Source organism: Danxiaibacter flavus, assembly GCF_041060425.1.
Lineage (GTDB): Bacteria > Bacteroidota > Bacteroidia > Chitinophagales > Chitinophagaceae > Danxiaibacter > Danxiaibacter flavus.
The window spans coordinates 335,746-393,416 of the sequence record NZ_JAULBC010000004.1; the positions used below are offsets into that span (position 1 = coordinate 335,746).

General features: G+C 41.5%; 48 protein-coding genes (1 of these 48 running past the window's edge). 27 read left to right on the plus strand and 21 right to left on the minus strand.

Annotated features, from left to right (window positions below; all coding sequences use genetic code 11):
- Nucleotides 1-96: 96 nt before the first annotated feature.
- From ctlX to QTN47_RS14080, 4 genes are all read left to right on the plus strand, one after another.
- Nucleotides 97-1,017 carry a citrulline utilization hydrolase CtlX gene (gene ctlX / locus QTN47_RS14065; protein ID WP_369330028.1) on the plus strand — a complete coding sequence of 307 codons (921 nt, stop codon included), beginning with the start codon at nucleotides 97-99 and terminating at the stop codon, nucleotides 1,015-1,017.
- Between the two features lie 143 nt (nucleotides 1,018-1,160).
- Entirely contained in the window at nucleotides 1,161-1,805 is a 645-nt protein-coding gene (locus tag QTN47_RS14070) for a hypothetical protein (protein WP_369330029.1), read from the plus strand.
- Nucleotides 1,806-1,857: 52 nt separating this feature from the next.
- On the plus strand, nucleotides 1,858-2,886 hold the full coding sequence (gene pheS, locus QTN47_RS14075) for a phenylalanine--tRNA ligase subunit alpha (protein ID WP_369330030.1): 1,029 nt from the start codon (nucleotides 1,858-1,860) through the stop codon (nucleotides 2,884-2,886).
- A gap of 489 nt (nucleotides 2,887-3,375) precedes the next feature.
- Entirely contained in the window at nucleotides 3,376-4,563 is a 1,188-nt protein-coding gene (locus tag QTN47_RS14080) for a C1 family peptidase (RefSeq protein ID WP_369330031.1), read from the plus strand.
- A gap of 380 nt (nucleotides 4,564-4,943) precedes the next feature.
- Here QTN47_RS14080 and QTN47_RS14085 read toward each other — a convergent pair whose 3' ends face one another.
- Together QTN47_RS14085 and QTN47_RS14090 are read right to left on the minus strand one after the other, a co-directional pair.
- On the minus strand, nucleotides 4,944-5,399 hold the full coding sequence (locus QTN47_RS14085; RefSeq protein ID WP_369330032.1) for a GNAT family N-acetyltransferase: 456 nt from the start codon (nucleotides 5,397-5,399) through the stop codon (nucleotides 4,944-4,946).
- A gap of 16 nt (nucleotides 5,400-5,415) precedes the next feature.
- Nucleotides 5,416-6,003: a pseudouridine synthase gene (locus tag QTN47_RS14090; RefSeq protein WP_369330033.1), complete on the minus strand. Its 588-nt coding sequence runs from the start codon at nucleotides 6,001-6,003 to the stop codon at nucleotides 5,416-5,418.
- A 423-nt stretch (nucleotides 6,004-6,426) separates the two neighbouring features.
- On the opposite strand from QTN47_RS14090, the gene QTN47_RS14095 reads away from it, so the two are divergent.
- The gene (locus tag QTN47_RS14095) at nucleotides 6,427-7,383 is read left to right on the plus strand and encodes a UDP-3-O-(3-hydroxymyristoyl)glucosamine N-acyltransferase (protein ID WP_369330034.1); all 957 of its coding nucleotides are present in this window, start codon (nucleotides 6,427-6,429) and stop codon (nucleotides 7,381-7,383) included.
- A 134-nt stretch (nucleotides 7,384-7,517) separates the two neighbouring features.
- On the opposite strand, the gene QTN47_RS14100 is transcribed toward QTN47_RS14095, so the two are convergent.
- Nucleotides 7,518-8,543, minus strand: coding sequence for an NAD-dependent epimerase/dehydratase family protein (locus tag QTN47_RS14100; RefSeq protein ID WP_369330035.1), 1,026 nt, complete (start codon nucleotides 8,541-8,543; stop codon nucleotides 7,518-7,520).
- 231 nt (nucleotides 8,544-8,774) lie between these two features.
- Between QTN47_RS14100 and QTN47_RS14105 the strand changes: the two genes are divergently transcribed.
- Nucleotides 8,775-9,833: a MerR family transcriptional regulator gene (locus tag QTN47_RS14105; RefSeq protein WP_369330036.1), complete on the plus strand. Its 1,059-nt coding sequence runs from the start codon at nucleotides 8,775-8,777 to the stop codon at nucleotides 9,831-9,833.
- Nucleotides 9,833-10,378, plus strand: a complete 546-nt coding sequence (locus tag QTN47_RS14110) for a thioredoxin family protein (RefSeq protein WP_369330037.1) — start codon at nucleotides 9,833-9,835, stop codon at nucleotides 10,376-10,378. The genes QTN47_RS14105 and QTN47_RS14110 overlap by 1 nt, the downstream gene beginning before the upstream one ends.
- Nucleotides 10,379-10,627: 249 nt before the next feature.
- On the opposite strand, the gene QTN47_RS14115 is transcribed toward QTN47_RS14110, so the two are convergent.
- From QTN47_RS14115 to rsfS, 5 genes are all read right to left on the minus strand, one after another.
- Nucleotides 10,628-11,737: a mechanosensitive ion channel family protein gene (locus tag QTN47_RS14115; protein WP_369330038.1), complete on the minus strand. Its 1,110-nt coding sequence runs from the start codon at nucleotides 11,735-11,737 to the stop codon at nucleotides 10,628-10,630.
- Between the two features lie 118 nt (nucleotides 11,738-11,855).
- Complete coding sequence (locus QTN47_RS14120) at nucleotides 11,856-12,665, minus strand: UDP-2,3-diacylglucosamine diphosphatase (protein ID WP_369330039.1); 810 nt, start codon at nucleotides 12,663-12,665, stop codon at nucleotides 11,856-11,858.
- A gap of 222 nt (nucleotides 12,666-12,887) precedes the next feature.
- Nucleotides 12,888-13,520 (minus strand): LutC/YkgG family protein, encoded by a 633-nt coding sequence (locus tag QTN47_RS14125; RefSeq protein WP_369330040.1) that lies wholly within the window; start codon nucleotides 13,518-13,520, stop codon nucleotides 12,888-12,890.
- 9 nt (nucleotides 13,521-13,529) lie between these two features.
- Complete coding sequence (gene ftsH, locus QTN47_RS14130; protein WP_369330041.1) at nucleotides 13,530-15,596, minus strand: ATP-dependent zinc metalloprotease FtsH; 2,067 nt, start codon at nucleotides 15,594-15,596, stop codon at nucleotides 13,530-13,532.
- A gap of 108 nt (nucleotides 15,597-15,704) precedes the next feature.
- Nucleotides 15,705-16,067 (minus strand): ribosome silencing factor, encoded by a 363-nt coding sequence (gene rsfS / locus QTN47_RS14135; RefSeq protein WP_369330042.1) that lies wholly within the window; start codon nucleotides 16,065-16,067, stop codon nucleotides 15,705-15,707.
- 240 nt (nucleotides 16,068-16,307) lie between these two features.
- Between rsfS and QTN47_RS14140 the strand changes: the two genes are divergently transcribed.
- Nucleotides 16,308-17,072: a biotin--[acetyl-CoA-carboxylase] ligase gene (locus tag QTN47_RS14140; protein ID WP_369330043.1), complete on the plus strand. Its 765-nt coding sequence runs from the start codon at nucleotides 16,308-16,310 to the stop codon at nucleotides 17,070-17,072.
- 200 nt (nucleotides 17,073-17,272) lie between these two features.
- Here the strand turns inward: QTN47_RS14140 and QTN47_RS14145 are convergent, their stop codons facing one another.
- The 3 genes from QTN47_RS14145 to QTN47_RS14155 all read right to left on the minus strand — a co-directional run bounded on the left by QTN47_RS14145 (nucleotide 17,273) and on the right by QTN47_RS14155 (nucleotide 20,108).
- Nucleotides 17,273-17,596, minus strand: a complete 324-nt coding sequence (locus QTN47_RS14145) for a DUF4157 domain-containing protein (RefSeq protein ID WP_369330044.1) — start codon at nucleotides 17,594-17,596, stop codon at nucleotides 17,273-17,275.
- 206 nt (nucleotides 17,597-17,802) lie between these two features.
- Nucleotides 17,803-18,276: a thioredoxin-dependent thiol peroxidase gene (gene bcp, locus QTN47_RS14150; protein WP_369330045.1), complete on the minus strand. Its 474-nt coding sequence runs from the start codon at nucleotides 18,274-18,276 to the stop codon at nucleotides 17,803-17,805.
- Between the two features lie 113 nt (nucleotides 18,277-18,389).
- Nucleotides 18,390-20,108 carry a peptidoglycan DD-metalloendopeptidase family protein gene (locus QTN47_RS14155; RefSeq protein ID WP_369330046.1) on the minus strand — a complete coding sequence of 573 codons (1,719 nt, stop codon included), beginning with the start codon at nucleotides 20,106-20,108 and terminating at the stop codon, nucleotides 18,390-18,392.
- Between the two features lie 274 nt (nucleotides 20,109-20,382).
- On the opposite strand from QTN47_RS14155, the gene carB reads away from it, so the two are divergent.
- A complete protein-coding gene (gene carB / locus QTN47_RS14160; RefSeq protein WP_369330047.1) occupies nucleotides 20,383-22,029 on the plus strand; it encodes a carbamoyl-phosphate synthase large subunit in 1,647 nt (548 codons plus the stop codon).
- Between the two features lie 78 nt (nucleotides 22,030-22,107).
- Here the strand turns inward: carB and QTN47_RS14165 are convergent, their stop codons facing one another.
- Both QTN47_RS14165 and QTN47_RS14170 read right to left on the minus strand, forming a co-directional pair.
- Entirely contained in the window at nucleotides 22,108-22,653 is a 546-nt protein-coding gene (locus QTN47_RS14165) for a YbhB/YbcL family Raf kinase inhibitor-like protein (RefSeq protein ID WP_369330048.1), read from the minus strand.
- An 81-nt stretch (nucleotides 22,654-22,734) separates the two neighbouring features.
- A complete protein-coding gene (locus QTN47_RS14170) occupies nucleotides 22,735-23,586 on the minus strand; it encodes a helix-turn-helix domain-containing protein (RefSeq protein ID WP_369330049.1) in 852 nt (283 codons plus the stop codon).
- A gap of 227 nt (nucleotides 23,587-23,813) precedes the next feature.
- Between QTN47_RS14170 and QTN47_RS14175 the strand changes: the two genes are divergently transcribed.
- Nucleotides 23,814-25,178 carry a histidine kinase gene (locus QTN47_RS14175; RefSeq protein ID WP_369330050.1) on the plus strand — a complete coding sequence of 455 codons (1,365 nt, stop codon included), beginning with the start codon at nucleotides 23,814-23,816 and terminating at the stop codon, nucleotides 25,176-25,178.
- Between the two features lie 78 nt (nucleotides 25,179-25,256).
- Nucleotides 25,257-26,000 (plus strand): LytR/AlgR family response regulator transcription factor, encoded by a 744-nt coding sequence (locus QTN47_RS14180; RefSeq protein WP_369330051.1) that lies wholly within the window; start codon nucleotides 25,257-25,259, stop codon nucleotides 25,998-26,000.
- A gap of 192 nt (nucleotides 26,001-26,192) precedes the next feature.
- Here QTN47_RS14180 and QTN47_RS14185 read toward each other — a convergent pair whose 3' ends face one another.
- Nucleotides 26,193-26,897 carry an SDR family oxidoreductase gene (locus QTN47_RS14185; RefSeq protein WP_369330052.1) on the minus strand — a complete coding sequence of 235 codons (705 nt, stop codon included), beginning with the start codon at nucleotides 26,895-26,897 and terminating at the stop codon, nucleotides 26,193-26,195.
- A 101-nt stretch (nucleotides 26,898-26,998) separates the two neighbouring features.
- Between QTN47_RS14185 and QTN47_RS14190 the strand changes: the two genes are divergently transcribed.
- Entirely contained in the window at nucleotides 26,999-27,724 is a 726-nt protein-coding gene (locus tag QTN47_RS14190) for a YjjG family noncanonical pyrimidine nucleotidase (RefSeq protein ID WP_369330053.1), read from the plus strand.
- A gap of 77 nt (nucleotides 27,725-27,801) precedes the next feature.
- Here the strand turns inward: QTN47_RS14190 and namA are convergent, their stop codons facing one another.
- Entirely contained in the window at nucleotides 27,802-28,869 is a 1,068-nt protein-coding gene (namA, locus tag QTN47_RS14195; RefSeq protein WP_369330054.1) for an NADPH dehydrogenase NamA, read from the minus strand.
- Nucleotides 28,870-28,904: 35 nt separating this feature from the next.
- On the opposite strand from namA, the gene QTN47_RS14200 reads away from it, so the two are divergent.
- From QTN47_RS14200 to ruvC, 3 genes are all read left to right on the plus strand, one after another.
- Nucleotides 28,905-29,378, plus strand: coding sequence for a free L-methionine (R)-S-oxide reductase MsrC (locus tag QTN47_RS14200; protein ID WP_369330055.1), 474 nt, complete (start codon nucleotides 28,905-28,907; stop codon nucleotides 29,376-29,378).
- Between the two features lie 504 nt (nucleotides 29,379-29,882).
- Nucleotides 29,883-31,295 (plus strand): MATE family efflux transporter, encoded by a 1,413-nt coding sequence (locus QTN47_RS14205; protein WP_369330056.1) that lies wholly within the window; start codon nucleotides 29,883-29,885, stop codon nucleotides 31,293-31,295.
- 238 nt (nucleotides 31,296-31,533) lie between these two features.
- Nucleotides 31,534-32,097 carry a crossover junction endodeoxyribonuclease RuvC gene (ruvC, locus tag QTN47_RS14210; protein WP_369330057.1) on the plus strand — a complete coding sequence of 188 codons (564 nt, stop codon included), beginning with the start codon at nucleotides 31,534-31,536 and terminating at the stop codon, nucleotides 32,095-32,097.
- Between the two features lie 262 nt (nucleotides 32,098-32,359).
- Here the strand turns inward: ruvC and QTN47_RS14215 are convergent, their stop codons facing one another.
- Together QTN47_RS14215 and QTN47_RS14220 are read right to left on the minus strand one after the other, a co-directional pair.
- Nucleotides 32,360-33,019: a LysE family translocator gene (locus QTN47_RS14215; protein ID WP_369330058.1), complete on the minus strand. Its 660-nt coding sequence runs from the start codon at nucleotides 33,017-33,019 to the stop codon at nucleotides 32,360-32,362.
- 289 nt (nucleotides 33,020-33,308) lie between these two features.
- Complete coding sequence (locus QTN47_RS14220) at nucleotides 33,309-34,844, minus strand: GH3 family acyl-acid amido synthetase (protein ID WP_369330059.1); 1,536 nt, start codon at nucleotides 34,842-34,844, stop codon at nucleotides 33,309-33,311.
- Between the two features lie 410 nt (nucleotides 34,845-35,254).
- Here QTN47_RS14220 and QTN47_RS14225 point away from each other — a divergent pair, with 410 nt between their 5' ends.
- From QTN47_RS14225 to QTN47_RS14255, 7 genes are all read left to right on the plus strand, one after another.
- A complete protein-coding gene (locus tag QTN47_RS14225; RefSeq protein ID WP_369330060.1) occupies nucleotides 35,255-36,244 on the plus strand; it encodes an aldo/keto reductase in 990 nt (329 codons plus the stop codon).
- 192 nt (nucleotides 36,245-36,436) lie between these two features.
- Nucleotides 36,437-37,024, plus strand: a complete 588-nt coding sequence (locus QTN47_RS14230) for an RNA polymerase sigma factor (RefSeq protein WP_369330061.1) — start codon at nucleotides 36,437-36,439, stop codon at nucleotides 37,022-37,024.
- Entirely contained in the window at nucleotides 37,008-38,420 is a 1,413-nt protein-coding gene (locus QTN47_RS14235) for an outer membrane beta-barrel protein (protein ID WP_369330062.1), read from the plus strand. The genes QTN47_RS14230 and QTN47_RS14235 overlap by 17 nt, the downstream gene beginning before the upstream one ends.
- A gap of 26 nt (nucleotides 38,421-38,446) precedes the next feature.
- Nucleotides 38,447-38,860, plus strand: coding sequence for an OB-fold protein (locus tag QTN47_RS14240; RefSeq protein ID WP_369330063.1), 414 nt, complete (start codon nucleotides 38,447-38,449; stop codon nucleotides 38,858-38,860).
- 160 nt (nucleotides 38,861-39,020) lie between these two features.
- Nucleotides 39,021-39,389 (plus strand): hypothetical protein, encoded by a 369-nt coding sequence (locus QTN47_RS14245; RefSeq protein WP_369330064.1) that lies wholly within the window; start codon nucleotides 39,021-39,023, stop codon nucleotides 39,387-39,389.
- Nucleotides 39,390-39,446: 57 nt separating this feature from the next.
- Entirely contained in the window at nucleotides 39,447-39,992 is a 546-nt protein-coding gene (locus QTN47_RS14250) for a YceI family protein (protein ID WP_369330065.1), read from the plus strand.
- Nucleotides 39,993-40,191: 199 nt separating this feature from the next.
- Entirely contained in the window at nucleotides 40,192-41,094 is a 903-nt protein-coding gene (locus QTN47_RS14255) for a DUF5777 family beta-barrel protein (protein WP_369330066.1), read from the plus strand.
- 351 nt (nucleotides 41,095-41,445) lie between these two features.
- On the opposite strand, the gene QTN47_RS14260 is transcribed toward QTN47_RS14255, so the two are convergent.
- Together QTN47_RS14260 and QTN47_RS14265 are read right to left on the minus strand one after the other, a co-directional pair.
- A complete protein-coding gene (locus QTN47_RS14260; RefSeq protein WP_369330067.1) occupies nucleotides 41,446-42,960 on the minus strand; it encodes a gluconokinase in 1,515 nt (504 codons plus the stop codon).
- A gap of 17 nt (nucleotides 42,961-42,977) precedes the next feature.
- Nucleotides 42,978-43,841 (minus strand): AraC family transcriptional regulator, encoded by an 864-nt coding sequence (locus tag QTN47_RS14265; RefSeq protein WP_369330068.1) that lies wholly within the window; start codon nucleotides 43,839-43,841, stop codon nucleotides 42,978-42,980.
- Between the two features lie 354 nt (nucleotides 43,842-44,195).
- On the opposite strand from QTN47_RS14265, the gene QTN47_RS14270 reads away from it, so the two are divergent.
- The 5 genes from QTN47_RS14270 (at nucleotide 44,196) to QTN47_RS14290 (ending at nucleotide 53,343) form a co-directional block, all read left to right on the plus strand.
- Entirely contained in the window at nucleotides 44,196-47,321 is a 3,126-nt protein-coding gene (locus QTN47_RS14270) for a SusC/RagA family TonB-linked outer membrane protein (protein ID WP_369330069.1), read from the plus strand.
- 39 nt (nucleotides 47,322-47,360) lie between these two features.
- Nucleotides 47,361-48,902, plus strand: a complete 1,542-nt coding sequence (locus QTN47_RS14275; RefSeq protein WP_369330070.1) for a SusD/RagB family nutrient-binding outer membrane lipoprotein — start codon at nucleotides 47,361-47,363, stop codon at nucleotides 48,900-48,902.
- A 46-nt stretch (nucleotides 48,903-48,948) separates the two neighbouring features.
- Nucleotides 48,949-49,875 carry an RraA family protein gene (locus QTN47_RS14280; RefSeq protein ID WP_369330071.1) on the plus strand — a complete coding sequence of 309 codons (927 nt, stop codon included), beginning with the start codon at nucleotides 48,949-48,951 and terminating at the stop codon, nucleotides 49,873-49,875.
- A 219-nt stretch (nucleotides 49,876-50,094) separates the two neighbouring features.
- Nucleotides 50,095-51,573, plus strand: coding sequence for a mandelate racemase/muconate lactonizing enzyme family protein (locus QTN47_RS14285; protein ID WP_369330072.1), 1,479 nt, complete (start codon nucleotides 50,095-50,097; stop codon nucleotides 51,571-51,573).
- A gap of 633 nt (nucleotides 51,574-52,206) precedes the next feature.
- Entirely contained in the window at nucleotides 52,207-53,343 is a 1,137-nt protein-coding gene (locus QTN47_RS14290; protein ID WP_369330073.1) for a bile acid:sodium symporter family protein, read from the plus strand.
- A gap of 320 nt (nucleotides 53,344-53,663) precedes the next feature.
- Here QTN47_RS14290 and QTN47_RS14295 read toward each other — a convergent pair whose 3' ends face one another.
- Nucleotides 53,664-56,795 carry an AsmA family protein gene (locus QTN47_RS14295; protein WP_369330074.1) on the minus strand — a complete coding sequence of 1,044 codons (3,132 nt, stop codon included), beginning with the start codon at nucleotides 56,793-56,795 and terminating at the stop codon, nucleotides 53,664-53,666.
- Nucleotides 56,796-56,949: 154 nt separating this feature from the next.
- On the minus strand, nucleotides 56,950-57,671 hold the 3' portion of the coding sequence (locus QTN47_RS14300; protein WP_369330075.1) for an LOG family protein. 22 nt of this gene lie beyond the right edge of the window; 722 of the gene's 744 nt are visible here — the last part of the coding sequence; its start codon lies off the right edge, out of view; it ends in the stop codon at nucleotides 56,950-56,952.

A 57,671-nucleotide genomic window follows, 5' to 3' on the forward strand; every position in this document is an offset into this window, starting at 1 on the left:
GGAAATTAGTCAGGCTGATCGAATTGACGAAATCAGACATCATCAAATCAGCGATCAGCGATCATACATCAGGCATTAAATCTAAATCATATCAGCATGTCAACAATTGCATCAACAATACTAATGGTCAGACCGGCAAGTTTTGGTTTTAATAGTGAAACGTCAGCCAATAATGTATTTCAGTCAAAGATATCGACTCCGGCTACAGAGATTCAGCAAAAAGCTGTAGCTGAATTTGATGCTTTTGTAAAGCAACTTCGTAAAAACAAGATCACAGTGATTGTTGTTGAAGACACAACGGAACCGGTAAAACCTGATGCGGTATTCCCCAATAACTGGTTCAGCACCATGCCTGATGGTAAAGTGATTGTCTATCCTATGTTCGCATCAAACAGGCGCATTGAAAAACGCGACGACATGCTTCAGGATCTAACGCACCAATATAAGGTACTGGATGTGGAAGACTGGAGCGAATTTGAAGCTGATCATATGTTTCTGGAAGGCACAGGAAGCATGATAATGGATCACGACAACAAACTGATCTACGCCTGCCTCTCTGATCGTACCAACAAATCACTGCTTCAAAAATTTGCATTTGCTCATGGTTATAAGGCCATTACGTTTAACGCCACAGATGAAAACAAATTCCCCGTTTATCATACCAATGTGATTATGCACCTGGGTGATGGTTATGCCGTAGTATGTATGGACAGTATAAGGGAGGAGACAGAACGCATTGCAGTTCAGCAACTGTTAATCGCTTCCGGCCACGAGATCATCCCGATCACTTTTGAACAGGTGAGAGCTTACGCTGGCAACATGCTCCAGGTACAAAGCGATGAAGGAAAGAAATTTACCATCCTCAGCAAATCAGCTTTTGACAGCCTGACGCAGGAACAAAAAAGAATACTGAGCATTCATACAAACCTTCTGCCGATGAATATAGAAACCATCGAAACAGTTGGCGGAGGAAGCGTAAGGTGTATGATGGCGGAGATATTTTTGGAAGGAAAGTAAGAAGACGCGTAAGACATGTAAGACCGTAAGACATGTAAGACCGTAAGACAGTAAGATCGTAAGAGAGTAAGAGGGTGTAAAAAAGATTGTTGTATCTTCAGAGATTGATAATTCAAGATGCCCAGAGCTCTAAAACAGTCGACATGATGATACATTTCTTTAAGAAGAATTTTATTCAATGGGTTGCGATTGCAGCATTATTTACCGCTGGCTCATGCAATAATTCCGGTGAAGAAAAAAAAGAGAAAGATCACATTGAAGATTCGGTTGAAACGGCCGCGGGAATAGCAAAAGATGACAGCCTTCTCATTCATGAGCAGCCTACTTCTGAATGGATTATCAATTCCCTGCAAAAAAATAAGATTGCGCCCGACAATTTGCAGCTAAAAGAATTCTGGGCAGTAGACAGCTTCAGCAAAAAACAATTCACGCCGGAAAAAGATTTCTACAATAAATACGCGCCCTTGTTGAAATGGTCCGCCGACAGCAGCTATGTTTTGGACGAAGGAACTTACGGCGCCATTGTAACGCGCGATAAAAATGGCAATACAAAAGTGGAAGGGGGCGACGCTGATACTGAGATCAGTTTGCTCTTCCCCAAAGAAAACAGCAAAACACAATTGATCTATTCAGGTCCTTCCTTTCACTTTATTGATGGCAAATGGTTGGACAGCACTCAGTTAGCTATGCTAACTTCTTTTGATGAAAAAGGTGGCGGTCAAAGTGACACAACACTCTGGATAATAGATGTAAAAAGTAAATTCTTTAGAAAATACCTGTGGAGATAAGCCCTTAAAACCGCACCATACACGTTACTTCAACTTTACTTATCTTCGCCGCATGGAAGAATTGGTTCAACAAATAGAACAACTAAAACAGGAAATTAACGAATACCAATCTGTTTCAGCCGAATTAACAGAGGCATTCCGTATTAAATATCTTGGCACCAAGGGCATTGTGAAAAACATAATGGGAGAAATGAAAAATGTGCCCAATGACCGCAAAAAAGAATTCGGCCAGATACTGAATGAGTTTAAAGTTTTTGCCGAAAGTAAATATGAGTTTCTGAAAGAGAGTACGAATGGCTCAACCAAGGCAAGTGCAACAATAGACTGGAGCCTCCCCGGCGACCCGGTTGGCGTAGGCTCGCGTCACCCCTTAAGCCTTGTTCGTAACCAGATCGTTTCAATATTTAAGCGTCTTGGTTTCGCTGTTGCTGAGGGACCGGAGATTGAAGATGACTGGCACAACTTCGGAGCAATGAACCTTCCGGAAGATCATCCGGCTAGAGACATGCAGGACACTTTTTATATTCATAAAGATCCTTCCTGGTTGTTACGTACACACACCAGCAGCGTTCAGGCACGCGTAATGGAAAAACAAAAGCCACCGATCAGGGTTATTTGCCCGGGTCGTGTTTACCGCAACGAAACGGTGAGCGCAAGAGCCCATTGTTTCTTCCACCAGGTTGAAGGATTATATATTGATGAGCATGTAAGCTTTGCTGATCTTAAACAGACACTTTACTTCTTTGTACAGGAAATGTTCGGCAAAGATGTAAAAGTTCGCTTCAGGCCTTCTTATTTCCCTTTTACTGAGCCAAGCGCAGAAATGGATATCAGTTGCCTTATCTGCGGAGGTGAAGGTTGTAATGTTTGCAAGCACACCGGCTGGGTAGAGATCCTGGGAAGCGGCATGGTGCATCCGAAAGTGTTGGAAAACTTTGGAATCGACCCCAATAAATATACCGGCTTCGCGTTTGGTATGGGCGTTGAACGTATTGCGCAATTGAAATACCAGGTGAATGATCTTCGCCTGTATTCTCAGAACGACATTCGCTTTTTGAAACAATTCACCGGAGCGGTGTAGGGAAAGCTGAAAGCACAAAGCCTAAAGCTTAAAACTTTACATGATATAATTAAAGAGCCTGAACATAGCGATGTGTTCGGGCTTTTTTGTGTTTCATATTAACTCATTGAAAACCGCTCTTTTGCAAAGTCGTGAGGTTAATGTCCTGCGGACAACAATAACCGCTCGATGATTATCCTCTATTGAGATTAATTCCCGACGGGAAAGCATACACTACCCGACACACATATTGCCCGTAGGGGCATAAAGCGCAATAGAATAGACGAAAAAATAATTCTTTTTTGTCCGTAGAACATCAAACAAACATCAATCAATCTCCGCTCAATTATCGATATATAATTAATTGATCAAGACCAACCGAATGGCGCAATTTCTCGATGTCATCGCCAGGCCTGGCGCTTTAGGTTTTGAGCTTTAAGCACTTTACTTTAAGCTTTTTCCAACACTTTCGCCGTTACCTTCGTGCCTTAATTTCCAAATGAATTTAATATGTTAGAGAAAAAACTATTGCTTGTAGCTGCGTTTATGTCAGCCGGAGCATTTGCAATGGCACAGGACAACCTGGTCAACTCTCTGAGTAGCAATACGAGCGTGGATGCAAAGGCGAAATTCACATTCACCCCAATTATTAATGTTGAAAGAACTTCCATTAAAAACCAGGGAAGCAGTGGCACCTGCTGGAGTTATTCAGGTAATTCATTTCTTGAATCAGAAATGATCCGCACAGGTAAACAAACGGTTGACCTGAGTGAGATCTACACGGCACGTTGCGTATATATCGAAAAAGCCAAGAATTACGTCCGCATGCATGGAGCGGTTAGCTGGGGTGATGGCGGAGAACTGCACGATGTTATCAATATGTATGAGCGCTATGGTGCGTTACCTCAATCTGTTTATACAGGCTTGAACTATGGCACCTCCATCAACAAGTTTGGAGAAATGCAGGATGCACTGAAAGGAATGCTGGATGGCATTATTAAAAATGCAAACGGTAAACTTACGCCTAACTGGCTTCCGGCTTTTACCGCTGCATTGGATGCATACCTGGGTAAAGTGCCGGAACAATTTGAATACAAAGGAAAGACTTACACTCCACAAACATTCGCCAAAGAGGTGGTAGGATTACAACCGGCAGATTACATCGAAATGACCTCCTTGGAAGATCAACCATTCTATAAAAAAGTATTTCTTCCTATTCCGGATAACTGGGCGTTTGAATATGCCTACAACATTCAAATGAATGATATTACCGGCGTTATAGACAATGCATTAAAAAATGGTTATTCAGTTGGATGGGCATCCGATGTCAGTGAGAAATACTTCAGCTGGAAAAATGGTGTTGCTTACGTACCAGAGAAAGATTTTGAAGCGATGACCGAGCAGGAAAAGAAAGATATGTTCGACGGCCCTAAACCGGAAAGAGTAATCACACCGGAGTTGCGCCAAACTGCTTTCGACAATTACACTACAACGGATGATCATGGTATGCAGATTGTCGGCACTGCAAAAGATCAGAACGGAAAGGAATATTATATCGTGAAAAATTCCTGGGGCGAGACAAACGATTACAAAGGCTACCTGTATGTAAGTAAGAATTTTGTGCTGTATAAAACAACCGGCATTATGGTTCACAAAAATGCCATTCCGAAGGAGTTGAAGGGGAAGATGGGAGTTTAGTTTAGTTGACAGTAGATAATTGACAACTGAAATGAAGGATGAGTAAATCGGCAGATGCGCGAATGGGAAAATATGTAAATGTGCGAATCTGCAAATGTCAGGGCTGATGAAGGAATTGGAAGACAGCAATATTCAATAAAAATGGAATGACAGATAGGAAATGATTATCTCAGCCAGTGGAATTAACCGATAGAAGAAAGAAAAAGGTTTACGTTATCATGCGTAAACCTTTTTTATTTAAAAGCTCTTTGCCACATGAATAAAAAGGAAATTAACCGGCACGTCGTTCGCACATACGCACATTTTCCCATTCGCCCATTTACATATTCGCACATACGCACATTCACACGCACACATTGTCAATTGTTAACTTTCAATTTTCAATTATTATAAGCGTTCGGATTGTGCAATTGCATAAACCGTTGCGTTTGTGCATCAGTAAATCTGGTCCAGCCGAACTGTTCATACAAACCGTGGGCATCAAGTGTACCCAGAAGCCAACGTCGCAGTCCCTGCATATCGGGATGGTTCATCATTGTAGTCATCAGCCATTTTGATAACCCAGCTCCGCGGTGTTCAGGCAAAATAAATACATCTGCCAGGTAAGCAAAGGTTGCTTTATCTGTAACCAGCCGGGCAAAGCCAACCTGTGCATCATTATAATACAGACCAAAGCAAAATGAGTTATCAATAGATCGCCTTACAACGTCAAGTGGGATGTTTTTAGCCCAATAAGACTTAACGGAAAGGTATTGATGAATCACCTCAATCTGCAGCTTCTGCTTATCCGTACTTATCGTATAAGCAGGATTGTTCTGGTTTACAAAAGTCTCCATGTTTATATTACGTTGTTTATTCTCCGAATAGTTTTTTGTACATCGTCTTTTTGGAAAGCATCACCATCTCCCCCGGCTTTAATTTGCCAAGCTCAACTTGCTCGATCCTGTAACGGATAAGTCTTAAAGTAGGAAAGCCAACTTTCGCTGTCATTTTTCGTACCTGCCTGTTCTTTCCTTCTGTAAGAATCAGGTTGATCCAGGGTGCCGGTATATGAGCCCGGAAACGTATTGGCGGATCTCTTTCCTCTACCTCAGGAGCTTCACCAAACAACTTTGCCTGGCAAGGTTTGGTGGTATATATTTTTCCTTCTACATTAATCTCCACTCCGTTAGAAAGTTGCGTCAATGCATCCTCCGTAATAGCTCCGTCAACCTGTGCCCAGTATTCTCTTTCGTGCTCAAATTGAGGTTGCAAAAGACGATGATTCAACTGCCTGTCATTAGTAAGAATCAATAATCCTTCACTATCATAATCCAATCTCCCAACAGGATAAACGTCTGTGGGCACATCAAAGAAATCCTTCAGTGTTTGCTTGTCTTCTTTTGTTGAAAACTGTGATAGTACCTGGTAAGGTTTGTGGATAATAAAGTAGTGATTCATAGCAAAAAAAAATCCCGCTGAAGCGGGACTTTGTTATATGGATGGGTTAGTAAGTACCGGGAACTTAAATTCCCATCACAATATTAAAAAGAGTTTTTACCAATACAAAAAAAAATAGCAACTATTTTATTCACATTTTTTTTTACTGATGTGAATTGTAGTATACTCCACGCGTGCAAAACAGGTGATTAGCAACATGCGTTATTGCACACCATCATCTATGTTCAAAATGTACATCTTCTGAAACATTGATGAATAAAGGGTTTCAGAAGATTGATTGTATGAGTATATGACGTTGATCTGCTACACAACAACAACCTTAAATGGTTTTAAGGTTGTTTGTTTTTAAGCTTCATGTCCAATATTAAATTTTACAAATCAGCCTTTCCAAATGCTACCTTTGAGGCCGAAAAATTAAATTTTATGCTTTTTCCATCACCGGTAAGTTTAGAAGAGATCGCTTCATTGATCAAAGCAGAAGTTATAGGAGACACCACGGCACTTGCAAAAGGCATCAACGAAATTCACAAGGTTGAAGCTGGTGATCTTTGTTTTGTAGATCATCCAAAATATTACGATATCTGTCTTAACAGCAACGCCACACACATCATCATCAATACCAAAGATGTAAACGTTCCTGAAGGAAAAAATTTGCTGTTCACAGCCGATCCTTTTGAAGCATACCTGGCCATTGTTAACCACTTCCGTCCTTTTACAAAAGCGACCTCTGCTGTTAACGAAAAAGCAGCAATCGGAGAGAACACGATTATTATGCCGAATGTATTCGTTGGCAAAGAGGTTACTATCGGAGATAACTGCGTGATCCATCCTAACGTAAGCATAATGGACTACACTGTTATCGGCAATAACGTAGTTATCCAGGCAGGTTCTGTAATTGGCAGCGACGCGTTTTACTACAATACAAAGAAAAACAGGGACGTCTGGTACAAGCGGATGCAGAGCTGCGGTAATGTAATAATTGAAGACGATGTGGAGATTGGAGCAGGTTGTACAATTGACCGTGGAGTTACCGCTTCAACATTTATAGGCCAGGGAACCAAGATGGATAACATGGTACATATCGGACACGATACTTATGTAGGCAAAAATTGTCTTTTTGCAGCACAGGTTGGTATAGCCGGTGCTACGGTTATCGAAGATGGCGTGACCTTGTGGGGACAAGTTGGCGTTAGCAAGACGCTTACCATCGGAACCAATGCAGTAGTGTTGGCGCAGAGTGGAGTACCCTCATCATTAGCCGGTAATAAAACTTACTTTGGATATCCCGCGGAAGACGCATCTCAAAAAAGAAGGGAACTCGTTTGGATTAAACGCATTCCTGAAATGTGGGAGAAGCTGAAGAAAATAAAAGTAGATTAAAACAGCGCCGCAGCTGTTGGGTGAAATTTGAATACCATTATGGTCACACTTTATAGAAAGATCACCAGCTTAGCTAGTTGGTGATCTTTTATTTAACGGTGAAATTATTTGTGAAGCCAATACGCAATCATCCCTTATGCGCTCTTTTCAAGTTGCTTGCAGATTCTTTGAATTGACTGAGTTAATGGTGTGTAATAAAACCCCGGGAGGAACTTCAACAATTTGGTGTTGTCGTAATACACTTTCGATTGGGCTGTGTTTGCTGTTTCTTTCGTGATCATCGGATCCTTGCCGGAAAAAAAGCTCTTTATAGCTTCCAGCCGCCATACAACGGCTGCAATAAACGGTGTCACTCTTTTGTGAGGCACTTTCTTTCCGAAGCCATTGGCTATAGAAGTAAACAATTCCTTATAGGAGATATTTTCAGCACTTACAATAAACCGCTGTGCGGAAATATTGCTTTCCATCAATTGGATCATTACGCTTGCTACATCCTGCACATCAACAAAACCATTTACACCTTCTGAATACCAGGGAAACTCTTTGTAGATACTTTTGAACAACTCAGAAGAGCCTTTATTCCAATCACCAGCTCCCAGGATAACTGTCGGATTTACAATCACAGCATCAAGCCCCTCGCCTATTCCTCTCCATACACTCATTTCAGCCAGAAATTTACTCTTGGCATATGCTGAATTGTGCATATGATCATCCCATTTCAGCTCTTCATCTACATGCTCCTGATCTTTCTTCCTTCCAATAGCGGCAACTGAGCTTACATAAACAAGTTTGCGGATATTATTGTCAATGCACGCGTTCACCACGTTTTCAGTTCCGTCGATATTTGTTTGATGGATGAGTTTCCTCCGTTTGGGGCTAAAAGATACTATAGCCGCGCAGTGATATACTTCGGATACGCCTTTCATGGCGTCCTCTAATTCTATCACATCGAGAATATCAGCCTGCACCCACTCTACTCCGGTTAGCTGTATCTGCGGCTTTGAGCGATGGTACAACGCCCTTACGCGTTTTCCCGTTCCGGCAAGCTGTTGAACAAGCTCTGAACCAACAAGGCCATTCGCTCCTGTTACCAGGACTAAATCCATATTTTGAAGACTAGCCGATGCTGGTTGTTTATCGTTCTGATTTACAGCTTCCATTGAGCGTATCTGTTATCTTTTCCTTAGTGCGTGACAAATATTTGGCAAACATACGTTTTATCTTTTGCTGCATTTCCTTTAAGGCTTGATTTTTGTCAGCAAATGAGGAATGTTTTACAAACGTTGAACAGGCAATTGCAGGAAGTCTTTAAAAGCAATGTTTACTTACATCTTTTCCACCAATTGCACTAAAAGATGTGTTTGCAAAGCAATGAATCCTAATTTTACAGTATGGCAACGCAACTGGATCTATTCGGCATGTTTGATGCACCTGTACAGGAGGAAAAAAAGAACACTGAGCAGGTAATTGCCCCGGCAACAACAGTACCGGAAGAAATTCTCGTTGAAGAAACCGCAGCAGAAGAACCGGTATTGCCGTTGGAGGAAATATTGCCATTGGAGAAAGCCATTCTTGAAGCTTCTGCTCCTGTTCCTGAAAAAAAGGAAGAACCAGTAATTGCCACTGAAAATACATCCGCTGTCGTTTTCGCCGATCATAAGATCGCAGTTAAAATCAAACTAAAACCCAGGCCTGTAGAAGCAGTTGTAGAAACAGTCGTAGCTCAGGAAAACGATACGAAAGTTGTACCGGAAACAAACACTACTGCAATTCCACCAGCCGAAATTGCGCCGATCGATGCAGAAATGGTTTCCGATAAAATCATAAACGAGGCTATTTTAGTTGAACAGGAGACTACCGCAAACCTTGAAGTGCAAACGGATGAGATTCTGGGTGCAAACAACACAAAAGAAGAAAAAGAACCGGATGCGTTATTAGAGAAAGAGATTGTTGTAATTGATGATTTATTTTCTGCGCATCCCGCAGCATTAAAAAAGGATGAGCCAAAGGCAGATACAAAAAAATATGTTCAGACGGAATTGCCGGTTGTTAAAAAGAGAGGTAGAAAATCTTTTAAAGAGATTGATGCAGAAGTAAGCCTGGTAAGTGTTCCGGACGATGAAGAACTTTTTCAAAAACAATATTATGCCATCAGCCAGGTGGCAAAATGGTTTAATGTAAATACATCTCTCCTGCGATATTGGGAAAATGAATTTGACGTATTGAAGCCGCGCAAAAATCGCAAAGGTGACCGTCTTTTCAGACCAGAAGACATCAAAAATTTACAGGTGATCTATTACCTTTTGAGGCAAAGAAAATTTTCAATAGAAGGCGCAAAAAAATATCTGAAAGAGAACAAAAAAAGCGCCGACACAAATATTCAGTTAATACAATCACTCACTAAACTTAAGGGCTTTTTGCTTGAGCTTAAAGCCAATCTCGGTTCATAATGAAAATATATATCGCTCCTTTGCTGATGTTATCAGCACTGTTGTTTTTCTCCTGCAAAACATCTCAGCATTCACTAGCCGCTGCAGCAGCTAACAATACCTATGAAATTGTAAAAGACAGCGAGACAAAAGTATTGCGTGGCATCATTCACCGCAGTGATTTGGAAAATGATACAGCCTTCGCCTGGTTTAAACGAAATATGCAATACGGTACAGCAGATGGGAAAGCCATCGAAGCGTTAAAACAAAACGGAAAGTCTGTTCGTATGGTGGTTTTCTGCGGAACCTGGTGCCATGACTCACAAAACCTGTTGCCCGTTTTTTACAGAATGGTTGACAAGTCTGGCTTTCCGGATTCATCCATACTACTTGTTGCTGTTGACCGGAATAAAACAACATCAAACCATCTTGAAAAAACCTATAACGTTACCAACGTGCCTACGTTTATCGTGATGAAAAACGGCAAAGAAGCTGGTCGCGTTGTAGAGTATGGAAAAGAGGAGCAGATTGATAAGGAGATTGGGGAGATTGTCCGTGTTGAATAGTGAATTGCTGCTGGTCAATAGTGAATAGTCAATAGTGAAAGGTGGATCACGATTCTGCTGATCTTGGACGTTCATTATTCAGCGTCTGTGAAACCTTCTGTCTTTGCTCTCTGAGATAAAAAATACAATTAAACAGTGCTTACTCTCTGTGGACCACTGTGGATTCTCTGTTCAACTCCTATGTAACCGTATTTTTTTATTTCACACAGGTATAAATGATCATACGCCTCCCCCATCTTTCACCATTCACTATTGACCATTGACTACCTCGCTCCCTCCTTCAATACTTATCCTCGTATTGGCCGCAGCAAGTTCTATTTTGCTTTGTTTAAGCAGATTGATTATTTGCATATTGATTTCTTCGCGAAGGGTATTAAATTCAGCAATTGTTTGATGCATTGAAGTATAGTACTCAATAGTAATGATATGTGCATTTTTACCGGTATCACTCAGGAAGACGGTACTGGCTTCAATAACATCCTTTTTAAGCAATGCTTTTATAGCATTGATCAGGGTGTTTAGCTGCTCAGGAGATGCTGCGAGATCTACCTCCAGTCTCACGTCCACACGACGTTGACGTCTTAATGTAATATTATCCAGGATGGTATCAACCATCTGTTTGTTCGGAACAGTAATGAATGTTTTTTGTTCGGTCCTTATTCGTGTGCTTCTTAACCCTATTTTTTCGACGGTTCCGGTAAAATTTTGAACCTTTACCGTATCTCCAACCATAAACGGTTTGTCAAAAAAAATAACGAAAGATGCAATGAGGTTTTCCAGGCTTTCCCTTAATGACAGAGCGATTGCCGCTCCGACGATACTTAAGCCCGTGAGCAGGTTGTTGATGTCATAATGGAAAGAAAATTTCAGGATCAGCAGTATGCCCAGTATTATGAGTATTACACGGAAAAAATCCTTAAAGAAGATCACCAGTTGGTTGTCTGCCTGATCCGAAGTTTGATTTGCCCTTTGTTCCAGGATGAGCGCAATAAACTGCATGACTTTTATACAAAGTCTGATGAATACAATGGTAAGTGCAGCTTTACTGATCGAATCAAGAATATCTTTTGTGCTTACCCTGTAAATTGTAAAATCCAGTATTCGGGGAAAGGTTAATTTATCAAGCGCAATGAAAATAATGTTCAGCATAAAGAACCACTCCAGCGGTTTGATCACAAGGTCCAGGAATGGTTGCCGGTAAAAAGAAGTGTCAATCTTTGAAAAAACACGAAGAATCAATCTTGCAAAATATTTGGAGATGACTCTTTTTACAAAAAAAGCAAATAGTATAACGCCAAAAACATACAGGTAAAGCTGTATGCTGTTATTTAGAATTTCCTGTTGTAATAAGTTCTTCATTCTCTTTGCTAATTGATAATTGACAATTGGAAATTGACAATTAAAGATGCCCCATTCTTTAATTAACTACTCCTGTTTTTGAAAGGCTAAAAACAGACAAACGAAGCTGCACCTTTCACTATTCACCATTCACAATTGACCATTCACCATCCACTATTTCCTCTTTCCATTCCTTCAACTTAACATCATTTCCATCAAACTCCGCATATGTAAAATAATTAATCCAGTCACCAAGATTTATGTACTTACTATGATGGCTCAAATTGATATCAAGCGGAAGATGCCGGTGGCCAAAAATAAAATAATCGTAGTGTTCTTTCGCCAAAACTTCCCGGCTGTAGATGACAAGCCATTCATTCTCTTCACCAAGAAAAACCGCATCAGCATTGCCTGTTTTTGCCCTACTCTTCCTGCTGAAATAGTTGGCCAGACCAATTCCCCAGGTCGGATGCAATTGGCCGAATAGCCACTGGCAAAACCTGTTGCGGAAGATCTTTTTAATGAATTTATACCCATGATCACCAGGACCTAAACCATCCCCATGACCGATATAAAATTTCTTTCCGTTCCATTCAAATGTCTTTGGTTCAGTATAAACCGGAATATGTAATTCTCTCTCAAAATATCCACTCATCCACATGTCGTGGTTGCCTAAAAAAAAATGAACAGCAATACCGTTGTCCGTTAATTCGGCAAGCTTGCCCAGTAACCGTACGTAACCCTTCGGCACAACTTCTTTATACTCATACCAGAAATCAAAAATATCACCTACAATAAAGATCTCTGCTGCATCATGTTTAATTGAATCGAGAAACTTAACCACTTTTTTCTCCCTGATCAGACTGCTATCATAATCAGGAGCGCCAAGATGAAAATCCGAAAGAAAATAGATCTTTTTTCCAGGGCTGATATGTTGACTTTGTGCCATTAGAAGTTGTAAGTTATAAGTTTTACGTTATAAGTTTTACGTTGTACGTTTTAAGTTATACGTTTAGCCCAGGAGTAAGCTGAAAGTTATAAGTTTTTCATTGCACGTTTAAGCCCGGGTATTTACCGGTGCGAAGTTATAAGTGATATGCTCGGTAATGTGGAACAACTTACATAAAGACGTTCTTCTAACGTATAACGTAAAACGTATAACTTACAGCGTTCACCCTTCTATCATCAGGCAAAAAACTTCCTTGGGACCATGTACCCCCACCACCAATGTTTTTTCAATATCGGCGGTCCTGCTCGGGCCCGTAGCCAACGTAATAAGAGAGGGCAATTTAGCGTACTTTTCTTTTACACCGCTTAGTGCATCTTTAATATCATATACCAGCTGGCTGGTGTAGGCTATGCAAATGTGTACAGGCGCATAAACGCTAACGGTTCTGCCGCTTTGCTGTGCGCTGCTCAATACTATGCTGCCGGTACGTGCAATTAATTTTTCGCAGGTGGTGATGGATGCATCGCAGCCATATAAATCCGTGGTGTATTGAATACCGAGACCTGCCTGTTGCAGGTCATTCTTTAGCTGCTCTTCCCTGCAATAGATCTTGGTCCAGTTGCGCGTTGTGATCAACGCCTTGAGTTGTTCAACAGCTTCCGCCCTATCCAGGCAAAATGAAAACCGTCCCTGCAGCTTTGAGAAATTTTCCGCAAACTCTACCTCGGACTCTTGCTGACGCGGTTGAAAAACGCTGTCATTTCCCTCGCTTTGCGGAAACGGAACAGGCACTGGATTGCTCAGTGCCTGCCGTATTTTTTTCAGTATATTTTCTTTTGCTTTTGAAATCTGCATGTCACAAAATTAGTGAGGAGCTTTAATACCGCTGTCGTAAGGAGGAACACCTTCGCTTACGGACCCATCAGGATGTTTTTGAGCCTCTTCAGGATCAACATCCAACAGTTTCTTCTCTTCGTAAGGACGTTTACCTATCAGGTTTTCTACATCACTCTGGAACAGCACTTCCTTCGTAAGCAACTCTTTAGCCAGTTTTTCCACTTCTACTCTTTTCTCCAGCAACAATGATTTTGTTCTTTCGTAAGCTGCGTCAATAATCTTTCTTACTTCATCATCAATCAACTTACCTGTTTCCTCGCTGTAAGGCTTGGTGAACATGTTTTCCTGAGAAGGATCGTAGAAGCTGATGTTACCAACTTTATCGTTCATACCGTACACGGTAACCATGGCGTAAGCCATACGTGTGATCTGCTGAAGGTCGTTAGAAGCACCTGTTGATATTTTTCCGAAGAAAATATCTTCACTTGCCCTACCGCCCAATGTCATACAGATCTGATCCATCAGTTGATCCGTATTATACAGGTATTGTTCTTTAGGAGTATACTGTGCATATCCTAATGCCGCAGTACCACGGGGAACGATCGTTACTTTCAACAAAGGATAAGCATGCTCCAGGAACCATCCGCAAATTGCGTGACCTGCTTCGTGGTAAGCGATGATCTCTTTTTCTTCAGGAGAAATGATCTTGTTCTTTTTCTCAAGACCACCAATTACCCTGTCGATAGCATCCTGGAAGTCACCCATATCAACGGCTTCCTTGTTCTTACGGGCTGCAATAAGTGCCGCTTCATTACAAACGTTAGCGATATCGGCACCCGCAAAACCAGGTGTTTGTTCAGCCAGTTTGTGAATGTCCAGTTTCTCTGAAGTCTTAATTGGCTTCAAGTGTACTTTGAAGATGGCTTCACGCCCTTTTACATCTGGTTTGTCGATACCGATCTGGCGATCGAAACGTCCCGGACGTAACAGCGCACTATCCAATACATCAGGTCTGTTTGTAGCAGCAAGAATGATGATCCCTGCATCGCCGGCAAAACCATCCATTTCAACCAGCAACTGGTTAAGGGTGTTTTCCCTTTCATCGTTGCTCATGATAGCATTGCGTCCGCGTGCACGGCCAATCGCATCAATCTCATCGATGAAAATGATACAAGGTGCTTTTTCTCTTGCCTGTTTAAACAGGTCTCTAACCCTGCTGGCACCAACACCCACAAACATCTCCACAAATTCACTACCGCTCATGGTGAAGAATGGAACCTGGGCTTCTCCGGCCATCGCTTTTGCAAGCAATGTCTTACCAGTACCCGGCGGACCAACAAGCAATGCGCCTTTTGGAATTTTACCGCCGAGCGCCGTATACTTTTTGGGATTCTTCAGAAAGTCAACAATTTCCATCACTTCAACCTTTGCTTCGTCAAGCCCGGCTACGTCAGCGAAAGTGATGCTTACTTTGGTTCCTTTATCAAACAGCTGTGCTCTTGATTTGCCGATGTTGAAGATACCACCCGGACCGCTGCCACCAGGGCCGCCGCCAACTTTACGCATCAATAACACCCAAAGACCAACAAATAATAAGATTGTAACGAGGGTATTCGCAATTGGTCCGAACCATTCACCTTCATTGGTTGGTTTAACGGGGACCTCTTGTATATTGTTGTCTTTATATAATTGAGCCAGTCGTTCTTCAAAGCTCTTTATATCTGCAACGGGGAATTCAAAAACAGGTTTTCCATTAACATTGTTGGGAACGTTGTTCTTAAATTTTTCCTTATAAAAAGGCTTGGTAAGCAGGCTGTCGTTTTTAATGTAAACACGAACAATCTCTTTATTTCTTACCAGGTCCATTTTCTCAACATCGCCCTGTAAAAGCATGTTCTTTTTAAACTCCAGTTCAGTTGTTTGGGTAACATCTGCGGAGCCAAGGCTAAGAAAATTGTATCCAATAAGTATAACAGCTATTAGTGCGTAGATCCAGTAAATACTAAAGCGGGGGCCGCGTCGCTGCCCCTTGTCATCATTGCCATTTCCCCTGTCTAAAAAATTCGGTCGGTTTTTTTTGTCGTCCTGTGCCATACGTCTTACTTCACTAAGTGTATAAATAGTTTTTCGTTAAAAAAGTTCATTTTCGAGTCAAAAAATACGGTTGTATCGTAGAAAGATAGTGAAATTTCAGATATATCATTATTCGTCATGCCCAATTACTTCGGCATCGCTCCACATTTCTTCCAGTTTGTAAAACTTTCTGGCTTCAGGTTGCATTACATGAACCACTATGTTCACGTAATCAATCAATACCCACTGTAATGCCTGGTGACCTTCGTGTTTATAAGGCATTTCATCACAATCCTCCTTCACCTTCACTTCCACAAAATCACTAATAGCTTTAACCTGGGTAGTTGTAGAGGCCTGGCAAATAATAAAGAAGTCGGCAACAGCTTCCGGAATTTTTCGTAGGTCGAGCGAAACGATGTTTTCACCTTTTTTATCCTGGATGGCTTTGATGATAGACTTGAATATCCTGGAGTTCCTAGTAATTTTTACCACACCGGATTTTTTGCGGGTAGTTAAAACAGATAATGGTGCCAATAATGAATCTTATTTAAAATGATAAAATTACTGTTTATCGGAAGGGGTAATGATCATCACTGTATTTATCAACGAGTACCGACCATTCCAACCAACAACTAAACAGTGTATCTTATAGGCAATAAAAGACGTAAAATGCTGCTTGTATAGCCGCTTAAGCTGTAAACTGTTTTTATCTTCGCCAAAAATAGTGATTCTTTGGTTCAATATTCCGCAATTCCTTTAAGCAATACACCTTTCATAGAATTATTGCAGGTAGACAGTACCAACAACTATGCCATGCAACTTGTTCAAAACGGTACGGCAACGCATGGAACCGCAGTGTTTACGGGGTTTCAGACGGCCGGAAAAGGACAACGGGGCAAACAATGGCATGGAGCACAGGGAGAGAACATTGCCCTGTCTGTACTACTAAATACGGGCGCCATCGGCATTTCGCGTCAATTTGCACTGAGCGCTGCAGTTGCGCTGGCGGCTCACGCATTTTTCACTAAATATTGTGTTTCTGATGCTTCTGTAAAATGGCCCAATGACATTTATTGGCGTGACAGAAAGGCAGGAGGCATCCTGATTGAAAATGTCATACGCGGCCAGGAATGGCAGTGGGCAATTGTTGGAATTGGATTGAATATCAATCAGTCGACATTTGATACCGCCACGGGCAGGCCAGTCTCATTGAAACAAATTACCGGAAAACAATTTGATGTAAGTGGGCTGGCAAAGGAATTGGCTTCAATGGTGATCAGCGCATTCGATGAATTGCAGCACATTCCATTTGCACAAATCCTGGACCGTTATAATGATGTCTTGTTTAAAAAGGGAGAACAGGTAAAGCTGAAAAAGGACTCGATTGTTTTTGAGTGTACAATAGAAAAAGTAAATGCATCCGGCGAGCTGGAAATAAGCGGCGCACCGTACGGACCATTTAGATTTGGAGAGGTTGAGTGGATGATTGGGACTTAGATTGTCTGGACCAGGATTTAGGGGATTTGAGGATTGACAGGATTTTTTCTCGACTGGAATTCTGATGGCTTTGGGACTAATGGAGATTTGAATTCGCGAATCAACATGAAAGTGGGCAACACCCTCTTACTTTCTTACTGTCTTACCATCTTACGGTCTTACATGTCTTACGGTCTTACGGTCTTACGGTCTTACGTGTATTACACGTCTTTCTCGCTCTTCCTTGCTTCCACCTCAAACTTATTATTGTAATATCCATTTCTGATTGTTTCTAACACGTACATAAAAATGAACCGGAGGTAACCATATTTTTTGAACTGTGCGATATGCGTCATTTCATGTTTTACCCAGGCATCATCTTCCAGAAAACAATCTCTGCAAACACCCCACAAATAAATCGTTTTGCCCAGCACCAAAGCAACCCGCTTGCTCTTGAGCCAGTGGGCAGCTATACGCGCCTGCCACGCATCCACCTTGATCCGGAGATTGGGATTGGGATTGGGAGATGGATTTGATTCACTCATTCTAGACCAGGATTTATCGGATTAAGCAGATTTAAGGATTTTTTACATATCACTTTGCCACTTTATATTTTTATACTTAGCATTGCAGATTTGCGAAATTTGTCATTCGCAAATTTACTCATTCACAAACCTGCACATCTGCACATTTGTATATTCGCACATTCACCCATTCGCTCCCTTCATTTTCCATTTTCAATTGTCAATTTTCAATTGCCAATAGCTTCCCACGCTGCCACAATCTCCTCCGCGTGTTGTTTGTTTTTGGGACGGAGAAATATTTTGCGGATAATGCCTTTTTCATCTATTAAAAATGTTGTCCGGAGTACACCCATGTATTTTCGGCCGTACAATTGCTTTTCATCCCAAACACCATACTGGTCAAGGATTTTGCGGTCGGGATCGGCGATAAGTGTGAAAGGAAGATCATACTTTGCTTCAAACTTTTTGTGTTTTTTGGCTTCATCAGGACTTACACCAATTATCTCAAATCCCTTACTTTTTAATAAGGCATAGTTGTCCCTTAAATTACATGCCTGTACGGTACAGGTAGGAGTGTCATCTTCCGGGTAGAAATATAGTACTACTTTTTTTCCTTTATATGTAGAAAGAGAAATCTTTTCACCATTCTGATCAAGCCCTTTAAACACAGGAGCCTTATCACCAACTTTTAAAGTAACCATGTTATTAATTATTCTTTTGTATCAATTTTAAAATGGAAGTAGTCATCGGCATTTTCACATTTGCACATTCGCCCATTTGCACATTTGCACATTTGCACATTCGCACATTGTCATTATTTTTTCACGAAAGTAAACTGTTTGGTGGTAACGTTGCCGGCTTTGTCGGTAGCCATTATTGTTAAAGTATGCGCGCCGGCCGGGCAATGTTCATCAAATGTGTAGATAAAATCGTCATTCTTTTTTCCAAACATCAGCCATTTTCCATCAAGTGTCGCCCTGAAATTATCTACTTCGTCCAGCTCATCTTTACATTTGAGAACGAGTCGTTTTTGATTTAAGAGTGTCTGGCCGTTTTTCCAGCCAACAGGTGTAACTGCAGGAGGAACGGTATCAATCAACAATTGAAAATTACCAAGGCGGTTAAATTTACCCTGCATCCAGTCTCCTGTCCATTTGCCTTTCATGGCTTCTTTGTGGGTACCGGTAAGTTTGAAGATCACCACCTTATTACGCAGTGGGTCATTGGGCTTTAGCGTTGTTCTAATTTGAATTGCAAAACTGTCATCCACAGGTACAAGAGCATTGTGCAATTCTATTAGCGGAGAGGCACTATTCTTACTGTTGACATTTTTTTCCACAAGCACAAAAGGCACGTTGTCATAAAATTCCGTCTTTGAAAAGTATGCTTTCACATAGTTACCTGTAACAACATTTTCTTTGTTTACAATAACCGGCCTGACGTTAGCAGGCGGCGTGTATTGTTGATGAAGATCGGAACTTAATTGAACGGTAAAATTCAGGGATGTTGCATTACCATACACATCTTTTACCTGGATTGACACTTTGTGGGGAAGTGTATCTGCCAGCATAACAATGCCTTCACCATCAGCAGGATCAAAAACATGCAACAGGTTACCCGGAAGTTTTGACAAATGCTGAATGCCTTTGCCTTTTGTCTGCATATAATTGGTGTAGTCAATACAGGCATTCACGTAGCGGCTGTCATCATAAGAAAAATTATCAAGTGCAAAACTATTCAACAACGCACCATCAACACTTATTGAAGCAGCGTATATGCCAAACATGAATGGTGAATTTGAACTTTTGTCCTCAGCCTTTATGCCAAAACTCAAAATAGGAGAACCAACCTTTACCACACCTGCTGCCGTTGAATAACCACCGGGCTTTTTCACAATTGGAATATTTGTGGGCCCCAATTGATAGGTACTGAATCTTCTGTCGTACCAATATAAATTATAGATAACCGGCGGCACATTATCGGGAATATTAAAATCAAATAACTCCGGATTATGGCAATTATTTGTCCTGGTATTTCTTATTTCAAAATGAAGATGTGGTCCGGCGGATCCGCCGGTGTTACCACTGAAAGCAATAAACTGTCCTTTTTTTACTGGAAACTGGTCTGGCCTGAAACGCAGATCCTGCTCCCAGCTTTCAGTGGCGTATTGCTGCTTTTTAAGATTATTATCAAGTTCATTAAAAAAATCATTCAAATGTCCGTACACAGTGGTGTATCCGTTAGGATGTGTTATATAAATAGCACGGCCATATCCCCATTTCTCAATCTTTACGCGGCTCACATAGCCATCTGCGGCCGCATAAACAGGCAGATTTTCACGTCCCTGGGTACGGATGTCCAGTCCCATATGAAAGTGGTTGGGTCTGATCTCTCCAAAATTTGTAGATAGCTGGATGGGGATACCCAACGGGTTTCTAAAATAACCCCGGGGATATTGTGCCGCCACCTTTATAATGGAGAAAACCATCATCAGAAAACAAGCTGCGCCTTTCACATACTTAATAATCTTCATGCTTCAAAAGTAGTTTTTTTGATATTGAGGAAAACTACCCTGCATAAATAGCAGAGACTCGCCAACATTTACACATTATTGTTAATGCATACCTTTTGTAAAATAAGGAATTGTTTTGCCTTAGGCACGCGCGGCCTGTCTGAAACTAAACATCATTAGTTTTTTTCGGTCGAATGTAATGGATCTCTTTTGCAAATTTTCAGATCAAAATTGCGCTTCAGGTCTTACCTTTGCGCGATTTATCTAAACATTACCATCAAAGGTTATCTATATCATGCCGAAAGACAATTCCATCAAATCAGTATTAATTATCGGTTCTGGTCCAATTATCATTGGTCAGGCCTGCGAATTTGATTATTCCGGATCTCAAGCAGCAAGAAGCTTGCGCGAGGAAGGAATTAAAGTGATTCTGATCAATAGTAATCCTGCGACTATCATGACTGACCCCATGATGGCTGACAAGGTGTACCTGCTTCCGCTGACAGTAGAAAGCATTGAGCAGATACTGGAAGAAAACGACATTGATTCTGTACTGCCAACAATGGGTGGCCAAACAGCATTGAATCTTTGTAAAGAAGCAGACGAACTCGGTGTTTGGAAAAAATACAATGTACGCCTGATAGGCGTGGACGTAGCAGCTATTGATACAGCAGAGGACCGTGACAAATTCCGCCAACTGATGTTTAAGATCGGCGTAAAAGTTGCTCCGAGCCATGTTGCCAACAGCTTTTTGGAAGGTAAAGAATACGCACAGGAAATAGGGTTTCCGCTGGTAATCCGCCCTTCATTCACATTAGGCGGAACCGGTGGTGGTTTTGTACATAAAAAGGAAGAGCTTGATGAAGCATTACAGCGTGGTTTGAAGGCCTCTCCGATTCACGAGGTACTTGTAGAGAAAGCTGTGCTGGGCTGGAAAGAATATGAACTTGAGCTGTTAAGAGATCAGAACGATAACGTGGTGATCATTTGTACAGTAGAAAACCTGGATCCAATGGGTATTCACACAGGTGATTCTATTACTGTAGCGCCTGCTATGACGCTTAGCGACAAGGCCTTCCAGGATATGCGTAACCAGGCAATGTTAATGATGCGCAGCCTGGGCAACTTCGCAGGCGGATGTAACGTACAGTTTGCATTGAATCCTGAAACAGAGGAATTGATCGCTGTTGAGATCAATCCCCGCGTGAGCCGTTCTTCAGCGCTTGCAAGTAAAGCTACAGGTTACCCGATCGCGAAGATCGCAGCCAAACTCGCTATCGGTTATAGCCTGGATGAGCTGAAAAACCAGATCACAAAAACAACTTCAGCATATTTTGAACCTGCACTTGACTATGTGATTGTAAAAGTTCCCCGCTGGAACTTCGACAAATTCAAAGGTTCTAATGACACGTTAGGACTACAGATGAAAAGTGTGGGCGAGGTAATGGCTATCGGCAGAAGCTTTACCGAGGCGATTCAGAAAGCTTGTCAGAGCCTGGAGAATGAGGCAGTTGGACTTGGCTACTATGGCAAAAGCATGATGAAGAGCGAAGACCTGATTGAGTACATTAAAGTTCCGAAATGGGATCGCATCTTCCGCATTAAAGACGCCTTGATGCAAGGTGTTACTGTAAAAACAATTGTACAGGCAACCGGCATTGACAGATGGTTCATCTACCAGATTCAGGAAATATGCAGGATTGAGAAAGAAATTTCTCATCATTCCCTGGAAAATTTACCGGCAGAACTGCTGAAAGAAGCAAAGAAGCATGGCTTCAGCGATGAGCAGATCGCACGCATTTTACACAGCAATACAACTGAAGATGAAGTGTATGAAAGGAGGAAATCACTTGGTATTACCCGTGTTTACAAAATGGTAGATACTTGCAGCGCTGAGTTTGAAGCTAAAACTCCTTACTTCTACAGCTCATTTGAAAACTAATACGAGATTATATTTGAAAGCCCGCTTTGAGCGGGCTTTTTTATTTTACAGTATACGCTACACTACAATGAAACGCCCTTATCTGCTGTAATAAAAAACCAGAGAGGCTTTACTTAAAGCTTGCTGGCTAAGATAAAAACCTACTAATGCAGGAGTTGCATTCTTGTCTAACCCAAGCTTATCTGTCTTTAACGCATACACCGTTATTTTGTACTCATGTGGGCCATGACCTTCCGGTGGACATGGGCCGCCATATCCAGGCGTTCCAAAATCGGTATTACTTTGAATGCACGCTTTTGGCGCCAATCCTTTGGAAATATTTCCCGCATCTGTTTTTAACTCCGTAACCGAAGCTGGAATATCAAACACAACCCAATGCCAAAAGCCGCTTCCGGTAGGCGCGTCTTTATCGTACATAGTAACGGCAAAACTCTTTGTGCCTTGCGGTGCGTTTTCCCAATAAAGTTGTGGAGACATGTTACTTCCTGTGCAGCCAAAGCTGTTGAATACTTGCTCTTTGGTTGCCTGTCCCTGGAGTTCTTTACTCTTTAAAGTAAAGGTTTGAGCATTCAGTTTGGCGAAAAACATTGCACTTGCAAAAACAATCAAACTTAACTTTTTCATACTCGATCTATTTAAGTTTAAAATTAGCAGCGCAGGTTATATTGTGATAGCTGTATCAGTTCAAAAAGCATTGCAAACAGCTCAGCCTTCCAGCTTAACATATTCCCCGGGTGTTTTGCCAAACTCTTTCTTGAAAGCCTGGATAAAGCCGGACAAATTTTCGTAGCCGTATTCAAAGTAGATATCGCTTGGTCTTACTCTTTCATGTTTTAATTTAAAGGCTGCCTGCTGCATCCGCTGTTCCTGGATCCATTTGCTGGGAGCAATGCCATAGATCTTTTCAAATTGCCTTTTAAAGGTTGACAGACTTGTGTTGCACAAAAATGCAAGCTCTTGCAACGATAGATTGTTGTTGATATTTGTTTCAACAACTTCCCGCAATAAAACATCGTTCCTGTTAGTAAGGCTGCCTATAAAAATATCAACAAAAGCCGCAGAATTCATTTCCAGAATGCACAGCATTATTTCTTCAAATTTCAACTGAAGCATAGCACCGGACAGTTGTTGCTTTGAAAGAAGTATTTGCTCAAGCTGTCGCACACAATCAGTAAGCAAGACATTCTTCTCAAAAGGAAATACCGGGCATGCAACCTTTACTCCGGTGTCCTGTGGAATAAGATGTTTGTACCTCACGATAAAGTCGTGCACTTTTTTATCTGTAAAAAACAGCAGCACACTCCGGTATTTATTGTTAACAGAAACGTGCTCAGTCATGAGGCAATTGCCGGACCGGATAAGAATGCCCTGTGTATTTCCAATAGTAACAGCCCCACCAGGATAGAATGAAATTTTTTCGCCTTCCAGTAAAAAGCTGAAGAGGTTTGTATTAAAAGTTACTTTGTTCTTTTGCTCATCCCTGCCGCTTTCATAATAGTGCAGGAATAGGTCTTCACCCTGGTTGGAGAAATCATCCGGAAGTTGATAGATTTTCATGCATTAAAATTCGTACACAAATATAACACGGCGCATCCTTTGTATTAGTCATGTTACAGAACACGAATGGTTTTAGCAAGTGCATAAAACCGGCACCGTTGGTGTTAATGGTAATTTTTTGTTGAACTCCGACCGCTAAAAAAAACAGCTTCCCTTCAATAACTTATAGCATTTTTAATGATCGCCACCCATAATTGTGTTAACTTAAAGGATATAAATAACTTTTGTTGGCCACTGAAACTCCCCATATTTTAGTAATTACGGGTACACTGTTATTTGATCTGTTTGTGCTGGCAGCGCTGATCTGTTTCATTTCTTACCTGCTTTGGCGTATAACTGCAGAGACAAAACTCAATGAAGCGAAGCAAAAAGAGATTGAGCAGTTAAAAGCGGTCAACTATCAATACCACCTGGAAATTGCCCAGGTAATCAATTATTTCGTCACATCCATTTCGCAGCAACAAACAATTGATAACATGTTATGGGACATTGCGCGTAACTGTATCTCCAAATTGCATTTTGAAGATTGTGTGATTTATTTATACGATGATGAACGCAAGACATTTGTTCAAAAAGCTGCATGGGGACCAAAGACTGCGGAGGATAATAACATTATCAACCCAATTGAAATACCGATTGGTTTCGGCATAGTAGGAAGCGTGGGCAGAAACCAGATTGCAGAAATAATTAATGACACCAGCCTTGACAGAAGATATATTATTGACGACCAGAAAAGGAGTTCCGAAATAACGGTGCCGATTATTCATAAGGGAAAAGTGATCGGCATTATTGACAGCGAAAACTCAGCAAAAAACTTTTATACAGAAAGGCACCTGCAAATACTTACAACCATTGCAACTTTCTGCGCAGACAAGATCGATAAAATACAGGTGGAGCAACAGACAAAAGAAAGAGAAGACATGCTCAATAAGCTGAATAAAGATTTAGCAACCTCACAACTCACATCGCTCCGGAGTCAGATGAACCCACATTTTATATTTAATGCCCTTAATTCCATTCAGCAGTTTATTCTTATGGGAGAAGTAAAGGAAGCAATAAAATACCTGTCCAAGTTCTCGAAACTACAACGGGAGGTTTTAAACAACTGCGAACAGAACTTTATTACCCTTGAAGCTGAAATTGAAATGATCACGCTTTACCTGCAACTTGAACAATTGCGGTTTGACAAAAACTTCAGCTATAACATTACGTTAGGCGAGACAATTTCTCCTTCGGAAATAAAAATACCCTCAATGATGTTGCAACCTTTTGTAGAAAATGCCATATGGCACGGACTAATTCCGAAAGAGGGTCCAAAACAAATCAATATCAATTTCGCCCTGGTACCGGAAGATCTTATCTGCTGCACAATTGAAGACAATGGAATCGGAAGAGAAGCTTCAGCAAAACGCAAATCATTATCGGGCTATAATAATCATACTTCCAAGGGATTTTCTCTTGTTACAGAACGACTTTACATTCTTCGCAAACACTATCAGCAAACCTTTGATCTTGAAGTAGGAGATATTCGTGATCCGGAAGGAAATGTCTCTGGCACTTCTGTAAAACTCAAGCTGCATGTAAACGTTTAACTACATTAAATTTTAATTAATAACCCTTTGCCGTTTCACTTTACCTTAACAAACGAAGGCGATTTAGTAATTTAGAATATGATTAAGGCGTTGGTTATTGACGACGAATCATCAGCTACAAACACGATGAAGTTGATGCTGCAGCGGTATTCTCCGGAAATTTCGTTGCTTCAAACAACAACAGACATCCCAAATGCATTATCACTGATTACAAGTTTTAAACCTAACCTGCTTTTTCTTGACATACAGATGCCGGGCACTAACGGTTTCGACTTGCTGAAGCAAATCCCATTAATAGATTTTGATGTAATTTTTACCACCGCGCATGACAAATATGCCATCCAGGCGATCAGGTTTAGTGCATTGGATTACCTGTTAAAACCTATTGATCCCGATGAATTGCAGGCTGCGATACAAAAGTTTATTCTGAAGCACCAGTTAAACTACAACAACAAGCCTTTATACAATAATTTTCTGCATAACATACAATCTCCCAAAAAGGACTTTAAGCTTGCTATTTCTACAACAGAAGGAACTTACTTTCTATCACCTTACGACATTATACGGCTTGAAGGAGAAGGGAATTACACCAACTTTTTCTTTATCAACAGAAGGCCGTTGCTAACCTCAAAAACACTCAAGGAATACGAGGAGATTTTGTGCGAGCACGGATTTATCCGCATTCACAAATCTCACATGGTTAATTGCAGCCATGTAGTGAGTTATAAGAACGAAGGTGAATTGATTATGAAGGACAATTCTGTTGTAGAAATTTCCAGGAGAAGAAAAGAGGAAGTGTTGAATGTGCTGAAACAGCTATGAGCTGTCAGCTATCAGCTATCAGCTGTCAGCTTTTATTTTGACACACAATCATGATTGATTTTCCAAATGGATGTTGGCGGGTAGCAGGCACCTTTAATTTTTGCTGCACAACCATGTCTTTTCATAATATTCTGCGAGTATTCTTTGTCGATACTACTAATCCGCTGCTCCGTTGCGACCGCCGCGTGAACCCTACAGATCCCCCAGTTGTGGTCTCAAAATAATATCTTCCACACATGCCGTTGGCGAGAGGTAGGCAGAAGTATGTACAACGTCCGCAATATCTTTTGCTTCCATGATTCGTTTGGGATCCACGCCGCTTCCGCTCCAGCTATCGGTGTAAGCTGCACCGGGATATACGGACGTCACCTTTATGTTGTAAGGTTTTAATTCTTCCCTTAGATTTTTGCTGAAGCCTGCCAATGCAAACTTACTTATACTGTATGCACCGCCATTTGCATAAGCTTTTAGAGAAGCAATAGAACACATGTTAAAAATATGCCCTCGTCGCTGCTCCATCATAGCAGGTAACAAAGCTCTTGTTAAATGATAGGCGCTAAACAGGTTTACGTTCATCATCTCTTCCAGTGCGCCCTCTGGCTCGTTGTAAACACTTCCGGGAATAAAACTACCAGCGTTATTAATGAGTATATCAGGAGTTCCGTGATCACTCACAAAAGATGCAAATGCCAGCACTTCTTCTTTCAGGCTCATATCACATTGTTTAACAACAACTTCCTGATGCGAAAAATTTTGCGAAAGAGAACTACGCAATTCGTCAAGATACTGTGTGTTTCTTGCATTTAAAATAATGGTGTGCTGTTCTTCATCCGCTGCAAACTTTTCTGCTATTGCTTTTCCTAACCCCTTAGAAGCTCCTGTTATAACGATAATCATTGCGTGTTAATTTTTAATTGTGTTCGCCGCCCATCCCGACCAAACATCGGCTTGCAAACTTACATTTTGTAACTTGCAACATATTTTTTTATTTGAATTGAATGATGAAAGAAGCTAAGAACATTCCTCTCTCAAAATATCAGCATTTGTTTTTTGATCTGGATCACACACTGTGGGACTTTGAAACCAATGCAAAAAATACGTTGTCGGACCTGTACCAAAAGAATGATTTGTTTACACGCGGTATTAAAGATTTCGACGCGTTTTTTGCGCGTTACAGCTTTCACAATGAAAGACTTTGGGACCGCTACACAAAGGGCTTTATAAAACAGGAAGAACTGCGTTGGAAAAGATTATGGCTGAGCATGCTTGACTTTAAGATTGCAGACGAGCCACTTGCAAAATCTCTATCGGTTGAGTTTTTGGAACTCCTTCCTCAAAAAACGACGCTTTTTCCATATACCATAGAAATACTGGATTACCTGCTGAATAAAGGCTACCGAATGCACCTGATCACCAACGGATTTGACGCAGTGCAGCATAGCAAAATACAAAACAGCAAGATCCATCATTATTTTGAGGAAGTTATTACTTCAGAAAGAAGCAATAGCTTAAAGCCGAACAAAGAAATTTTTGAGTTTGCGTTGCAGTTAACCAAAGCGGAAAAAGAACACAGCATTATGATTGGAGATAATCTTGATGCCGATATTCAGGGAGCCATCAACGCCGGTCTTGAAACCGTTTTCGTAAACCACATAAATGCTACACCACATATTCAGCCCACATATATTGTGCATCATTTGAAGGAGCTGGAGGAAATTTTTTAATGTGTGAATATGCAAATGTGTAAATGGGGTTGCGATCTTCGTTCATTCGCACATTCGCACATTTGCACATTTGCACATTAAACCGGTTTCGCCCGCTCGTATTGCGAAGGCCACGCAACATCTACCCCAAGTGCTTTTGCTGCGTGTAACGGAAAATATGGATCGCGGAGTATTTCTCTTGCCATTATGATAACATCAGCCTGTTGCTTCTGCAAAATTTCTTCAGCCTGTTCCGCACTGGTGATCATTCCAACCGCGCCTGTTGATATGCCTGCATCTCTTTTTATTCTTTCAGCAAAGGGAACCTGGTAACCGGGGCCAACAGGAACTTTAGCATGAGGAACCATTCCGCCGGAGGAACAATCCACCAGGTCTACACCGTGTTGCTTTAGCAAATGTGCCAGCTGTACAGACTCTTCTATGTTCCATCCCCCCTCAACCCAATCAGTAGCCGAGATCCTTACAAACAACGGATAACGTTCTGGCCAGATAGCCTTGATCGCATCAACTATTTCCAGCAACAATCTTGTTCTGTTTTCGAAGCTTCCGCCATATTCATCGGTACGAATGTTACTTAGCGGCGATAAAAACTCGTGAATCAAATATCCATGTGCACCATGAAGTTCTATCACTCTGAAACCGGCTTGCAGTGCTCGTTGAGCGCCAGCTACGAAATCTGCCACCAACTGTTTAATATCGCTTAGTGATAATCCACGCGGCGCTCTCTCCGTTTCACGGAAAGGTATATTGCTGGGCGAAAGCGTTTGCCATCCGCCTTCTTCAAGACTGATTTGTCCGCCACCCTCCCATGGTCTTCTTGCACTTGCTTTTCTTCCTGCATGCGCCAGTTGCATGCCGGCAATTGCTTTATGCTCATGAATAAATGAAGCGATTGACTGAAGCTTTTCAATATGTTCATCTTTCCAAATGCCAAGATCATGCGAAGAGATCCGGCCTTCAGGCGAAACGGCAGTTGCTTCTGTTATGATCAATCCGGCGCCTCCGACGGCCCGGCTTCCCAGGTGCACCAGGTGCCAGTCATTCGCAAAACCATCTGTTGAAGAATACTCGCACATCGGCGATACCATTATCCTGTTTCTTAACGTAACATCCTTTATGCTGAACGGTTCAAAAAGCTTAGCCATGATTTAAATTTTTACGATCTGCTTATCTTTACATTATGGCAGAAGATCTATCAATACTACAAGGTACCAAAGAAGAGCAATATACATCACTCATCCCTCAAATTAAAGGATTGCTCGAAGGTGAGCCCGACCTTGTTGCAAATCTTGCTAATGTTGCAGCGGCGCTGAAAGAACAGTTTGGCTGGTTTTGGGTGGGATTTTATCTTGTTAAAAATAATGAACTGGTACTCGGACCCTTCCAGGGACCGGTAGCATGCACACGTATTCAGAAAGGCAGAGGTGTTTGCGGATCGAGCTGGCAGCAGGCTGCAACGCTGATAGTACCTGACGTAGAGAAATTTCCGGGACACATTGCCTGCAGCAGTTTATCAAAATCTGAAATTGTAGTTCCGGTCATCCGTAATAATGAAGTTGTTGGGGTGCTGGATGTAGACAGCAGCGAGTTAAATGAATTTGATGAAACAGATAAAAAGTTTCTTGAGGAAATCATCAACCTGGTTGTTTTTTAAACATCTTAATTTCAACACAGTACTAAGTACTTCTTTAGATGCTTATTTAAAGTAACAATGTTGCCCGGACGGATATGTTAACGCTGCTTTTCCATCGATGACAAGTTTTTCTTAATCTTAATTTAATCACAGGAAATAAGTTGGATTATTAAGGACAATCCAACTTTCCGGCAAGCTTAACCGCTCACTAAATCAACGGTTTTGGAGTAATAACATGTGTAAACATGCCTTTCATCTTTAAGTAAAAAATTGCTGACAAAATCCGTTTTCAATTGCTACTGTTAAAAATCACATTTGCCGGGCTCAAAACTTTTTCTACTTTTGCCCTCCATGTTGATCGCTTCATGCATATCGAAAAAGCGACATTACTTATCAAATAACTTTTTATGAAGACCTGCTAACAGGCTTCTGCTCTAACAAGAAGCCGCTCTCATTCGAACTTATCTGATACAGCGAACTGCTGTAAGTTTTCATTTATTTTATTCAACCTTATTTAAATTAATCATGACTTCTTATTCGATCAATAAGCGTATAAGTAATGGTATCGCTTTCATAAAACAAGCATTGTACGGGCCACCTCAGGATTTCACACAAGGCAGCATCAGGAGAGCCGTTTTTCTACTGGCCATCCCAATGATCCTTGAAATGATGATGGAATCTGTTTTTGCACTGGTTGACATTTACTTTGTAGGACGACTGGGTAACGGAGCTGTTGCAACAGTTGCCTTAACTGAATCTGTAGTAACAAGTGTTTACTCCATAGCCATTGGATTAAGTATGGCTGCGACTGCAACAGTAGCAAGACGCATCGGAGAAAAAGATCCCGACGCTGCAGCAAAATCGGGCGTGCAGGCAATTTTGATTTCAATGGCTTTTTCTCTTATCATAAGTATTGCAGGATTGTTTTTTGCGGGTGACATTTTGCGCTTAATGGGCGCCGATCCCAACGTTGTTCACGAAGGCACTATTTATACACGTATTCTTTTTGGCGGTAGCACTGTTATCATGTTGCTCTTCCTTATCAATGGTATTTTCCGTGGCGCGGGTGATGCGGCTATGGCTATGAAAAGCTTATGGCTGGCCAATCTTGGCAACATAATCCTGTGTCCGTTATTGATCAATGGCCTGGGACCAATTCCGGCGCTTGGCTTAAAAGGTGCGGCTATTGCTACAACTGTTGGCCGTGGTATGGGTGTAGTGTACCAATGTTATCACCTGTTTAAGGGCAAAGGCATCTTGCACATTCTCAAGAGGCATTTTCTACCGGATATGCAACTTATCAAATCCTTACTTACCATCGCATGGACCGGTACATTGCAATTCCTGATCGGCTCCGCAAGCTGGATCGTGCTTGCAAGAATTGTGGCCAAATTTGGAACCGATGTAGTTGCCGGTTACCAGGTTGCGATAAGGATAGTAATGTTCTTCTTACTGCCGGCATGGGGTTTAAGCAATGCTGCAGCAACCTTGGTCGGGCAAAATCTTGGCGCACAACAACCACAACGTGCAGAAAAAAGCGTTTGGCAAACAGCTAAATATAATGCTTTGTTTATGCTGGCAGTAACTGCCTTGTTCTTTCTATGCGGCACTTACATTGTTCGGTTCATAAACAAAGACATTAATGCAGAAGCCATTGCTATCAAGGCGTTGGCTATCGTTAGCATCGGCTATGTATTTTACGGTGTGGGCATGGTTATGATCAGTGCTTTCAATGGCGCCGGCGATACAAAAACACCAACCTACATTAACCTGTTTGGCTTTTGGATGCTGCAGGTTCCGGTAGCCTATATTTTATCCATCGTCGTCAATCTTGGCCCCGAAGGCGTATTCATTGCCATTCCCGTAGCTGAAAGTGCCATCACCATTATTGCCACAATTCTCTTTACAAGAGGCAAGTGGAAGACGGTGAAAGTTTAGTGAATGTGCGAATGTGCAAATGCGTGAATGTGCGAATGTGCGAATGTGTAAATATGCGAATGCTGGTCGACATGCCAGTTTGCGCATTTGCATATTTTGCACATTCCGTTTATTTACCTGTTTGTCTATTGGCGCACGAACACATTTGCACATTTGCATATTTTCGCATTCGCACATTTTCACATTTTCGCATTCGCACATTGTCAATTATCAATTCCTTTCCCTTACTTTGCCTTGAATGAAAAAAAGTGGGAACATAATCCTGGGAATAGACCCTGGTACTATTGTAATGGGTTTTGCAGTAATTGAAGTGACTGGAAACAATCCCACGCTTACCACTATGGATGTGTTGAAGCTAGCCGGCAAAAAGGATATTTATGAAAGGCTGGAAACCATTCACACAACCGTTTGTCAGATCATTAAAGAATACAAGCCGCACACATTTGCTATTGAAGCGCCATTCTTCGGCAAAAACGTTCAGAGCATGTTGAAGCTGGGCAGGGCCCAGGGTGTGGCTATTGCTGCTGCAATGCAGTACAAGCTGAACGTTACAGAGTATTCGCCCAAAAAAGTAAAGCAATCCATCACCGGTAACGGAAATGCAGATAAAGAACAGGTGTGGAAAATGCTGCAACGCATCCTGAACATTCAGGAACAACCCGAACACTTTGATGCCACCGATGCGCTTGCCGTAGCATTATGTCACCACTACCAATCATCTTCTGCTATCGGCGCGCTTCCTAAAGGACTAAAAGGATGGGAAGACTTTATTGCAAAAAATCCCGGAAGAATCAAAATATAATGTACGATGTACGGTGTACGATGTACGGTGTACGATGTACGATGTTAGATGTTAGATGTACGATGTTAGATGTTAGATGTAGAAAATGGCTGATGGCTGATTTTTTGATGTCTGATTTTGGAAGACAATGCTCTCTCGACCTCTTTTACTTTTTACTTTTGAATTTTGACTTCCTCACACCCCAAGCCTCAGGCCTCACACCTCACACCTGATACCTGATAGCTGATTGCTGAAAGCTGATAGCTCACAGCTCACAGCTCCCTCACGAATGTATCTTATCTCCATAAAAAAGAATACCCACAATCAGCGCTATACCAAACCCCATAAATATGAGTCCGGAAAGCCTGTTAATGATGTGGATATTTTTTGAAGTGAGCCGCGGACGGATTTTATTGGCGAGAAGTACTTTCAGAATATCCGCACCCAGATTAAATAAAAGACAAGTTAGAAAGACTGTCATCCGGTATTCCGTAGGATGGACGGTAGTTTTTGAATCCGCCATAATGGTACCGGATACGAGGAACCAAAACAGGAAGACGCTTGGGTTAAGCATATTCATCAAAAATCCCGACGAAAAAATAGCGAGATAATCTCTTTTCCGGAACGTTCGGATTACCGCTTTTCCTTCCTGATCGATATGCACTTTCTTAAAAAAGAAAAAATAAATGCCCATGCCAACCAAAAACAAGCTGCCCACAACGCCAATCAGTTTTTCGCTGTTCATTACAGACTGAAAAAATGTTGTAAAGAAATTGCAGACCAACACCAGGGCAACATCACTCGCAGAAACGCCCGCTATAAAGGCATAGCCACCTTTGTGGCCATTATTAATACTTTGCTTGATGATGGAAAATATCACCGGGCCAACCGAAATACTCAGCAGCACACCCAACGTTAATCCTTTTGCTATAGCAGAAATCATTAGTCTTCAAACATTTTGAACAAACGGAAAGATAAACGAAATTAAGTGGTTTAATGCAGCCTGAGGCTGTCAGAAATCAGCTATTCTATAAAAAGAGGAACGCATCTTCTAAAAAAATCTTGCATGTAAGGCCTGAATTTATATCGATGCATAACTCTTTCTTCTTTATTTAAAGGAATGAAAGACGCTTATACGGCGATGCTTTTATAAAAATTAAAAACGCAAAAAGTAGTTAATTTTTTGCGTTTTATATTCATTACGGCGTTGGCTTTATGCCTTCCGCACAATTTTAATTTTGCACTTTCAACTCACCTTTTAAAAATTTTTGCCAGTCTTCCAATATTTTCCCTTTAAGCACACGTGGAAATTTATGCTGACCTCCTACTTTTCCTTTTGCAGTCATAAAGTCCATAAACTTCTCTTCACTCAGCACATCAAGAAAAACTTCCTTCAAAGCACTACCACGTTCAACGGCATAATCATCGTTCAGCTCTTTAAGCTTCTCATCTATCTTCAATCTCAACTGTTCGGCATTTACGCGATCGTTGCAAGCCACATACCAATGGTGTGCAAAGAAATTTCCATAAGGGATGCCTGCAACCGTAAATTCAGGAATACAAACATTCAGTTCCTCACCGGCCAGCTTCACTGCCTTGTTCATGTTTTCAACACTCAGGTGCTCGCCAACAAGACTTAAGAAATGCTTGGTTCTTCCCGTGATCACAATCTCGCATCTTTCCTTGTCAACAAAACGAACTGTATCTCCAATCAGGTAACGCCATGTGCCGGCACTCGTGCTGATCAACAACGCATAATCTTTTCCTTCCTCCACTTCGTGGATCATCAACGCTTCCGGATTTTGTACAAGATCTCCGTTGGCATCAAAATTCTTATCATTAAATGGAACAAATTCGAAGAAGATATGCTCATTGGTCACCAGTCGCATCCCTTTTCCATGTTGCCTGTCCTGGTAAGCGAGAAATCCCTCGCTTGCGAGATAAGTTTCAATATAAGAGATCGGTTTGCCTAATAATTTTTCAAATCCTTTCTTGTAGGGTTCAAAGCTCACGCCACCATGCACAAAAAATGCAAGATTGGGCCACATATCATGTATGCTTTCCAATTTGTATTTTTCAATGATCATTTCCATACACATCTGAATCCATGCGGGAACACCGACAATAAATCCGATATCCCATTCCGGCGCCTTCTCAACAATTTCATTCAGCTTCTTGTTCCAGTCTTTTTCCTTGGCAATTTTTTTACCCGGCTTATAAAATGGCTGGAACCAGAATGGTTGCTTTTTCGCTGTTATACCACTCAGATCGCCGGCGTAATAACCAGTACCTTTTTGCAGCTGGGTGCTACCTCCTAACATTAGCCAACCTTTACCAATAGATTTTACAGGAATATCTGTGTATGTGCGTAAGCTTAAAAGCTGTTTGATCATTACAACTTTATTGCCTTTCAGTAAATCGTTTGTAATGGGAATATATTTACTGGCAGCTTCGCTTGTACCGCTACTGAGGGCGTAGAATTTAATTTTACCGGGCCAACATACATCTGGTTTGCCCTCAAGTGTTCTGTGCCACCACTCATTATATATTTTATTATAGTTATATACGGGAACAAGCTCCTGGTATTTCTTTCCAACATGCTTACTCATCAGTATCTCATCAAAGCCGTACTTCTGTCCAAATTCAGTAAACCGGGCTTTGCGAATCAGCTTCTTGAGCACCTTTAATTGCTGGCGTCGCGGATTATTCTGGGGCAGCCGCAAAGTCTTCAGTATGGAATTGGGTAGTTTTATATCGAATATTGCCATAAAGCAGCAATGTTATTTATTACTTATCAGATTAAAGACGAAACTAAGGGAAATTAAGCCAAAACTAATCACTGTTTGTGAAATATCGGGGACTTCATAACTCATACACACTAATCTGAAATGTTGTTTATAAAAGGTGTTTTAAAAGAAATCATTGCAAAAATACTTAATAACTTCCATACAAAAGTCACAAAGCACTGTTAGCTATCGCCATGCCGGTTGTATGCCTTTAAACTAATCATATTTTAAACCGGAAACAAGCCATTGTACACAAATTAGTTTGAGCTTTACGGTTGATATTCAATATTGTCCGGCAAAACAAGCTTAAATTCAATATAAATAAACGGAACTGCCAACGTTTTGGATACACTTGTTACGATATACGCGTCGCATCAACTAAAACTGAGATCATGAAAATCAAACCACTGGGATCACAAGGCGTTACAGCTTCTCAATTAGGATTAGGCTGCATGGGCATGAGCGAGTTTTATGGAAGCCTGAACGATGAAGAATCAACTAAAACCATTCATCGTGCGCTTGAGTTAGGCATTAATTTTCTGGACACGGCAGATATGTACGGGCCTTTTACCAACGAGATTCTTGTCGGGAAAGCTATACAACACAAACGCAGCTCCGTAACGCTCGCAACAAAATTCGGAATAGTGCGGGATCCGAATAATCCGATGAAAAGAGGCGTTAACGGCAAGCCGGACTACGTTAAGCAGTCCTGCGAAGGGAGCCTCAAACGATTGAATACAGACTATATAGACGTGTATTATCTGCATAGAAAAGATCCCGATACACCGATTGAGGAAACGGTTAGCGCCATGGCAGAGCTGGTAAAGGAGGGAAAAGTGCGCGGCATTGGCCTGTCCGAGGTATCAGCAGAAACCTTACGAAAGGCCCATGCAGTATACCCTTTGACCGCTTTACAAACTGAATATTCCCTCTGGAGCAGGGATCCGGAAGACGGATTGCTGCAAACCTGTGCCGAATTGGGCATTGCATTTGTCGCATATAGCCCGCTTGGCAGAGGCTTTCTCACCGGCCAGATAAAGAAATTTGAAGATCTCGCAGAAGATGATTACAGGCGCCACTCACCAAGATTCCAGGGAGAAAATTTTGACCGCAACATTCAGCTGGTACATAAACTGCAAAGTCTTGCAGAGAAAAAAGGCTGCACAGCATCCCAGCTGGCTCTCGCATGGGTAATTGCACAAGGTGATCACATATTTCCCATTCCCGGTACCAAACGCATTAAGTACCTGGAAGAAAACGCCGGAGCACCTGGTGTTACTTTCGGCAAAGAAGAGCTTGATGAAATTGATCATATCGCACCAAAAGGAGTTGCTGCGGGAGAACGCTATCCGTCGGCAGCAATGGGCAGTGTTAATAAATAGGGACATAAAGCCGGGAGCGTTAAACCGCCTGCCCGTAAAAAGATCTGAAATATCAAAAGCCCAACGAGTAGTAAACACAGGTTGACAGACAAGAACTAATCGATTGCATCTTATTTAATAATTTTAAATCAGAGGCAACCTTGCAAAATTGGGTTACGTATTACTACAACAAAAACACCACATTATACAGTTTTGGAAGACCTGGTACATATAGTTAACGGTTGTATTAATAATGAGCACAAATATCAAAAATTGCTCTATGAGCGGTTTTATGGCTATGCGCTTAAAGTTGTATTCCGTTACATTTACAGGTACGAAAAAGCTGTGGATACCGCAAACGACGGTTTTGTAAAAATATTCAGGAACTTCAACCATTTTGAATATTCCAACAATGGCGACCTGGAAAGAATGCTGATGGGATGGATGAAAAAGATAATGATCAATACTGCTATTGATGAATTGCGCAAAACGAACCTTGTGCCTGAAATAAGGGGATTGGAAGATCACGCATGGGATGTTCAGGATAGCACACCTTCAGCAGAACAACAATTATTATACAAAGAGCTTATAAGCCAGTTGAGGAATCTTTCGCCTGCGTATAGAGTAGTATTCAATATGGCAGTTATAGATGGCTATTCTCACCAGGAAATTGCAGATGCGCTGGGCATATCGGCCGGCACGTCCAAGAGCAATTTGTTTAAAGCTAAAGCTCAATTACAAAAAATTTTAAATAAACAAAACACTGATATGAAAGGATTGATTTATGCAATCTCTAAATGACGATATGGACGATCTGTTCCGCAAGGCTGCAGAAAATTACCCATTGAAAACAAACAATGCAGACTGGGACAAGGTATTAGAGCGCCTGAACGCTCCTAATGCGCCATTGCCCGAACCTGTTGCAAAAAAGAATGATGGTTATAAAAGATTATTGTGGCTGCTATTGCTGATACCGTTGGCTTTTGGTGTGAAATTAATTACTGACAGCTCATCAAAACACGGAACACAACGGCTTACACAATCAGCTAACAAAACAAATACAGGCAACAACCATAGTGGCGGCAACAAAGGCGAAATTGTAACGGAAGAAAAAAGCAATACAAATAACGCAATAGCAGTGACTGCTGAAAAAAATGCTGCGGCACAATCCGGCAATCAATCAAAAACATCAGCAGATAACAATGCTGGAAAGAAAGACGCGAACGTATACACTTTGCAAAAACTGCCGGAAATAAAACGTTCTGTAGAAAACAACAATAATGCGGAAGGTATTTCAAATGACGGACAACAAAAGAGTACTGATAAAGGAAATAGTAAAACGCAGCCAGAAGCAAACAATAACCCGGATAACACAAATGTTACGAACGGAACAAATACAACGTCCGGTGTAAATAATTTACCGAACCCAGTAAGTACAGTTCCTGCCGCTGCGGCGGCAAGTGCCGGCAGTGCTGTTCAAACGCAACAAACTACACCGGCAGAAAACATTGCCGGCAACAAGGATACAGGCAGTAAGGCTAATATTGAAGATCAGCAAAAACAAGTGGCATCCGCAAAGAATGTAAAAAAGAAAGAAACTTATTCGTTACAAAAAGGTGTTTATCTAAGCATTATCGGAGGACCGGATTTTAGTACAATTAAGGGACAAAATGTTGATGTGGGTTATAGCATAGGCTTATTGGTTGGCTACAGGTTCGCCAAAAAATTCAGCGCTGAAGCAGGGCTTTTATGGGATAAGAAAAGTTATTACTCAGACGGGAAATATTTCAAAACAAACAAAATTAATCTTCCCGATTATGTAACCATTCTAAATGTGGATGGCAATTGTAAGATGATAGAGATCCCTGTTAATGTACGGTACGATTTTGCTACACGGAAAAAAGGTAGCTGGTATGTTACGGCAGGATCATCCACTTATCTGATGAAGAAAGAAGATTACAACTATGACTATAAGCGGTACAATACGGCGTACACGGGTTACAAAGAATACTCAAATTCAGCAAACAACTGGTTTTCGATAATTAATATAAGTGCCGGCTATGAAAAGAAGATTGGTAAAACCAGCGCTATAAGACTTGAACCTTATATCAAAATTCCGGCATCTGGTGTTGGCATTGGCAGTATGCCCATTACAAGCTTTGGTATATACGCAGGTTTTACAAAGCAATTCAAATAATACAGAACATTATTAATTAGAATAGTATGCGAAAAAGAACAATTTTTTTCGTAGGTATAATCCTTTGTCTTTTGGCGACTGGTATAGCATACTATCTGTACCAGAAACCAAGAACAAACCTTGCGCATGTTTCAGCCGATTACGCCATTCAGGCTCCCGAGTTGTTTAATAAATTTCAGCAAAATGAACCGGAAGCTAACAAGCAGTTTCTGAATAAAATCATTAGTGTAAAAGGCGCCGTGCAAAGCGTTCAGCAGTCAGGAGGAAATACAGTTATTGTACTTGATGCAGGCCCTACTACAGGCGGTATTAATTGTAGCATGGCAAGTGCTCCTGCGGACGTAGGCTCATTAAAAGAAGGAGACTCAATACAGTTGAAAGGAAGATGTACCGGCTTTTTGATGGATGTGAATATTACTGATGCAGTAATAGAAAAATAAACTGGCTGATAGCAACACACATTACACACGCCGGTTGACTACCGGAATAACAATCTTTAAGAATGGTATTTGTAAAAACAGCTCCAGACGCTGAAGGGGATTTTTTGCGCTGTTTCAAACAAAAACGAACCATCCCATAAATATAACATACACCATGCGAATGAAACATGCAGGAGCAACAATTGTGATAGTAGCGGCAATATTTTGGTTGTCGTGCTCCAAATCCAACGAGACGGAATTCAACAACAACAATAATCAGTGCGACACTGTGAATATGAAATACGCTGTGAATGTGCAACCTATTCTGCAAAGCAATTGCTATAGTTGCCATTCTACTGCAATTGCGACTCACGGTGTTATCCTGGATACATACAGCGGAGTTAAACAACAAGCGGATAATGGTAACCTGCTTAATGTTATTAACCATGCGCCTGGCTATCCGGCAATGCCTTACGGTTTACCCAAGCTGTCTGAATGTAACATTAACATTATTACTGACTGGGTTAGAAGAGGTGCTCCAAATAACTAGCAGAAGAAAGACACAGCGACATGTTCGCCTAATTTATTCAAAAGAAAATTTAAACTCATGAAAAAAATATTATTTGTAATGCTGGTGGCCATTGGGTTCAGCCAGTTTGCACATGCCCAGATATATATCACAAGAACAGGTTATATAGGCTTTTTCTCCAAAACGCCGATGGAAGATATTAAAGCAGAAAACAGCCAGGTATATGCCGTTATAGATGTGGCAAAAAAGAACATCGCATTTGCGGCGTTATTGAAAGGATTTCTTTTCAGAAAGCAATTAATGCAGGAACATTTTAATGAGAACTACGTTGAAAGCGACAAATATCCAAAGGCTACATTCTCCGGAACTTTTAAAAGCAATGAGGATGTTACACAGAATGGTGTACATAATGTTGATGTTTCAGGAAAGATCTCGTTACATGGTGTAGAAAACCCGGTAACAACAACAGCTACGCTTGAAATGAAAGATGGCAAGCTCACCGGAAAAGCACATTTATTGATGGTTCCGGGCGACTACAACATTCAGATACCGTCGTTAGTAAGGGAAAAAATCGAGAAAGAAATTAAAGTAGAGATTCTTATTGAATGCTCAGCAACAAAGTAAACAACAATACTCATCGCTTATAATACAACATGTTTGCATGAAGTACGATTTACGAAGCCTGCCCGTATGAAACATTCAGGCGGGTACGAAGTACCTGATCCTGAGACGCTATATCTTCTTAACATCTTACCTGTGCAGCATTGATAACGAATAATATTCCCCGGCAATGTCAGCCGGAACAATTATAAACAGAACAACCATGCGCAAGAAAATATGCTATATCCTTCTATCCTCGTTGTTTTTATCAACTGCGGTTTTCAGCCAAGACTCTACATTGCTGAATATGCTTACTGATTCAATGACTAACCAGGGTGATAAGGGAATTGTTACGCAAACATTCAAAGCAACGCAAATTATTAACCTTCCAACGGTAGAAGCACCAAAGAGGAACAATATGCAGTTCTTAATCATGCACCGTTTTGGAAAGATCAATGACGGAGCTTATGAATTTTTTGGATTAGACAATGCCGATATACGGCTGGCTCTTGACTATGGAATAACCGACAGGTTTGCCATTGGTATAGGTAGAAGCTCTCTTGATAAAACCTTTGACGGATCGTTTAAATGGAAGATCCTGCAGCAAAGCAAACGTATGCCCGTTACAGTGAGTCTGTATGAACTGATCACCAATACAACGCTCAAGTATGAGGACAAACCTTATCTTGATGCTAAACTGAGAACGGCTTATACATCACAACTATTGATCGCAAGAAAATTCTCACGCAATCTTTCTTTGCAATTTTCTCCTGCGTGGACACACTATAATCTTGTGCCGACACCTGAAGACAAGAACGATGTAATTACTTTAAGCATGGGAGGAAGAATGAAAATCACCAAACGGATGAGCATTAATGCAGAGTACAACTATATATTGCCAGACCAAATTGTAAGCACTACAGCCTACAACTCGCTTTCTTTAGGACTTGACATTGAAACGGGTGGCCACGTATTTCAACTGGTATTCAGCAACACACAGGGGATGATTGGCCCGTGGTATTTAACCAAGACCAGCGGAACCTGGGGCAACGGTGATATCTATTTTGGTTTCAACATCTCCAGGTCTTTCAATTTTAATAAAGAGAAAGAGGCGAAGAAATGGTAAGGAATACAGTGAATAGTCAATGGTGAATAGTGAAAGGTGAATCCTTTTTATTATTTGCGAGTTGAAAAAAAAGGAAAAACTTTCTAAAAAATACAATTACACAGAGGAATACAGGAGAAGACACTGAGAACACAGAGACTGACAAAAACTCAGTGCAACTCTGCGAAAAAACTCCGTGTCCTCTGCGGTTAATTTTCTCTCATTACAAAAGCGAACTGCCATCGATAATTGTGCGGCAAGGTTTAATGTTAAAGGCAGTTCGTTTTTTTCAAATTCGCTACCTATTCTTATCTTTCCATTCGCACATCTGCACATTCTCACATTTGCACATTCGCACATCTGCACATTTACCTACTCATTCAGTGCAGAAAGTGCATCAAACTCATCAGCCAGCTTTACACTAAGCCTTTCAAATATCGGGAAGTACTTCATGTACACGGCATGATCTGATTTTCTGGGTTTATAAGGTTCCGGGAGATCTACTGTTTTTGCTGCATCCTCCAGTTTGGCATATGCGCCAATTGAAGTTGCTGCGATAAGAAAAGCACCAAGTCCAATACTATTGGAATTGTCTTTTACACTCACCGGTTTGTTAAACATATCTGCCATCATTTGCGCCCAAAATGGCATAGAGGCGAAGCTTCCGTTAACGGACAGGCTATTTATTGACCGATGTTCTTCAAGCGTCTTACCAATGCTGTATATCTCATACATAATACCCTCGATTGTTGCCCGCACAAAATGCTGCTGCTCATGTTTAAAGTTGATGCCAAAATATACGCCACGCGCGTTTGCATTCCAGATGGGCGCACGCTCGCCCAACAAATAAGGTAGAAAAAGCAATCCATCTGACCCTGCTGCTACCTCGTGCACATCCTGCATAAGATGCGCAATACAATCATCAAGATCATATGCATTTTTAAAATCACCGAACTGCCTCGCGAACCACTCGAAAATTACACCACCGTTATTGGTGGGGCCTCCGGATACGTAATAATTTTCATCCAGCAGGTAATTAAAAAAACGCTGCTTCTCATCTTTAAGTACTTCTTTGCCAACAACCCTTACAGCTCCACTTTGCTCGATGGTCACCGTAGCCTTTCCTTCACCCCAAACACCAGCACCGAGTGTTGCAAGGCATCCATCACTCGCACCTGTAATAATCTTTGTTGTTGCCGGCAGGCCAAGCAAATTCTGAAATTCCTTTCTCAGCCTTGCACTGTTATAATATACAGGCACTGCATCAGGCAAATTATCTGTACGTATGCCTGCGTAGCGCAACGCATCTTCTTCCCACTTTAAAGAATGAATATTAAATAAGCCAGTGGCAGATGCGAGACTAAAATCAATATTTAATTCACCGGTTAATTGTTGAATGATATAACTCTTTACAGAAAGAAATTTGCTCGTCTGCCGAAAACGATCAGCATCATTATTCTTCATCCATGTGATCTTGATCAATGGCGACATGGGATGGATAGGTGTTCCCGTGGCATCATAAATCTTTTTACTTTCAGCAGACTGTTTAAGCAATGCTGCTTCTTTCTTCCCTCTGTTATCAGACCAGGTAATGGCGTTACCTAACGGAACACCATTTTTGTCAACAGGCAATACACTGTGCATGGCGGCACTAAAACAAATTGCAGTAACAGCATATTTAGCCGGATGAATTTTTTCGTTGAGAAAATTCTTCAGCACAAATAATACTGTAATAAATATCTGCTCCGGATCCTGTTCACTATAATCCGGCTGTGTATGAAAAGTGGGATAAGAGCCTTTGGCGGTGCCGATAACTTTTTTATCCATATCAAAAGCAAATATTCTAACGGCGCTTGTCCCCAGGTCTATAGTAATGATGCACTCCATAAATTAAAAATTAGTTATTAAGCTTTGATATTGTTTTTTCTGAACTGGCTCGGGGTGTAACCCGTCAATTTCTTAAAGGTGGTTGAAAAATGTTGGGATGAATAAAATCCTGTATCCAGCGCAATGTCAGTCATGTTTACATCCGCGCGCTTCAACAACCGGATGGCTTCTGAAATACGGATGTTGATCAAATAGTTTAACGGAGAGAACCCTGTATAACTTTTTACTTTCTCTGTAAAAGCCGTATTACCGAGACCAACAATGGCGGCCATTTCAGCAACCGTCCACTGATGAGCAAGATTCTCACGCAAGAGTTGTTCGAGTTTCATAAATGTTTGCGGAAAGTTTCTGTACGGATTATGTTGTCTTGATAGTTGCCTTGCAATTGTAATAAACAATTCTTCCACGAGTTGTTTAACACGCACAGCGTATCCAATCTCCTGGTTAAAAATTTCGCTTTCAAGTAGCTTTAATATCTCTCCGGTTTGATTTAATCTTGGTAGCACGGGCTCCTTATTCCGAAGTAAAACTTTTTCAATTGTCCGTTTCTCTTCATCGTCAAAACCATGATCATACAATACATTCAAATGGATATCCAGCCATGCAACTATTCCAATATCCAGTGCATCGTTGGCACCTCCTATAGAACTGCCGGGAAGTATCATTGCTGTATCTCCCGGGTATAACACATAGTGCTGTCCGTTAATCACCCAATCAAATTTTCCTTCGATAATATAATACACACAAAAGCTGTCCTGCTGTTGCAACTGAGTAAACGATCCAAGCTGAATGGTTTGATTCTTTTTTAAAACGAACTCGACGATATATGGAAAATGCACAAGTTCCTGCGATTGGTTATGTTGCAAATGGAACTGGTTCATATAGCCGTAATCTTTTGGTTATCCTGCTTATTAAAAGTAAGTCAACACCATTTCCTTATGATCAAAAGAAGGCATCATAAAGGAAATTGCATTGAAAGCAATCTGTTAGTGGTTGTACAAATTAGCACAAAAAACAAATCACCGGCGCATGCACAAATTAAATATGAATAAAAATATTTTTGTGCAAACGGCGTCACTACGCATTAACGTTAAACATACATTTATCCTTTATAAAATTCACCGCCGTATTTTATTGGAAGTTTTTAAGCTATAAGTTATTCTATTTTACAGCAACGGTTGCTCCGTTTTTTCATTAACTGCCATACCCATTACATCATCCAAAACGATTGTATTATGTGGAATCTCTTTAAAACAGGGGCCACCCCCACTGTAAAACAAACGCTCTTATTGCTGGTATTTGCCTGTTGCGGATTGTTTGCAGCAGCACAAACTATCCGCGGAAATATTACCGATCCCGGTGGAAAGCCGTTAGCCGGAGCTACGGTACAGGTAAAAGGAGGTAACAAAGCAGTTACCGCCGATTCATTGGGTCAATATGTAATTGAAGCTTCCAATTACGCAACATTGATATTTACACATGTAGGTTACAATATGCAGGAAGTAGCTGTTTCAGGAAGAGATGTTGTAAATGTAAACCTCGCGAGCAACACGCGTAATCTTGATGAAGTTGTGGTAACGGCCCTGGGTATCCGCAAGGAGACCAAACGCCTGGGATATTCTACCGCCACAGTAAATACTGAACAACTGACGACAACCCGAACAGTTAACCTCGGTAATAGTCTCCAGGGTAAAGTGGCAGGATTGAACGTGTCGCCACCAACCGGAGGACCGGGTGCGTCTTCTAAAATACGCATCCGCGGGCAGTCTTCTTTCGGAGGCAACAACTCCCCGCTCATCATAGTGAACGGCATACCTATTAATAACAGCGCCATATCTGCTGGGGGCTCTGCAGGCAATGGAACCGGCAACCCAACGGGTGGCTCTTCCGATCAGGGAGACGGTCTGCAAAGCATCAACCAGGATGATATCGAATCAATGACTGTGCTTAAAGGTGCTGCAGCAGCCGCACTGTATGGGTTTCGTGCAAAAGACGGTGCCATTATCATCACAACGAAAAGTGGCCGCGTGGGTAGCGGCATAGGCATAGAAGTCAACTCCAACTTCCAGGCAGAACAAGCACTTGATTATACTGACTTTCAGTATCAATACGGGCAAGGTGAATACGGCAAACGCCCAACAACTGTTGCTGAGGCTCAAAGCTCCGGTGTACACAGCTTTGGCGAAAAATTTGACGGCAAGCCAACACCGCAGTTTGATGGTTCTACACAACCTTATTCGCCCAATAAAAACCGTATAAAAGATTTTTATGAGACGGGTACCAATTGGACAAATTCTATTGCTTTAACGGGTGCTAATGACAAAGGACATTTTCGCATTTCATTCGCTAATACAGACGCAAACGCCATCATACCTAACTCAGCGTATCATAAGAAAATATTCAATGTAGGTATCGGCTATCGTTTTACTGAAAAATTATCGGCCCAGTTAAATGCTAACTACTCAAACGAGAATAACCAAAATCCACCGCAGATAGGCATCCAGGACATGAATGCCAACACAACCATTTATACAATGGCCAACAGCATTAATGTAGCATGGTTAAAAAATTATACAGATGCTAACGGCAATGAAATGCCGCTGGCAAGATTTACCAACAGAAACAATCCTTACTGGGTTGCATTGCATCGTTTTGAGAATGTAAAAAGAGACAGGATTTTTGGAAATGTATCGCTACGTTACCAATTCACAAAATGGTTATATGCGCAAGGACGCATAGGACAGGATTATTTTACAAGACCCTACAACTATGATCGCCCAACAGGCACCAGATCTATAGCGCCCGCGCCATCAGGCTTCAACGGTTATTACTACCAGGATGTTACCACATTCAGGGAAAGGAATATGGACCTGTTGATCGGCGCCAACAAAACTTTTGGAGACTTCGGCGTTGACGTTACCGTTGGCGGTAACCAAATGCAACAGATCTACGATAATATGAGTACAGCAGTTACCAATTTCTATGTACGGGACCTGTACACTATTGGTAATGGCCAGATCAAAAATCCCAACTACTCATACGCAAAAAAGAAAGTAAACTCGATTTATGGATCGGCAGAATTTTCTTACAAAAACTTTCTCTATGTGAATGTTACTGCACGTAATGACTGGTTTTCAACCCTGAATCCCAACTCAAACAACTATCTCTATCCTTCAGTTAGCGGAAGCTTTGTATTTAGCGAAGCACTGCATACGCCAGCATGGATCAACTTTGGAAAACTTCGTGTAGCGTATGCGGAAGTTGGGGGCGATACGGATCCTTATTCAAACAATCTTTACTACGCAATCAATGCGAATCCTTTTAACGGCACAGCATTGGGTAACATTAATGGAACAGTTAGTCCTAATGCAAATCTGCGTCCGTTAAAAGTAAAAGAAGCGGAGGCCGGGATTGAACTCAGAATGTTTGACAACAGGGTAAATCTTGATTTTGCAGCTTATAGAAAAAATACAGTTGATGAAATTTTGAACGTTGATATATCAGCAGCATCAGGCTTTAATCAAACCAAAGTAAATATCGGCGAGCTTCGCAACGAAGGTTTTGAAATGCTCTTAAACCTTGTTCCAGTTAAAACAAAAACATTTAGCTGGGAAACAGGCATCAACGGAAGTTACAACGTAAGCAAAGTGCTTGAACTTGCAGGTGGCCAGCAAAGATTTGATGTCGGCACCGGCGAATTCTTTGGCTTTGTATCTCATGAAGTAGGCAAACCACTGGCTTCATTAAGAGGATTTGATTATAAACGTGATGCGCAGGGAAACATCATAACGTCCGCCGGCTTGCCGATACAAGGTAACCTGGTGACTTACGGAAGTGCCATTCCAAAATGGGTGGGCGGTTGGTTGAATACTTTCAACTATAAAGGTTTCAGAATTTTTGCACAGATTGACTTTAAAGCCGGTTACAAAATTCTTTCCAACTCCAACCTCAACTTCCTGAGAGAAGGTTTGTCGCAGCAATCATTGGTTGGCAGGGAAGGTGGAGTAACATTCAACTCAGTTAACGCAGATGGTTCAAAAAATACAACCAGTGTAGAAGCAGAAACTTTCTATACAGCTTACAGAAGCACAGCCATAGCAACACCGTTTGTGTACGACGGAAGCTTTGTAAGATGGAGAACACTTTCTGTTGGTTATGACTTTACACGATTTATGAAGAAAACACCATTTAAAGGACTGACCGTTTCACTACTTGTACGCAATGTGCTGATGATTAAAAAATACATCGACAACCTGGATCCTGAAGCGCAGGTATCATCATCAGACAATTTACAAGGAATAGAAACCCATACGCTGCCAACAACACGTGGCTATGGCATTAACCTCAATTTCAGGCTGTAAAAGTTTAACATGATCGTCCCACATCATAAACTAATTATTATGAAAAATAGCATCATCATATTTTTTCTCACTGCTCTTGTATTTGGCATTGGCGGATGCGATAAAGATTTTGAAAAGGTAAACACCAATCCCGTTCTGGCAACGTCGCTGGATCCGGGATACCTTTTCTCCAACGCAGAATTCAGCACCGCCATACAAACCACCAACTATCAAAGCCAGATAGTACAACAAATTGTCACACCATATACAGGCGTGCTTGAAGGCGGTAATCATAATATTGTTTACGATCCCAACAGTAATACATTATTTAACTCTTATTATGTAAACAATGGTAGCGGTCCGATAGTATTATTAACTACGGTATTGGATCAAACAAAAGACAACGCCAACAGAAGCAACCTGTATAATATGGCAAGGATCTGGCGCGCAATGGTCTTCCAAATATTAACCGATACTTACGGAGACGTTCCTTATTCAGAAGCAGGACAGGCTTATCTGAAAAGCATTAACCTTCCCAGGTACGATGATCAAAACGCTATTTATGACGACTTGCTGAAAGAAGTAAGCGAAGCAACAAAAGCGCTGGATGCGTCGAAGCCAACTGAATCAGGAGACTTATTTTACAAGGGTGATATTGGTCAATGGAAAAAGCTCGGCAACTCATTGCTTCTGAGGATAGCCATGCGTTTCACCAAAGTTGATGCAAACAAGGCTAAGCAATACGCCGCAATGGCAGCAGATCCGGCAAACGGCGGGTTGATGGAACTCAACAAAGACAATGCTTACATTGCTTTCAACAGTACATTCAACAATCCCTCCGGGAATTACTTCCAGGGAACTGAACGCGGAAATATTTATCTCGGGAAACCATTTGTAGATTATCTTAAATCCACTAACGATCCCCGGCTTACCGTGATTTCAGTTAAATATGAAACGCCGTCAAATCCACTTGGAACAACAGGCGCAGAAAATACCAACCCGGCAGATCAGAATGGTATGCCTTTCGGTTATAATGAATCAACAATAAGCACCGAGCCAAATTATCCCGGCAAAACAGGTGCCGCATTTAACTATGCGCAATTGAACAGACGTACACTCACCAAGATAGACGCGCCCGAGTTCTTTATCACAAGCGCTCAAACACAATTATTACTCGCAGAAGCAGTTACACGTGGGTTTGTTTCTGGTAATGCTGCGGACAATTTTTCAAAGGCAATTGCACTGCACATGCAACAGTTGGCAACATATGATGCACTCGCAACCATCGATCCCAATGCCATTGCGGCTTACGTTGCAGCAAATCCATTGAACAATGCAACAGCCCTGCAGCAGATCAATACGCAATACTGGATCGCATCTTTTCTTAACGGATCTGAGGCATGGGCCAATTTCAGAAGAAGCGGTTTTCCTGCATTAACGCCCAACCCATACCCCAATGCTGATCCTGCCGTAAAAGGAGGCTTTATTCACCGTCTTACTTACCCTGTGCGCGAATTATCCGTAAATTCAGATAATTATAACGCGGCGGTGGCAAGAATGGGAGCGGATAATATGGCCACCAGGTTATTCTGGGATAAATAAACAAGCCATCATACCCCGCTGTTATTAGAATAGCTAAAATAACCATATGATAAAAAAACTGCTTTCATTTCTAACATTTTGCAGCGTGTGTGCTTGCATAAATGCGCAGAACGTTACACTATCGGCCGACCAGATAAAACAACTTACACCAGACTGGAAAGGCGAAAGAACACCCGATGGACGTCCTAAAGTTGCTGACAAATATTTGGACCGCCTGAAGAATATTGCGCTTGAAGAAGCCTGGGGCATTCTTCGCAACAAAGGTTTTCAAAATCAGTTTGAAGGTGAGTGGATGGTGATACGGCCTGACTCCGCAATGGTGGGTCGTGTTGTTACCGCACAGTACATGCCCTCCCGACCGGATGTAGACAAGGTAATTAAAGACAAAGGCAAAAGTGAAGGACGTATCGGAGCTCCCAACTCCTGGCCAATTGACGTGCTCAAAAACGGAGACGTATATGTTGCAGACAGCTATGGAAAAATAGTTGACGGCACGCTGATAGGCGACAATCTCGGCAATGCCATCTTCGCAAAATCAGGCAAGGGTGTAATTTTTTATGGTTCTGTCCGCGACATTGAAGGCCTTGAAGAAATCAAAGGATTCAATGGCTGGATAAAAGGATATGACCCATCTTACATACAACAAATGATGCTTACAGGCATCAATATACCCATACGCATAGGACGGGCAACCGTATTGCCAGGCGATGTCGTACTCGCGAAGAAAGGCGGCATCATATTCGTGCCGGCATACCTTGTTGAAGAAGTTGTGTTGAATGCAGAATTTATTCAGCTGCGCGACCAGTTCGGACATCAGCGTTTGCGCGAAGGAAAATATACGCCCGGCCAGATAGACGCACAATGGACCGATGAGATAAAGAAAGACTTCCTGAAATGGATAGACGAAAACTCGGGAAAGATTCCCATGTCAAGGCAAGAGCTCGATCAGTTTATGAAAGACAGAACGTGGTAGGTAGCTGTCAGCTATGAGCTATGAGCTTTCAGCGATTGTCGCGGAGATTTGAAATTTGAAATTGAGATTGCTTGATTACCACTTTGCTGTTACGCTTTTGGCTTTGAGCTTTAGGCTTTGGGCTTTGAGCTTTGAGCCTTAAACTTACGCTCTACCACCTTTCACTATTCACCATTCACTATTGACTTTTAAAACCATTCACCACCAAATCACCACATCATGACTCCCTCACAAAAATTTCTTGAAAAGATCGGGTTGAAGGAAGAAGCTGAAAACAGTGCGCCACCTGTGGAAGCTGCCATCGCTCATGAAAATAGCAGGCGCTCCTTCCTGAAAAAATCAACATTGGGTGGCATTGCACTTGGCGCCTTTATGTTTGCGCCGCTGGAAGATACCCTGGCGCAGGCTACACAAAAGGTGAACCGTAATTCCAGTGCATCTGATCTGAAAATAACGGACATGCGTTATGCAACCATTATGAACAGCACGGGAAGATGCACGATCATTCGTATAGATACCAATCAGGGCATTTCGGGTTATGGAGAAGTAAGAGATGGTGCAGACTGGCGTTATGCTATGTTTTTGAAAAGTAGAATTATGGGTATGAACCCATGCAGTGTTGAACAGATCTTTAAACGCATCAAACAATTCGGATTTCATGGCAGACAGGGCGGCGGTGTGTGCGCGGTTGAAATGGCGCTCTGGGATCTTGCCGGCAAAGCATATGGCGTACCGGCGTATCAATTACTTGGCGGCAAATACAGAGATAAAATAAGGCTTTATGCAGATACACCTGAAGAGGAAGATCCGGACAAATTTGTTGCAAAACTGAAAGAGCGCCTCGAAGACAAAGGATTCACTTTTCTTAAAATGGACCTGGGAATTGAAATGGTAAGCAAAATTCCCGGTACAATTGTAAATGGTAAAGTATGGGACAATGTTCAGCGTCAATGGAGCATGGCACCGATGAGCTACGGAGCAACGGAACACCCCTTTACGCAGGTGCAGGTTACAGACAAGGGTCTGGATGAAATGACCAAATACATTGCCCGCGTAAGGGACGTGATAGGATACGAGGTTCCGCTTGCATCCGATCACTACGGACACTTTGATATGAACAATGCGATCAGGTTGGGCAAAGCCGTAGAAAAATACAGGCTTGCATGGCTGGAGGATATGATACCATGGCATTTTATGGATCAGTGGAAAGAAATTACGCGCGCCATTGAAACACCTACCAATACAGGCGAGGATATTTACCTGAAAGAAGATTTTATCAAGCTGATAGATATCCATGCCACTGATCTTGTGCACCCAGACCTGGCGACTTCAGGAGGTTTGCTTGAAACGAAAAAGATTGGTGATTACGCAGAAGAAAAAGGTGTTGCCATGGCGATGCACTTTGCAGGAACGCCGGTCAGCTTTATGGCCAATGTTCATTGCGCTGCTGCCACGCAAAATTTCGTGGCGCTGGAACATCATTCGCTCGATCTGCCATACTGGGTTAACCTTATGAAAAAAGTAAATGGGAAACCATTCTTTGAAAAAGGCTTTGCAGATGTTCCCGACTCACCAGGACTTGGTATAGAATTGAATGAAGATGAAATGAAGAAACATCTCGATCCCGATAACAAAACCTGGTTTGCACCAACGCCGGAATGGGATACGGTGAGATCGTGGGACCGATTGTGGAGTTAGTTTTTTAACCATGGAGACAGTTACGACACGATGAGTCACAGCGATTTTTGCCCCGTCCGATCCGGCACGGGCGGGCACAAAGACGTAAAGACAAAAAGAGGCACAAAGAGGTAGGCATAGAGTTTTTAAGAAGCGCTAATGCGCCGGGAAGATGATGATTTTTTGAAACACGGAGACACGAGTGACACAGCGATACACAGACTTTATTGTCACAAAGACACAAAGCCTCGTTGAAGGACAAAAGGCTGTTTCTTTGCGTCGCTGCTTCTTCGCGAGCTTTGCGTGAAACCGGCTTATATGCAAATATTAATTGGGCACAAAACCACTTTTCGTTAAATTACTTATCGTTTATGATCCGTTAACTAAGCTGGAGCGGTTAAAAAGGACGTAGACAAAACGAATGAAGTTAATGGTTCGGTCCTGGCCGGGCCATTGCTTCATTCAAATGTACGATGGTAGATGTACGATGTCGGATGTACGGTGTAAGATGTAAGATGTACGGTGTAAGATGTAAGATGTTTGATGTGAGGCAAAGGGTACAAGGTTAAAGATCAAGATTTGCCAACACCTGATACCTGATACCTGACACCTCAAAGCTCAAAGCTAACCGCTGACTGCTAAAACCTAGATTGCATGCAATTTTCCAAACATTTTTACAGCACAATATTTTACGCATTGGCGGCTATGTTTCTCATTGCGTATGGTATTATTTTTTTTACCGGTTACGCTAATGCAGGCGGTTGGCTGCTCATGTTATTTTTTGTAAGTCTTGCCATTGCCTTTCGCGGTCATCATCTGTTGAGAGGCTTTTCATATACAGTTGTAATTCTGGCAGCTGTTAGTATGGCCATGTATTACCCCCAACATTTTCTAAAGGTTGGCGACTTCAAATTATCTCTGCTGATCGTTCCGCTGCTGCAGGTTATTATGTTTGGAATGGGAACAGAATTGAGTCTGCAGGATTTTGTGCGGGTTGTAAAAATGCCCAGAGGGATTATTGTCGGCGTGATATGTCACTATACCATTATGCCATTGATCGGATTTGCACTGGCCAATATTTTTAGCTTTCCACCAGAAATCGCTGCAGGCATTATTCTCGTTGGTTGTTGCCCGAGCGGTCTTGCATCAAATGTTATGAGTTATATGGCGAGAGCAAACCTTGCATTGTCTGTTTCTGTAACAACTGTATCAACACTGCTCGCGCCTTTTCTTACTCCGCTGTTAATGAAAATTTTAGCAGGAAGTTTTATTGAAGTTCATTTCTGGACAATGCTATGGGACATCACCAAAATTGTCATCTTCCCTATTTCTGCAGGGCTTATTTTTAACCACTTCCTGCATGGAAAATTCAAATGGATTGATGCGGCAATGCCTTTACTTTCAATGGCCGGTATTGCGCTGATTATAGTAGTTATTACTGCCGCAGGAAGGGATAGTCTTCTCAAAGTAGGCGCACTGCTAATACTTGCTACGCTGTTACATAATGTTGCAGGATTTTTCCTTGGCTACTGGTCCGGCCGGTTGATGAAGTTCTCTGAAAAAGATTGCAGGACAATTGCCCTGGAAGTCGGTATGCAGAATGCAGGCCTTGCATCAGGCATTGCATTAACCATGGGCAAGCTTGCAACGGTTGGACTTGCACCCGGAATTTTTGGACCTATGATGAATGTAAACGGATCACTACTTGCAAGCTGGTGGCACAACCGGCTGCCAGGCGAGGATGTAGCATCTGAAGAACAAGCTTTAAAAACCACCGAGAGCTCGATTTAATTGACAACTCCTGCCCGACAGACGTCATTCAGGCGGGGAAAATTGAAAATTGACAATGATGTCCCTTCGGGCTGATATCGCTTTTTATCGTAAATCAAACCACAGATTGCACAGAGTTTTTTTCACAGTGTTGCACTGAGTTTTAATGGGATATTATATAGCGCATTTAGTACACTGTAATAAACACCTGCATTTTCTGTGCTTCAGTGCCTCAGTGGCTAAAAAAAATCTCCTGTGCAACTCCGTGACCAAACTCCTTTAACTCTGTGGTTAAATACTCGCCGTTATTCATTTGCATATTTGCACATTCACCCATTCAATTAATCTTCCTTCTTTTCCTCCGTCTCTTCCAGCTTACCGGATTCTTTGCTTCTCTTCAACTTTACAACCGGATTTTCCTGGGTGCCTGAAACCGTAAACGGTATGCCGAATATACCAAACGGTGGTAACCCTATTCTTCCGCTCAGGTTCAATCTTCCATCAAAGCTTACCTGCCCTTCAAATCTTGGGCGGAAGCCAAATACGCGCATTTTTGTCCGCTCTATGGTGATAATATTATTCGAGATCGTCGACTTGATATCCACTTTTGAAAGATCAGGATTGCTTAAACTATCCCTGTTCGTTTCCTTACTAACAGCGCTAAATAACTTAAGTCCTTTTACTTTTACTTTTTGCAAAGACAAGGTACCGCCGCCTTTTAATGAAGGATAAACCGGCATCATGTTTTCGTCCAACTTTCCGCTTAGCGTATAATTTAGAGAAACAATTCCCTCTGCATTAGCCGCGGAGCTCGCCATATCATGAAACAATTGTATTTCATTATACGCTTTCTTAACATCAAAATTCTGCGCATCAATATGGTAGTCGAACACTGCTTTTTTCGGAGACAACGTCTGGTACGTTGCATTCATCGAAACAGGAGCATCAATCAACGTAAAACCCGTTTTATTCAATTTCAGTTTGCCACTATCGACCAGAACGCCACCTTTAAAATTCTTTAGCTCGATGCCACTATACATAACACGGTCCGCATTTGCTGTAAGCTGTAATGACAAGTTAGCAGGAATAATAACAACGCCAGAAGGCTGCGTGGAAGTTTGTTTTGAAGTGGTTGTTGATGAATTATCCGCAAAAGCCATAAACTCATCCACCAAAAAGTATTTCGTATTAACATCAAAGGTACCTTTTAACGGCGCGTCTGTTTTCGTAGCGTAATTAAGAATATTTTCAAGATATCCTTGCAACACAACAGCTGTTTTGCCGTAGCTGGCATTAAAATTATTCATCCATATTTTATCCTGGTCAAAACGGAAATTGCCGGACGAAATAACAAAAGGCATTGGGAACAAGTCAGATGTAAATGCAATCTTTCGCACATCGATTGTGCCATGATTATTCAACTGATCGTAACGTCCCGCAGTTGCGTCTGCCTGCGTACCTGCCAGGGAAACATTGGTTTTAACATAGCCATCAACATTGTATCCATTTATAGCAAATACCTTGTATATCTTGCCGAGATCAATAATACCACGGGATGTTACAACATACCGCAGGTTATCAAAATTACTGAGGTCTGCTCTTAGCCTGAACGGCTGTCCTTCAAAAGAAAATGAGATGGGCTTAATGTTTACATTAAGATCCTGCATTGTACCTTTTGTTGTTTTCACCATCGCGTCTACCTGGATCTGATCTATTGGAGCTGGATAGTATTTCGTTTTCACAGCGCCATCATTTAAAACAATTTTTGCACTTGTGACAGGTAATAATTTTTTCGAAGGATTATAATATCCCTTCGTTACCAAGTCGATGTTCAGTGCACCTTTCAGATCAATACTGTCAACAGGATAAAACTGCTTAATACTCGCAAGATCGATCACTGATTGCAGTTGGGCATTCACCGGGTAATCTTTCGCACCGCTCACATGCACAAAACCTTTTAAGAAATTATCAATAGCCTTTACCTGGATATCGGCGATATCAACAGATGCATGATGAATGTTGTTGTCAGGACATGATGCATTAATATCAAAACTTATTTTATCTATGGCATGAGGAAGTGATGCATATTTAAAGTAGCCGTCAGTTAGAGATGACGTCAATTTAAAAACGGGAACACTTGTAATAACGGTGTCCACTTGACGAAGACCGCTTTTTACCACACCCCTGGCATATTTTCCGTCGGCAGTACAATTTAGCCTGTACTTTCCCTTTATTGCAAAGGACTTGACACCAAAGGCCCTGTTCCATTTTTCAAGATCCATATCAGCCCTGATGGCGGCCTTTATGTAAGGTTCATTTAACCCTTTTAGTTGTATAATGGAACTGAAATAATCTTTATCAATATTAAAAAATATAGAATCAATATTTACCGATAAGCTATCGGGACTTAACGATGGCAGCTTTGTGTCGAAGTTCAGGAAAAGATTCGTGACAGGTGAAGGCGCATGATTGTTTGCGATATAGCCGTCACGTATTTTAAGATTAAATCCAAGATCAGGCATTTTGTTTTCTTCAACAATATATTTCCCAGTCAGGTATGCATCCATTTCCGTTTTACCTCTTACATCAGTGCTATCCAGCCATCCGGCGTATTGGGGAGGCAATGCGGTAAATACATCATGAAGATTTGTTGTACGCGAGATCAACCTGAAATCCATATTATATCCCTTCTCCAGGAAGTCGAACTGTCCTTTAAATGCAACCGGAAGCGTATTAATGAGCAAGTCATTTTTTTCAAAGCGAAGCTCTAGTGAATGTGTGTTAATTTTAGTGACCAGATCTGCGGATACTTTCTTCGAAATGATGTATGGAGTATAATCATACACCAGGTCAAATGATCCAATCTCCATTTTTGAATAAAGATCAAATACAGATTTTGACAGATCGCCTTTACCGGTGTAATTGAAATTGTCTGCGCTGATCAATATAGGTATCGACTGATCGTCGTAAAAAAGTTTACTTTTTTCTATCTGGATCTTTTCAATTTTCAAAGAAGCGCTGCTGCTGTCATTTGGATTGACAGATGCCGTTGTATCCGACTTATACACATTGTAATTTGCCTGTCCCTTATCATTCACTAAGATCCGAATAGCAGCATTTGAAAGATAAATTTCATTTATATTGATGCTGGACTTAAACACGGTAGAAAGATCTACGCCAAACGCAACTTCTTTTGCTGCGATCAGTGTATCCTGGCTGTAAGGAGCAGATCCTTTCAGCGTAAAATCATACAAAGTGAGTGTAAGCGAAGGAAAGTGTTTAAAGAATGAAAGCCTCGCTTTTGAAAAATTGAGTTCACTTGTAATAGCATTGTTCGCCCACGATTTTATTTTTTTGGAAACAAAGCCCGGGAAGATCATGGGCAGAAGAAACATTAGCAACACAATACTGCCTATTACAATGCCTGAAGTCTTAAGTGTCTTTCGTAAAATTTTTCTACCTGAAATTTTCATAACCTGTAAACTGCCTTGAAAAAACTGTATTGAACAATTTAAATGGACGGGTTATCATAGGGAAGATCAATCGTTTTTATGTGCTACGGATGATTGAATTTAAGTTTTTGCTTCCTTTTATGCAATAGCAAATTTAAAGACAACAACCGCTAGCTCATTTCTTTTCAAACAACCACCAAAAACGCCTGCGCTGCCCTACTTTAAAATTACCGGAGATGTACTTGCTTATGTGGTTAATTGCATCATCCATATCATCCGTAATTAACACAAGTTTCATATCCTGAGCCGATATTGTTCCCTTTTCTATAAGGCTGTTCATGTACGCCACCAGCTCAGTATGGTATTCCGTTCCATAAACCACAATAGGAAAGTCTTGTATAACCTGCGTTTGCACGAGCGTTAATGTTTCAAAAAACTCATCCATCGTACCAAACCCGCCGGGCATAATAATAAAAGCATAAGAATATTTTACCAGCAACACTTTTCTTACAAAAAAGAAATCGATATTGAGCGATTTATGTAAATACGGGTTTGCATGCTGCTCGTGAGGCAACACTATATTAACACCGACAGACATACCATTGTTCTCGAAAGCACCTTTATTTGCCGCCTCCATTATTCCTGGTCCACCTCCTGTCATTGTTGTCATTCCCATCGCAGCTATGCGTTTTCCAAACTCGACCGCAGCTTCATAGTATTGATGTCCCGGCTTAAACCGTGCGGAACCAAATACGGTAATACATGGTCCTACAAAATGCAATGTTCTGAACCCCTTAACAAACTGTTTTACAACACGCCACATAAAAGTAAGCTCATACATCCTGGGTTTCGGCCCTTCGAGGGATACATCCGTTCTGGCAGGGATAATTCTGGTAG

Excerpts from the sequence above, each read along its gene's own strand:
- ctlX (WP_369330028.1), top strand. The coding sequence starts at position 97 with ATGTCAACAATTGCATCAACAATACTAATGGTCAGACCGGCAAGTTTT.
- QTN47_RS14070 (WP_369330029.1), top strand. The coding sequence starts at position 1,161 with ATGATGATACATTTCTTTAAGAAGAATTTTATTCAATGGGTTGCGATT.
- pheS (WP_369330030.1), top strand. The coding sequence starts at position 1,858 with ATGGAAGAATTGGTTCAACAAATAGAACAACTAAAACAGGAAATTAAC.
- QTN47_RS14080 (WP_369330031.1), top strand. The coding sequence starts at position 3,376 with ATGTTAGAGAAAAAACTATTGCTTGTAGCTGCGTTTATGTCAGCCGGA.
- QTN47_RS14085 (WP_369330032.1), bottom strand. The coding sequence starts at position 5,399 with ATGGAGACTTTTGTAAACCAGAACAATCCTGCTTATACGATAAGTACG.
- QTN47_RS14090 (WP_369330033.1), bottom strand. The coding sequence starts at position 6,003 with ATGAATCACTACTTTATTATCCACAAACCTTACCAGGTACTATCACAG.
- QTN47_RS14095 (WP_369330034.1), top strand. The coding sequence starts at position 6,427 with ATGCTTTTTCCATCACCGGTAAGTTTAGAAGAGATCGCTTCATTGATC.
- QTN47_RS14100 (WP_369330035.1), bottom strand. The coding sequence starts at position 8,543 with ATGGAAGCTGTAAATCAGAACGATAAACAACCAGCATCGGCTAGTCTT.
- QTN47_RS14105 (WP_369330036.1), top strand. The coding sequence starts at position 8,775 with ATGGCAACGCAACTGGATCTATTCGGCATGTTTGATGCACCTGTACAG.
- QTN47_RS14110 (WP_369330037.1), top strand. The coding sequence starts at position 9,833 with ATGAAAATATATATCGCTCCTTTGCTGATGTTATCAGCACTGTTGTTT.
- QTN47_RS14115 (WP_369330038.1), bottom strand. The coding sequence starts at position 11,737 with ATGAAGAACTTATTACAACAGGAAATTCTAAATAACAGCATACAGCTT.
- QTN47_RS14120 (WP_369330039.1), bottom strand. The coding sequence starts at position 12,665 with ATGGCACAAAGTCAACATATCAGCCCTGGAAAAAAGATCTATTTTCTT.
- QTN47_RS14125 (WP_369330040.1), bottom strand. The coding sequence starts at position 13,520 with ATGCAGATTTCAAAAGCAAAAGAAAATATACTGAAAAAAATACGGCAG.
- ftsH (WP_369330041.1), bottom strand. The coding sequence starts at position 15,596 with ATGGCACAGGACGACAAAAAAAACCGACCGAATTTTTTAGACAGGGGA.
- QTN47_RS14145 (WP_369330044.1), bottom strand. The coding sequence starts at position 17,596 with ATGAGTGAATCAAATCCATCTCCCAATCCCAATCCCAATCTCCGGATC.
- bcp (WP_369330045.1), bottom strand. The coding sequence starts at position 18,276 with ATGGTTACTTTAAAAGTTGGTGATAAGGCTCCTGTGTTTAAAGGGCTT.
- QTN47_RS14155 (WP_369330046.1), bottom strand. The coding sequence starts at position 20,108 with ATGAAGATTATTAAGTATGTGAAAGGCGCAGCTTGTTTTCTGATGATG.
- carB (WP_369330047.1), top strand. The coding sequence starts at position 20,383 with ATGCCGAAAGACAATTCCATCAAATCAGTATTAATTATCGGTTCTGGT.
- QTN47_RS14165 (WP_369330048.1), bottom strand. The coding sequence starts at position 22,653 with ATGAAAAAGTTAAGTTTGATTGTTTTTGCAAGTGCAATGTTTTTCGCC.
- QTN47_RS14170 (WP_369330049.1), bottom strand. The coding sequence starts at position 23,586 with ATGAAAATCTATCAACTTCCGGATGATTTCTCCAACCAGGGTGAAGAC.
- QTN47_RS14180 (WP_369330051.1), top strand. The coding sequence starts at position 25,257 with ATGATTAAGGCGTTGGTTATTGACGACGAATCATCAGCTACAAACACG.
- QTN47_RS14185 (WP_369330052.1), bottom strand. The coding sequence starts at position 26,897 with ATGATTATCGTTATAACAGGAGCTTCTAAGGGGTTAGGAAAAGCAATA.
- QTN47_RS14190 (WP_369330053.1), top strand. The coding sequence starts at position 26,999 with ATGATGAAAGAAGCTAAGAACATTCCTCTCTCAAAATATCAGCATTTG.
- namA (WP_369330054.1), bottom strand. The coding sequence starts at position 28,869 with ATGGCTAAGCTTTTTGAACCGTTCAGCATAAAGGATGTTACGTTAAGA.
- QTN47_RS14200 (WP_369330055.1), top strand. The coding sequence starts at position 28,905 with ATGGCAGAAGATCTATCAATACTACAAGGTACCAAAGAAGAGCAATAT.
- QTN47_RS14205 (WP_369330056.1), top strand. The coding sequence starts at position 29,883 with ATGACTTCTTATTCGATCAATAAGCGTATAAGTAATGGTATCGCTTTC.
- ruvC (WP_369330057.1), top strand. The coding sequence starts at position 31,534 with ATGAAAAAAAGTGGGAACATAATCCTGGGAATAGACCCTGGTACTATT.
- QTN47_RS14215 (WP_369330058.1), bottom strand. The coding sequence starts at position 33,019 with ATGATTTCTGCTATAGCAAAAGGATTAACGTTGGGTGTGCTGCTGAGT.
- QTN47_RS14220 (WP_369330059.1), bottom strand. The coding sequence starts at position 34,844 with ATGGCAATATTCGATATAAAACTACCCAATTCCATACTGAAGACTTTG.
- QTN47_RS14225 (WP_369330060.1), top strand. The coding sequence starts at position 35,255 with ATGAAAATCAAACCACTGGGATCACAAGGCGTTACAGCTTCTCAATTA.
- QTN47_RS14235 (WP_369330062.1), top strand. The coding sequence starts at position 37,008 with ATGCAATCTCTAAATGACGATATGGACGATCTGTTCCGCAAGGCTGCA.
- QTN47_RS14240 (WP_369330063.1), top strand. The coding sequence starts at position 38,447 with ATGCGAAAAAGAACAATTTTTTTCGTAGGTATAATCCTTTGTCTTTTG.
- QTN47_RS14245 (WP_369330064.1), top strand. The coding sequence starts at position 39,021 with ATGAAACATGCAGGAGCAACAATTGTGATAGTAGCGGCAATATTTTGG.
- QTN47_RS14250 (WP_369330065.1), top strand. The coding sequence starts at position 39,447 with ATGAAAAAAATATTATTTGTAATGCTGGTGGCCATTGGGTTCAGCCAG.
- QTN47_RS14255 (WP_369330066.1), top strand. The coding sequence starts at position 40,192 with ATGCGCAAGAAAATATGCTATATCCTTCTATCCTCGTTGTTTTTATCA.
- QTN47_RS14260 (WP_369330067.1), bottom strand. The coding sequence starts at position 42,960 with ATGGAGTGCATCATTACTATAGACCTGGGGACAAGCGCCGTTAGAATA.
- QTN47_RS14265 (WP_369330068.1), bottom strand. The coding sequence starts at position 43,841 with ATGAACCAGTTCCATTTGCAACATAACCAATCGCAGGAACTTGTGCAT.
- QTN47_RS14270 (WP_369330069.1), top strand. The coding sequence starts at position 44,196 with ATGTGGAATCTCTTTAAAACAGGGGCCACCCCCACTGTAAAACAAACG.
- QTN47_RS14275 (WP_369330070.1), top strand. The coding sequence starts at position 47,361 with ATGAAAAATAGCATCATCATATTTTTTCTCACTGCTCTTGTATTTGGC.
- QTN47_RS14280 (WP_369330071.1), top strand. The coding sequence starts at position 48,949 with ATGATAAAAAAACTGCTTTCATTTCTAACATTTTGCAGCGTGTGTGCT.
- QTN47_RS14285 (WP_369330072.1), top strand. The coding sequence starts at position 50,095 with ATGACTCCCTCACAAAAATTTCTTGAAAAGATCGGGTTGAAGGAAGAA.
- QTN47_RS14290 (WP_369330073.1), top strand. The coding sequence starts at position 52,207 with ATGCAATTTTCCAAACATTTTTACAGCACAATATTTTACGCATTGGCG.
- QTN47_RS14295 (WP_369330074.1), bottom strand. The coding sequence starts at position 56,795 with ATGAAAATTTCAGGTAGAAAAATTTTACGAAAGACACTTAAGACTTCA.